Origin of the sequence: Plantibacter sp. MMLR14_011, from assembly GCF_001865025.1 — a bacterium.
Taxonomy (GTDB): Bacteria; Actinomycetota; Actinomycetes; order Actinomycetales; family Microbacteriaceae; genus Plantibacter; species Plantibacter flavus_A.
Genome location: NZ_MJGW01000002.1, coordinates 207,007 through 264,677, shown reverse-complemented (window position 1 = coordinate 264,677; position 57,671 = coordinate 207,007). Strand labels below are relative to the sequence as shown.

The 57,671-nt window shown below is 70.4% G+C and carries 47 protein-coding genes and 1 tRNA gene (2 of these 48 only partly in view); 27 read left to right on the top strand and 21 right to left on the bottom strand.

Going from position 1 to position 57,671, the window contains the following annotated elements; genetic code table 11:
• From BIU99_RS04050 to BIU99_RS04040, 3 genes are all read left to right on the top strand, one after another.
• A protein-coding gene (locus BIU99_RS04050; protein ID WP_071259669.1) for an SdrD B-like domain-containing protein crosses the window boundary here: on the top strand, positions 1 to 1,411 show its final stretch. The gene continues 2,129 nt to the left of window position 1, outside the view; the window shows 1,411 of its 3,540 coding nt (coding positions 2,130-3,540); its start codon lies beyond the left edge, outside the window; its stop codon occupies positions 1,409 to 1,411.
• A 179-nt stretch (positions 1,412 to 1,590) separates the two neighbouring features.
• A complete protein-coding gene (locus BIU99_RS04045) occupies positions 1,591 to 2,727 on the top strand; it encodes a hypothetical protein (RefSeq protein WP_071259666.1) in 1,137 nt (378 codons plus the stop codon).
• Positions 2,728 to 2,900: 173 nt separating this feature from the next.
• Positions 2,901 to 5,429 (top strand): ATP-dependent Clp protease ATP-binding subunit, encoded by a 2,529-nt coding sequence (locus tag BIU99_RS04040; RefSeq protein ID WP_064294324.1) that lies wholly within the window; start codon positions 2,901 to 2,903, stop codon positions 5,427 to 5,429.
• 127 nt (positions 5,430 to 5,556) lie between these two features.
• On the opposite strand, the gene BIU99_RS04035 is transcribed toward BIU99_RS04040, so the two are convergent.
• Positions 5,557 to 6,483 carry a Ppx/GppA phosphatase family protein gene (locus BIU99_RS04035; protein ID WP_064294323.1) on the bottom strand — a complete coding sequence of 309 codons (927 nt, stop codon included), beginning with the start codon at positions 6,481 to 6,483 and terminating at the stop codon, positions 5,557 to 5,559.
• Positions 6,484 to 6,766: 283 nt separating this feature from the next.
• Here BIU99_RS04035 and BIU99_RS04030 point away from each other — a divergent pair, with 283 nt between their 5' ends.
• The 5 genes from BIU99_RS04030 (at position 6,767) to BIU99_RS04010 (ending at position 15,365) form a co-directional block, all read left to right on the top strand.
• Positions 6,767 to 8,143 (top strand): glucose-6-phosphate dehydrogenase, encoded by a 1,377-nt coding sequence (locus tag BIU99_RS04030; RefSeq protein ID WP_071259663.1) that lies wholly within the window; start codon positions 6,767 to 6,769, stop codon positions 8,141 to 8,143.
• 255 nt (positions 8,144 to 8,398) lie between these two features.
• Positions 8,399 to 8,917, top strand: coding sequence for an amino-acid N-acetyltransferase (locus BIU99_RS04025; protein WP_071259661.1), 519 nt, complete (start codon positions 8,399 to 8,401; stop codon positions 8,915 to 8,917).
• Positions 8,918 to 9,177: 260 nt separating this feature from the next.
• Positions 9,178 to 14,091 (top strand): ExeM/NucH family extracellular endonuclease, encoded by a 4,914-nt coding sequence (locus tag BIU99_RS04020; RefSeq protein ID WP_071259659.1) that lies wholly within the window; start codon positions 9,178 to 9,180, stop codon positions 14,089 to 14,091.
• A 110-nt stretch (positions 14,092 to 14,201) separates the two neighbouring features.
• Positions 14,202 to 14,867 carry a hypothetical protein gene (locus BIU99_RS04015; RefSeq protein WP_064294319.1) on the top strand — a complete coding sequence of 222 codons (666 nt, stop codon included), beginning with the start codon at positions 14,202 to 14,204 and terminating at the stop codon, positions 14,865 to 14,867.
• 90 nt (positions 14,868 to 14,957) lie between these two features.
• The gene (locus tag BIU99_RS04010) at positions 14,958 to 15,365 is read left to right on the top strand and encodes an SseB family protein (protein WP_071259656.1); all 408 of its coding nucleotides are present in this window, start codon (positions 14,958 to 14,960) and stop codon (positions 15,363 to 15,365) included.
• Between the two features lie 170 nt (positions 15,366 to 15,535).
• On the opposite strand, the gene radA is transcribed toward BIU99_RS04010, so the two are convergent.
• Positions 15,536 to 16,912: a DNA repair protein RadA gene (gene radA / locus BIU99_RS04005; RefSeq protein ID WP_071259653.1), complete on the bottom strand. Its 1,377-nt coding sequence runs from the start codon at positions 16,910 to 16,912 to the stop codon at positions 15,536 to 15,538.
• 109 nt (positions 16,913 to 17,021) lie between these two features.
• Between radA and BIU99_RS04000 the strand changes: the two genes are divergently transcribed.
• The 6 genes from BIU99_RS04000 (at position 17,022) to BIU99_RS03975 (ending at position 19,788) form a co-directional block, all read left to right on the top strand.
• Positions 17,022 to 17,111: transfer RNA gene (locus tag BIU99_RS04000), tRNA-Ser, on the top strand.
• Positions 17,112 to 17,219: 108 nt separating this feature from the next.
• Entirely contained in the window at positions 17,220 to 17,492 is a 273-nt protein-coding gene (locus tag BIU99_RS03995; protein ID WP_071259651.1) for a hypothetical protein, read from the top strand.
• Positions 17,493 to 17,631: 139 nt separating this feature from the next.
• Positions 17,632 to 18,597, top strand: coding sequence for a nuclear transport factor 2 family protein (locus BIU99_RS03990; RefSeq protein WP_071259649.1), 966 nt, complete (start codon positions 17,632 to 17,634; stop codon positions 18,595 to 18,597).
• 40 nt (positions 18,598 to 18,637) lie between these two features.
• Positions 18,638 to 19,006, top strand: a complete 369-nt coding sequence (locus tag BIU99_RS03985; protein WP_071259647.1) for a hypothetical protein — start codon at positions 18,638 to 18,640, stop codon at positions 19,004 to 19,006.
• Positions 19,007 to 19,015: 9 nt separating this feature from the next.
• Positions 19,016 to 19,279 carry a DUF1653 domain-containing protein gene (locus BIU99_RS03980; RefSeq protein ID WP_254773561.1) on the top strand — a complete coding sequence of 88 codons (264 nt, stop codon included), beginning with the start codon at positions 19,016 to 19,018 and terminating at the stop codon, positions 19,277 to 19,279.
• Positions 19,280 to 19,296: 17 nt separating this feature from the next.
• On the top strand, positions 19,297 to 19,788 hold the full coding sequence (locus BIU99_RS03975; RefSeq protein WP_071259643.1) for an SRPBCC family protein: 492 nt from the start codon (positions 19,297 to 19,299) through the stop codon (positions 19,786 to 19,788).
• 13 nt (positions 19,789 to 19,801) lie between these two features.
• On the opposite strand, the gene BIU99_RS03970 is transcribed toward BIU99_RS03975, so the two are convergent.
• Positions 19,802 to 20,119 carry a hypothetical protein gene (locus tag BIU99_RS03970; RefSeq protein WP_071259641.1) on the bottom strand — a complete coding sequence of 106 codons (318 nt, stop codon included), beginning with the start codon at positions 20,117 to 20,119 and terminating at the stop codon, positions 19,802 to 19,804.
• Positions 20,120 to 20,190: 71 nt separating this feature from the next.
• Here BIU99_RS03970 and BIU99_RS03965 point away from each other — a divergent pair, with 71 nt between their 5' ends.
• Positions 20,191 to 20,541, top strand: coding sequence for a DUF6804 family protein (locus tag BIU99_RS03965; RefSeq protein ID WP_064294309.1), 351 nt, complete (start codon positions 20,191 to 20,193; stop codon positions 20,539 to 20,541).
• A 56-nt stretch (positions 20,542 to 20,597) separates the two neighbouring features.
• Positions 20,598 to 21,881, top strand: coding sequence for an FAD-binding protein (locus BIU99_RS03960; protein WP_071259639.1), 1,284 nt, complete (start codon positions 20,598 to 20,600; stop codon positions 21,879 to 21,881).
• A 200-nt stretch (positions 21,882 to 22,081) separates the two neighbouring features.
• Here BIU99_RS03960 and BIU99_RS03955 read toward each other — a convergent pair whose 3' ends face one another.
• From BIU99_RS03955 to BIU99_RS03940, 4 genes are all read right to left on the bottom strand, one after another.
• The gene (locus BIU99_RS03955) at positions 22,082 to 22,744 is read right to left on the bottom strand and encodes a pentapeptide repeat-containing protein (RefSeq protein ID WP_064294307.1); all 663 of its coding nucleotides are present in this window, start codon (positions 22,742 to 22,744) and stop codon (positions 22,082 to 22,084) included.
• An 82-nt stretch (positions 22,745 to 22,826) separates the two neighbouring features.
• Positions 22,827 to 23,132, bottom strand: coding sequence for a hypothetical protein (locus tag BIU99_RS03950; protein WP_071259637.1), 306 nt, complete (start codon positions 23,130 to 23,132; stop codon positions 22,827 to 22,829).
• 9 nt (positions 23,133 to 23,141) lie between these two features.
• Positions 23,142 to 23,411, bottom strand: a complete 270-nt coding sequence (locus BIU99_RS03945) for a hypothetical protein (RefSeq protein ID WP_240555686.1) — start codon at positions 23,409 to 23,411, stop codon at positions 23,142 to 23,144.
• 16 nt (positions 23,412 to 23,427) lie between these two features.
• Entirely contained in the window at positions 23,428 to 24,921 is a 1,494-nt protein-coding gene (locus BIU99_RS03940; RefSeq protein WP_064294305.1) for an SDR family NAD(P)-dependent oxidoreductase, read from the bottom strand.
• A gap of 193 nt (positions 24,922 to 25,114) precedes the next feature.
• On the opposite strand from BIU99_RS03940, the gene BIU99_RS03935 reads away from it, so the two are divergent.
• A complete protein-coding gene (locus BIU99_RS03935) occupies positions 25,115 to 28,726 on the top strand; it encodes a DEAD/DEAH box helicase (protein WP_071259634.1) in 3,612 nt (1,203 codons plus the stop codon).
• Between the two features lie 63 nt (positions 28,727 to 28,789).
• Positions 28,790 to 30,526 (top strand): sodium:proton antiporter, encoded by a 1,737-nt coding sequence (locus tag BIU99_RS03930; RefSeq protein ID WP_064294303.1) that lies wholly within the window; start codon positions 28,790 to 28,792, stop codon positions 30,524 to 30,526.
• A 396-nt stretch (positions 30,527 to 30,922) separates the two neighbouring features.
• Here the strand turns inward: BIU99_RS03930 and BIU99_RS03925 are convergent, their stop codons facing one another.
• From BIU99_RS03925 to BIU99_RS03885, 9 genes are all read right to left on the bottom strand, one after another.
• On the bottom strand, positions 30,923 to 31,162 hold the full coding sequence (locus BIU99_RS03925) for a hypothetical protein (RefSeq protein ID WP_064294302.1): 240 nt from the start codon (positions 31,160 to 31,162) through the stop codon (positions 30,923 to 30,925).
• A gap of 113 nt (positions 31,163 to 31,275) precedes the next feature.
• Complete coding sequence (locus BIU99_RS03920; RefSeq protein ID WP_071259632.1) at positions 31,276 to 32,259, bottom strand: SDR family NAD(P)-dependent oxidoreductase; 984 nt, start codon at positions 32,257 to 32,259, stop codon at positions 31,276 to 31,278.
• A gap of 103 nt (positions 32,260 to 32,362) precedes the next feature.
• Positions 32,363 to 33,130, bottom strand: coding sequence for a polyprenol monophosphomannose synthase (locus BIU99_RS03915; protein WP_217634971.1), 768 nt, complete (start codon positions 33,128 to 33,130; stop codon positions 32,363 to 32,365).
• Between the two features lie 77 nt (positions 33,131 to 33,207).
• Entirely contained in the window at positions 33,208 to 33,879 is a 672-nt protein-coding gene (locus BIU99_RS03910; RefSeq protein WP_064294300.1) for a class F sortase, read from the bottom strand.
• Positions 33,876 to 35,060 carry a glycosyl hydrolase family 8 gene (locus BIU99_RS03905; RefSeq protein ID WP_071259629.1) on the bottom strand — a complete coding sequence of 395 codons (1,185 nt, stop codon included), beginning with the start codon at positions 35,058 to 35,060 and terminating at the stop codon, positions 33,876 to 33,878. Before BIU99_RS03905 ends, BIU99_RS03910 begins: the two co-directional genes overlap by 4 nt.
• A 2-nt stretch (positions 35,061 to 35,062) precedes the next feature.
• Positions 35,063 to 35,911, bottom strand: coding sequence for a DUF4397 domain-containing protein (locus BIU99_RS03900; RefSeq protein WP_064294298.1), 849 nt, complete (start codon positions 35,909 to 35,911; stop codon positions 35,063 to 35,065).
• An 80-nt stretch (positions 35,912 to 35,991) separates the two neighbouring features.
• Positions 35,992 to 38,022, bottom strand: a complete 2,031-nt coding sequence (locus BIU99_RS03895) for a glycosyltransferase family 39 protein (protein ID WP_071259626.1) — start codon at positions 38,020 to 38,022, stop codon at positions 35,992 to 35,994.
• Positions 38,019 to 39,539, bottom strand: coding sequence for a glycosyltransferase family 2 protein (locus BIU99_RS03890; RefSeq protein ID WP_064294296.1), 1,521 nt, complete (start codon positions 39,537 to 39,539; stop codon positions 38,019 to 38,021). Before BIU99_RS03890 ends, BIU99_RS03895 begins: the two co-directional genes overlap by 4 nt.
• On the bottom strand, positions 39,539 to 40,204 hold the full coding sequence (locus BIU99_RS03885; RefSeq protein ID WP_064294295.1) for a GtrA family protein: 666 nt from the start codon (positions 40,202 to 40,204) through the stop codon (positions 39,539 to 39,541). Before BIU99_RS03885 ends, BIU99_RS03890 begins: the two co-directional genes overlap by 1 nt.
• Before the next feature lie 297 nt (positions 40,205 to 40,501).
• Between BIU99_RS03885 and BIU99_RS03880 the strand changes: the two genes are divergently transcribed.
• The 4 genes from BIU99_RS03880 to BIU99_RS03870 all read left to right on the top strand — a co-directional run bounded on the left by BIU99_RS03880 (position 40,502) and on the right by BIU99_RS03870 (position 42,987).
• Positions 40,502 to 40,864, top strand: a complete 363-nt coding sequence (locus BIU99_RS03880) for a hypothetical protein (protein WP_064294294.1) — start codon at positions 40,502 to 40,504, stop codon at positions 40,862 to 40,864.
• The gene (locus BIU99_RS03875) at positions 40,861 to 41,694 is read left to right on the top strand and encodes an SDR family NAD(P)-dependent oxidoreductase (protein WP_071259620.1); all 834 of its coding nucleotides are present in this window, start codon (positions 40,861 to 40,863) and stop codon (positions 41,692 to 41,694) included. The genes BIU99_RS03880 and BIU99_RS03875 overlap by 4 nt, the downstream gene beginning before the upstream one ends.
• Positions 41,695 to 41,765: 71 nt before the next feature.
• Positions 41,766 to 41,939, top strand: a complete 174-nt coding sequence (locus BIU99_RS19880; protein ID WP_153303389.1) for a hypothetical protein — start codon at positions 41,766 to 41,768, stop codon at positions 41,937 to 41,939.
• Between the two features lie 58 nt (positions 41,940 to 41,997).
• Positions 41,998 to 42,987, top strand: a complete 990-nt coding sequence (locus BIU99_RS03870; RefSeq protein WP_064294292.1) for an SDR family oxidoreductase — start codon at positions 41,998 to 42,000, stop codon at positions 42,985 to 42,987.
• A gap of 32 nt (positions 42,988 to 43,019) precedes the next feature.
• Here BIU99_RS03870 and BIU99_RS03865 read toward each other — a convergent pair whose 3' ends face one another.
• Positions 43,020 to 44,624 (bottom strand): AMP-binding protein, encoded by a 1,605-nt coding sequence (locus BIU99_RS03865; RefSeq protein ID WP_197479009.1) that lies wholly within the window; start codon positions 44,622 to 44,624, stop codon positions 43,020 to 43,022.
• Positions 44,625 to 44,696: 72 nt separating this feature from the next.
• On the opposite strand from BIU99_RS03865, the gene BIU99_RS03860 reads away from it, so the two are divergent.
• On the top strand, positions 44,697 to 45,599 hold the full coding sequence (locus tag BIU99_RS03860) for a hypothetical protein (protein WP_071259617.1): 903 nt from the start codon (positions 44,697 to 44,699) through the stop codon (positions 45,597 to 45,599).
• Between the two features lie 2 nt (positions 45,600 to 45,601).
• Positions 45,602 to 46,264 carry a TMEM175 family protein gene (locus BIU99_RS03855; RefSeq protein ID WP_064294289.1) on the top strand — a complete coding sequence of 221 codons (663 nt, stop codon included), beginning with the start codon at positions 45,602 to 45,604 and terminating at the stop codon, positions 46,262 to 46,264.
• A gap of 156 nt (positions 46,265 to 46,420) precedes the next feature.
• Here BIU99_RS03855 and BIU99_RS03850 read toward each other — a convergent pair whose 3' ends face one another.
• Positions 46,421 to 47,194 (bottom strand): DNA-formamidopyrimidine glycosylase family protein, encoded by a 774-nt coding sequence (locus BIU99_RS03850; protein ID WP_071259615.1) that lies wholly within the window; start codon positions 47,192 to 47,194, stop codon positions 46,421 to 46,423.
• A gap of 80 nt (positions 47,195 to 47,274) precedes the next feature.
• Complete coding sequence (locus BIU99_RS03845) at positions 47,275 to 52,119, bottom strand: ATP-dependent helicase (RefSeq protein WP_071259612.1); 4,845 nt, start codon at positions 52,117 to 52,119, stop codon at positions 47,275 to 47,277.
• Positions 52,120 to 52,271: 152 nt separating this feature from the next.
• On the opposite strand from BIU99_RS03845, the gene BIU99_RS03840 reads away from it, so the two are divergent.
• Complete coding sequence (locus tag BIU99_RS03840) at positions 52,272 to 52,841, top strand: NUDIX hydrolase family protein (RefSeq protein ID WP_064294286.1); 570 nt, start codon at positions 52,272 to 52,274, stop codon at positions 52,839 to 52,841.
• 37 nt (positions 52,842 to 52,878) lie between these two features.
• Here BIU99_RS03840 and BIU99_RS03835 read toward each other — a convergent pair whose 3' ends face one another.
• Positions 52,879 to 53,373 (bottom strand): GNAT family N-acetyltransferase, encoded by a 495-nt coding sequence (locus BIU99_RS03835; RefSeq protein WP_064294393.1) that lies wholly within the window; start codon positions 53,371 to 53,373, stop codon positions 52,879 to 52,881.
• A 109-nt stretch (positions 53,374 to 53,482) separates the two neighbouring features.
• Complete coding sequence (locus BIU99_RS03830; RefSeq protein WP_071259610.1) at positions 53,483 to 55,060, bottom strand: DEAD/DEAH box helicase; 1,578 nt, start codon at positions 55,058 to 55,060, stop codon at positions 53,483 to 53,485.
• A gap of 478 nt (positions 55,061 to 55,538) precedes the next feature.
• Here BIU99_RS03830 and BIU99_RS03825 point away from each other — a divergent pair, with 478 nt between their 5' ends.
• Together BIU99_RS03825 and BIU99_RS03820 are read left to right on the top strand one after the other, a co-directional pair.
• A complete protein-coding gene (locus tag BIU99_RS03825; RefSeq protein WP_139205335.1) occupies positions 55,539 to 57,557 on the top strand; it encodes a glycoside hydrolase family 127 protein in 2,019 nt (672 codons plus the stop codon).
• A gap of 77 nt (positions 57,558 to 57,634) precedes the next feature.
• A protein-coding gene (locus tag BIU99_RS03820; protein WP_071259608.1) for an ABC transporter substrate-binding protein crosses the window boundary here: on the top strand, positions 57,635 to 57,671 show its beginning. Its footprint extends 1,658 nt past the window's final position; the window shows 37 of its 1,695 coding nt (coding positions 1-37); the start codon lies at positions 57,635 to 57,637; its stop codon lies beyond the right edge, outside the window.

Here is a 57,671-nt window from a genome sequence, read left to right as displayed (position 1 = left end):
CGCGACGACCGCTGTGGCGCAGCCCGATGGGAGCACGCTCCTCACCTGGGACCTCGGTCGGATCAGGCGGGGCGCGGAGCCGGTGATCACCTACACCGCGATCTCCGATCGCTTCGTGGTGGGCCAGTTCCTCAATCGCGCGATCGTCGCGAGTCCCGACGACCCCGGATCGCTGTCGGACTTCCCGACGGACGCCGGCAAACTCGACGCCCACTACTCCTGGCAGTCGATGGTGGTCAGCACCCCCTCGGGGCTGCAGATCGACAAGCACGTCGCCCGGTCCGTCGTCGAGTTCGGCGACGCGGTCGAGGTCGACGTCGTCTTCGGGAACATGAGCGCCGGGGCCGTGCAGCGCGAGGTCCGGATGATCGACGTCCTCCCGTACCCGGGCGACGAACGCGGCTCGACCGGGCAGGGCGTCCTGGCGGGTCCGGCCACGTCGGACGGCGCAGACCTCCGCTATACGGCGGCCCCCGGTGATGCGGTCGCGAGCCACGTCGACCCCGTCGTCGACGACGGCTTCGGCACCCTGCCGGACGGAGCACGGTGGTGCGCGGCGGACGAGTTCGGCACGACCGGGTGCCCGGCGTCCATCGCAGCGGCGACCGCGATCGAGGCCACCGTCGCCGAGCTCGCGCCGTTCGCGCCGGTGGTCGTCGACTACGAGCTGACGACCACCGGTGCCGCGGTCGACGCCCGGTTCGTGAACGACGCCGTCGTGCACTCCGCGACGCAATCGCTCGGCGCACAATCGCCGCAGGTCGCGGCCCGGTTGGTGAGCTCGGCGCTCGGGGAACGCATCTGGTGGGATCTCGATGCGAACGGGCTCGACGACGACGGGCTCGACGGGACGCCGGGGCCTGGTGTCGCAGACGTCGAGCTCGAACTGATCGGCACCGACAAGCACGGTGAGCCCGTCACCCGGGCCGTCACGACAGACGCCGACGGGCGGTACCGGTTCGATGCGCTCCGCTCCGGTGCCTACCGGATCGACGTGCGACTCCCGGACGACCTGGTGGCCGATGCCACGTCGCCTCGGGTCGGCGACGACGATCTCCGGAACTCCGCGATCGACCCGGCGGAGTGGGTCATGCCGGACATCGTGATCGCGGACCCGTCGCCGAGCGGAGCCGACGGCGAGGATCTCCGTTGGAACGGTGGGCTCATCGCGACCGAGCCCGGGACCGGCCCGGATCCTGAGGGGCCGGGCGTGACGCCGGGTGGATCGGAGGGCTCGACCGGTCGGGACACCGCGAGTCCGCTCGCCGTCACCGGCGCCGGGCTCACGACCGGGGCACTGCTCGCGGCCGGCCTGCTCGTCGTCGCCGGTCTGCTCGTCCTGGCCCTGCGGCGGACGCGACGGCTCGTCGCATCGGAGCAGCCGACGGACGGCCCGGTCACGACCGAGTGACGAGGCCGTGAGTCGGGCCGCGGGATCGATGTCCCGCGGCCCGACCCGGCTCCGAATGTCCGCAGAATCGACCCCGGACCGAGGGGTGGGCGCTCCCTATACTGGGGTCAAGTCAGGCCCACGACGGCGTCGCCTGCTCCCGGTCGACCCTTCGCCTGACGCGATCGAAGGAGGCATCAGTGCACCACACCGATATTCCGACCCGCTCCGACATCGTCGAGCTCGCCACCGCTCGAGAGCCCGGCAGCGTGTCGATCATCCTCGCGACGAGCACCAACCCCTCGGATACGAGCCATATCCGCCTGGACCTCAAGAACCAGGTGAAGGTGGCGGTCGAGCAGCTGACGGCCGCGGGAGCAGACCGGGCGGCGATCGCGGCGTTCACGCAGACGGTCGACGACCTCCAGGAGGATCCGGACTTCCTCCGCTACATGTCCTCGAGCCTCGGGCTCTACATCAGCCCGAGTCTCACGCGCTACTTCCGCGTCCCGAACATCCTCCAGTCCTGCACGGAGGTCTCGGACCGCTTCTTCATCAAGCCGTTGATGCGTGCGCTCACCTTCCCGCAGTCGGCCTACGTCCTGGCGCTCGCGCAGAGCGGTGTGCGACTCGTCGCGGTCTCGCGTGATCTCCCGGCCACGAGCATCGAACTCGAGGGTGTCCCCGCCGACGTGGCCGCAGCCGCTGGTGTCGACTCGATCAGGGGTCGCGGTTCCGACGGACGCAGCCCCCAGGGACGCATCCAGGGTTCCGAGGGACAGAAGGTCCGGATGCAGGAGTACGCGCAGGCGATCAACAAGGCGTTGTCGCCCGTGCTCGCCGGTTCGAAGGAGCCGCTCATCCTCGCGGGCGCCGAACCGATGACGGGGATCTTCCGGTCCGTCTCGAGTTACAAGCACCTCGTGAAGCCCGAGATCGAGGGCAATCAGCAGGAGCGCTCCGACGAGCAGCTCGCCGCAGCAGCCCGCCCGATCCTCGACGAGCTGTACGCCGCCGAACTGCACGCGCTGTGCGAGGAGTTCGGCACCCGCGCGTCGAACGGTCGTGCCGTGACCGACCTCGGCGACGTCGCACGTGCCGCGACGGCGAACGCGGTCGACACCCTGTTCGTCGACATCGACAGCAACCTGCCGGGCACGGTCGACGAGACCACCGGTGTCGTCACGCTCGCCGATGACGCCGACGCGACGAACTACGGCGTGATCGACGAGATCCTCCGCCGGGCGCTGCTCTCCGACGCCCGGATCCTCGCCGTCCGTGCCGACGACGTCCCCGGTGGGGGCGCCCTCGCGGCGACCGTCCGGTTCCCGGTCTGACCGAGCCGCGATCAGTCGACACCCGCAGCGCACGTGCCCGGTGCACGTGCGCTGCGGCGTTCCCGGTGGCCGCGCATCACGCCCACGGCGAACAGGGGCGAAGAGAGCTGCGGCGGTCGTTACGCTCCTACTAACGGCATCACCACCCTGCCCGGTGCCGGAGGAGAGTGATCATGTTCGAGAGATTCACCGACCGTGCGCGTCGTGTCGTCGTCCTGGCCCAGGAAGAGGCCAAGATGCTCAACCACAACTACATCGGGACCGAGCACATCCTGCTCGGCCTCATCCACGAGGGAGAAGGAGTCGCCGCCAAGGCGCTCGAGTCCCTCGGGATCTCCCTCGATGCCGTGCGCGAGCAGGTCACCGACATCATCGGCACCGGCCAGCAGCAGCCGACGGGACACATCCCGTTCACGCCGCGCGCCAAGAAGGTGCTGGAGCTGAGCCTGCGCGAAGCGCTGCAGCTCGGCCACAATTACATCGGCACGGAGCACATCCTGCTCGGCCTCATCCGCGAGGGCGAGGGCGTCGCAGCCCAGGTCCTCGTGAAGCTGGGCGCCGACCTCAACCGTGTGCGCCAGCAGGTCATCCAGCTGCTGTCCGGCTACCAGGGCAAGGAAGCAGCCCCGGTCGGCGGCAACCAGAGTGAGCAGCAGGCGCAGGGCGGGTCGCAGATCCTCGACCAGTTCGGCCGCAACCTCACGCAGGCCGCGCGCGACAACAAGCTCGACCCGGTCATCGGTCGCGACAAGGAGATGGAGCGGGTCATGCAGATCCTCTCCCGTCGCTCGAAGAACAACCCGGTCCTCATCGGTGAGCCCGGCGTCGGCAAGACCGCCGTCGTCGAGGGTCTCGCCCAGGCGATCGTCAAGGGCGATGTCCCGGAGACGCTGAAGGACAAGCAGCTGTACTCGCTCGACCTCGGCTCGCTCATCGCCGGTAGCCGCTACCGCGGTGACTTCGAGGAGCGCCTGAAGAAGGTCACCAAGGAGATCCGCACCCGCGGCGACATCATCGTCTTCATCGACGAGATCCACACCCTCGTGGGTGCCGGTGCCGCCGAAGGCGCGATCGACGCGGCCTCCATCCTCAAGCCGTTGCTCGCCCGCGGTGAGCTCCAGACCATCGGTGCCACCACGCTCGACGAGTACCGCAAGCACTTCGAGAAGGACGCCGCACTCGAGCGTCGCTTCCAGCCGATCCAGGTCATGGAGCCGTCGCTGCCCCACACGATCAACATCCTCAAGGGGCTGCGCGACCGGTACGAGGCACACCACAAGGTGTCCATCACCGACGGCGCGCTCGTCTCGGCGGCGAACCTCGCCGACCGGTACATCTCCGACCGCTTCCTGCCCGACAAGGCCATCGACCTGATCGACGAGGCCGGTGCACGCCTGCGTCTGTCGATCCTCTCGAGCCCCCCGGAGCTGCGCGAGTTCGACGACAAGATCGCCGGCGTCCGCGAGGCCAAGGAGACGGCCATCGAGGAGCAGGACTTCGAGAAGGCCGCTTCGCTCCGTGACGAGGAGAAGAACCTGCTCGGCGAGCGTCTGCGCCTCGAGAAGCAGTGGCGCTCGGGCGACGTCAAGACGACCGCCGAGGTCGACGAGGGCCTGATCGCCGAGGTGCTCGCCCAGGCGACCGGCATCCCCGTCTTCAAGCTCACGGAAGAAGAGTCCTCGCGACTCGTCTTCATGGAGAAGGCGCTGCACCAGCGGGTCATCGGTCAGGAGGAGGCCATCTCGGCGCTCTCCAAGACCATCCGCCGCACGCGTGCCGGCCTCAAGGACCCGAAGCGTCCCTCGGGCTCGTTCATCTTCGCCGGCCCCACGGGTGTCGGTAAGACCGAGCTCGCGAAGGCGCTCGCCGAGTTCCTGTTCGACGACGAAGGCGCGCTGATCTCCCTCGACATGTCGGAGTACGGCGAGAAGCACACGGTCTCGCGACTGTTCGGTGCTCCTCCCGGGTTCGTCGGCTTCGAAGAGGGCGGCCAGCTCACCGAGAAGGTGCGCCGCAAGCCGTTCAGCGTCGTGCTCTTCGACGAGATCGAGAAGGCCCACCCCGACATCTTCAACTCGCTCCTCCAGATCCTGGAAGAGGGCCGGTTGACGGATGGTCAGGGTCGCGTCGTCGACTTCAAGAACACCGTCATCATCATGACCACCAACCTCGGTGCTCGCGACATCGCCGGTGGTCCGGTCGGCTTCCAGATCGAGGGCAACGCCTCGACCGGGTACGACATCATGCGCGGCAAGGTGAACGAGGAGCTGAAGAAGCACTTCAAGCCCGAGTTCCTGAACCGTGTCGACGACATCATCGTGTTCCCGCAGCTGTCGAAGCCGGAGCTCCTGCAGATCGTGGACCTGTTCACGAAGCGTCTCTCGGAGCGTCTGCTCGACCGCGACATGACGATCGAGCTCACGCTGCCGGCGAAGGAGCGCCTCATCGAGGTCGGTTTCGACCCGACCCTCGGTGCTCGTCCGCTGCGTCGTGCGATGCAGCGCGAGGTGGAAGACCAGCTCAGCGAGCAGATCCTCCACGGCGAGCTCAATGCCGGCGACCACGTGCACGTCGACTTCGTGAACGGCGCGTTCGCCTTCACGACCTCGGCTCGCGGTGAGTCGGTCGGTGCCGGCGTCAACGCGCAGGCGTCGCTCGGTACGGGTTCGGCCACGCCGGACCTCGCGATCACGGGCGAATAGCCCCGAGTCACCGAAGGCCCCCACTCCGCGGAGTGGGGGCCTTCGTCGTGCCGGGACGTGTTGGTTCGCCCATCCTCGGGCGATTCGGCGCTCACTCGCCCGAACCTGGGCGAGCGAACGATGGCGGTCAGCCGAGGCGGTCGAGGTACCGGAGGATGATGCCCTCGCGGAGCGCCCAAGGGGAGACGTCGAGCTCGCGGACGCGGAAGGCGGCCATCGCCTCGGACAGGACGATCCCGCCGGCGACGATCTGGAAGGTGCGGTCGGCGGTGATCCCGGGGAGCGCGGGGCGGGCCTCGGCCGGAATGCGGGCGAGCCGGGGGATCCAGTCGTCGAGCTGGCTGCGCCGGAGCAGCGACCGTTCGGTGCCTCCGATGCCGTCGGCCACCGATCCGGCGAGGCGTGCGAGGGAGCGGATGGTCTTGGACGACCCGACGACGTGATGGGCGTCGGGCTCCTCGGCGAACGCGGGGAGTGCTGCGGTGAGCACCTCGCGGGCGTGTAGGCGGAGTGCCTCCTGCTGTGCGGCGGTCGGCGGGTCGTCGTGGAGGAAGCCCACGGTGGAGCGGCCGGCGCCGAGCGGGAGGGAGATCGCGACATCGGGATATTCGTCGCCGCCGGCTGCGATCTCGAGTGAGCCGCCGCCGATGTCGAGGAGGAGCATCTCGCCGGCCGACCAGCCGTACCAGCGGCGGACGGCGAGGAAGGTGAGCTTCGCCTCGTCGTCACCGGAGAGGACCTGCAGGGCGATGCCGGTCCGTTCCTCGACGAGGGCGAGGACCTCCGGCCCGTTCGTCGCCTCACGGATGGCCGAGGTCGCCATCGAGAGCAGTTCGTCGAGGCCGCTCTCGCGGGCGATCGCTGCCGCTGCACCGATCGACTCGAGGATGACCGCGACGCCCTCGTCGCTGATCGATCCGTCCGGGGTGAGGTATCGCATGAGCCGCAGCACCGACTTGTGCGACGACTGGGGGATCGGCCGCGCTCCTGGGTGTGCATCGACGATGAGCAGGTGGACGGTGTTCGATCCCACGTCGAGGACTCCGAGTCGCATGCGCTCACAGTACTGCCTGCCCGCCCGCGTCCGCTGTGGTCGGTCGCCAGCGCGGTGCGCTGACGTGAGCGCGGGTCCAGTGCGTGAGCGCGGGTCTCCGGAGGGGCGCGCTCACGCGCTGGACCCGCGGTGAGGCCGATCCTGCGCCACTCGCGTCGGCGCACCGCGCTGACCCCCAGAACCCTGCGCTCGCGTCGGCACACCGCGCTGGGCCGGGGTGGGGTGGACCTCGGGAGGACGCAAGGCCGCGCGACCTGGTCGGCGCACCGCGTAGGATCGCCGCATGACCGCCGCCACCTCGGAATCCTCCGCCCCTCGAACCCTCGTGATCCTCGGTGCCGGGGGCGATCTCACGGCCCGACTCCTGCTGCCTGGACTCGCGTCACTCCTCGCCTCCCCGCGTGGCGAGGCGGTGCGCCTCATCGGAGTCGACCGGTCCGAGTCGAGCGACGAAGCCTGGAGGAAGCGCGTCGAGACCGCGTTCGCGGACGCCCCGTCGAAGCTCGCCGAGACGATCGTCGCCGAGACCACCTACGTGCAGGCCGACGTCTCCGACCCGGCGTCGCTCGAACGGGTCCTCGCGGCGGCCGGACCGAACGTCGCCCTCTACTTCGCGCTGCCGCCCGCCATCACTCTGCTCGCGTGTAAGGCGCTGCGGAAGCTGGAGCTCCCCAAGGGCATCATGCTCGCCCTCGAAAAGCCGTTCGGGACCGACTACGCCTCCGCCCGCTCGCTCAACCGCCTGCTCCAGCACCTGGTGCCGGAGGAGCAGGTGTTCCGCGTCGACCACTTCCTCGGCAAGTCGACGGTCCTCAACCTGCTGGGCCTCCGCTTCGCGAACCGCATCTTCGAACCGCTCCTCTCCGCCGACAACGTCGAACGTGTCGACATCGTCTTCGACGAGCAGCTGGCGCTCGAGGGTCGCGCCGGGTACTACGACCGCGCGGGCGCCCTGATCGACATGATTCAGAGTCACCTGCTCCTCGTCCTCGCGTTCGCGGCCATGGAGCCACCGGCGAGCGTCGATGCCGAGGATCTGCGTGGCGGCATGGCCCAGGTGCTGCGGGCGACCCGACCGTGGAAGACGAATGGCACGGAGAGCCGGCGTGCACGCTACGGCGCCGGGACGATCGGCGATCGCGAGCTGCCCGCCTACGTCGACGAGCAGGGCGTGGACCCGTCGCACCACACGGAGACGCTCGCCGAGATGACCCTCGCGATCGACAACTGGCGTTGGGCCGGTGTCCCGTTCGTGCTGCGGTCCGGGAAGGCGCTGGCGGACACCCGTCAGGAGATCGTCTTCACCTTCAAGCCGGTGCCGCACCTCCCGTCCGGCCTGCACGGGATGAAGACCCCGGCGCGGCTCCGCATCGGCCTGAAGCCGGCGTCGCTCGACCTCGACCTGATGATCAACGGTGAGGACGACCCCTTCGAGCTGGACCCGGTCGCCCTCCACGCCGAACTCCAGGCCGGGCAGCTCAGTGCCTATGGCGAGGTCCTGTCGAGCATCCTCGAGGGTGATCCCACCCTGTCGGTGCGCGGTGACGTCGCCGAGCAGTGCTGGCGGATCGTCGCGCCGGTCCTCAAGGCGTGGCGCAAGGACGAGGTGTCGATCGACACCTACCCGGCCGGCACCGCGGGTCCGAGGTCCTGGCGCTGATCCCGACCTCGTGATCCGATGTCGTCACTCCGGTGTCCGGCGTCCGGCGCCAGCGCGGTGCGCTGACGTGAGCGCGCCCCACTGGACCGAGCGCGCCCCTCTGGAGGCCTGCGCTCGCGCGGCTGGGTAGCGCTCACGCCGCTTCGGCAGCGCTTGCGCGAGCGCACCGCGCTGGCGCCCACCAACCCGCGCTGGGTCGGGAGCACCGCGCTGGCGTCAGTAGACTGCTCGGAGGTTCTGACAGGAGGAGGCGGGATGGTCGAGCAGGCTCAGCAGGGGTATATCGTCCGTCGCGCCCGCACGAGCGACGTCCGCCGCATCCAGGCGCTCGTCGAACCACTCGTGCAGCAGCGCATCCTCCTCGGCAAGGACGACGTCGTGTTCTACGAAGCCGTCCAGGAGTTCCGCGTCGCCGAGACGCCCGACGGCGAACTCATCGGCTGCGGCGCGCTGCACGTCATCTGGGAGGACCTCGGTGAGGTCCGCACGCTCGCCGTCTCCGCCGACCACCTCGGCACCGGGGTCGGCCACGCGCTCGTCGAGCGCCTCGAGCACGACGCGATCGAGCTCGGCCTGCGTCGCCTGTTCTGCCTGACCTTCGAAACCGGCTTCTTCACGAGACACGGCTATCAGGAGATCGGCGAGGAGATCGTCCCACCCGAGGTCTACGCACAGCTCGTGCGTTCGTCGGACGAAGGTGTTGCGGAGTTCCTCGACCTCGCGCGGGTCAAGCCGAATACGCTCGGTAACACCCGGATGCTCAAGCTGCTCTGAACCACAGCTTGAAGGTTGGCGCTCGTCGGAGCGACCGGTGAGACCGTTCACATCGCCGAGCTGATCAGCACTTTCTCCGATTCCCGGCGCGAACCCGCTGCTCACATGAGCAGGCCCGGATTTACGTGCCGTTCACATTCGCGGTGGTCTTCCGTCACGCATGTCGGTTAGCTTGTGAGGCACTACCCATCGTCTGTGCCTCGAATGGGGGGTGCGTTGTCGCGCGCTCCGAACGAGGACGGCCCTCGATTCGGAGCCACATGTCGTTCAAACACCCGTGGAGGCTGTCCGCCTTCGCCGCCCTTGCCGGGCTCGTCGCCGCACCCCTCGTGGCGACACCAGCCGTCGCCTCGACCGACGGCCTCGGCGTCGTCATCAACGAGGCCTACCTCTCGGGCGGGAGCGCGAACGCGCCCTACCTGAACAAGTTCGTCGAGCTCTACAACCCGAGCGACGCGGCAGTCGACGTCAGCGGCTGGTCGATCCAGTACCGTTCGGCGACCGGTGCCGCGGCGTCGTCGACGACGGTTCCGCTCACCGGGAAGATCGCGGCCGGCGGCTACTACCTCGTCTCGGGCAGCAGCAACGGCGCGGTCGGCGCGGCTCTGCCGACACCCGACGTAGCCAGCGAGCTGAACGCGTCGGGCTCCAAGGGCACTATCGCCCTCGTCGCCTCGACCGCGGCGGTCACGCTCCCGACCGGTTCCGTCGTCAGTAACCCGGCGATCGTCGACCTCCTCGGCTACGGCACGTCGAACACCTTCGAGACGGCCGCTTCGCCGTCGCCGTCGGGCAACAGCGTGCCGCAGTCGATCGTGCGCACCACCTTCGCCGACACCGACAGCAACGCCGCCGACTTCACGCTCAGCGACACCGTCACCCCGCAGAACAGCGCCGGCGACACCCCGGTCGACCCCGAGCCCACCCCGGAGCCGACCCCTGAACCCACCGACCCGACCACCCCGGTCGAGCCCGGCACGGCGACGATCGCCCAGATCCAGGGCACCGGCGCCGCGAGCACGATGGTCGGCCAGACGGTCACCACCACCGGCTTCGTCACCGCGAGCTTCCCGACCGGTGGCTTCAACGGCTACTACCTGCAGACCGCGGGCACCGGTGGAGCGATCGACCCCGCGACGCACCTCGCGTCCGACGGTGTCTTCGTCTACTCGCCGGCCACCGTCGGTTCCGTCACCGTCGGCCAGTACCTGCAGGTCACCGGCGTCGTGGACGAGTACTACGGCCTGACGCAGCTGAAGGTCACGGACGCGGCCGCCGTCACGGCACTGGACGCCACCGGCGTCACCGCACCGACCGCCGCGAGTGTCGCCTTCCCGGCGACCGACGAGGAGCGCGAGCGCCTCGAGGGCATGCTGCTCGCCCCCGCCGGCGACTACACGGTCACCGACAACTACAGCACGAACCGCTACGGCGAGATCGCGCTCGCGGCGTCGACGACGCCGTTCGTCACGCCGACGGTCCTCGGCAAGCCCGGTTCCGCTGAGGCGCTCGCCGCCGCGGCCCGGGTCCCGGCGGAGAAGGTCGTCCTCGACGACGGCGCGACCGTCGACTTCTCGAAGGCGGAGAACACCGGCACCCCGCTGCCGTACCTCTCGACCACCGCGCCCGTCCGGGTCGGTGCCGCCGTCGACTTCACCGCTCCGGTCGTCTTCGACTTCCGCAACAGCAACTGGAAGTTCCAGCCCACGCAGCAGCTGACCGGTGCCAACACGGCGACCGTGCAGCCGGCCACGTTCGAGAACACCCGCTCCACCTCACCTCGCGGTGTCGGTGGCGACGTGTCCCTCGCGACCTTCAACGTCCTCAACTACTTCGCCACCACCGGTGACTCCCGGACCGGGTGCACCTTCTACACCGACCGCCAGGGCGGGAAGACCACGGTGAACAACTCCGACGCCTCCGGTTGTGGCGTCCGGGGAGCGGCGACGGCCGAGAGCCTCGCCCGTCAGCAGGCGAAGATCGTCTCCGCGATCAACGCCCTGGACGCCGACGTCGTCTCGCTCGAGGAGATCCAGAACTCCGCCTCGATCGGGCTCGACCGCGACGACGCCCTCAAGACGCTGACCGCGGCGCTCAACGCCGATGCCGGCGAGGGCACCTGGACGTTCGTCCCCTCGCCCGCGAAGGTCCCCACGGACGAGGACGTCATCCGCACGGCCTTCATCTACAAGTCGGCCACCGTCGAGACCGTCGGTGAATCGCGCATCCTGCTCGACTCGCCCGCGTTCGACAACGCCCGTGAGCCCGACGCGCAGGCGTTCAAGCCCAAGGGGGCGGACGACGCCGCGACGTTCCTCGTGATCGCCAACCACTTCAAGTCGAAGAGCACCTCGGCAGCGGCCACCGGAGACAACGCCAACACCGGGCAGGGCGCCTTCACCGGCGACCGCACGCGTCAGGCCAAGGCCCTCGTGACCTTCGCGGACACGGTCTCGAAGGACGTCGGCACGAAGAAGGTCTTCCTCGTCGGAGACTTCAACTCCTACGACGCCGAGGACCCGCTGGACGTGCTCCGCGACGCCGGCTACATCAGCCAGGAGGCCAAGACCGGCGAGTACACCTACGCGTACGAAGGCGCGGTCGGGTCCCTCGACCACATCTTCGCGTCGCCGGAAGCCGACCAGAGCGTCACCGGTGCCGACGTGTGGAACATCAACTCCGTCGAGTCGATCGCCCTCGAGTACTCCCGCTACAACGCGAACGTGACCGACTTCAATGTGCCGGACATGTTCCGCTCGAGCGATCACGACCCCGTGATCGTCGGCATCAGCGCCGACGCGAGCGAGTCCGCGACCGTCAACCTGCTCAACATCAACGACTTCCACGGTCGGATCGACGCCAACACGACGAAGTTCGCGGGCACGATCGAGCAGCTCAAGGCGATGTTCGCGCCCGACCAGACGGCGTTCATCTCCGCTGGTGACAACATCGGCGCCTCGCTCTTCGCCTCGTCGGCGCAGCAGGACCAGCCGACGATCGACGTGCTGAACGCGCTCGGTCTGAAGGCCTCCGCGGTGGGCAACCACGAGTTCGACCAGGGCTACGGCGACCTCGTCGACCGCGTCATGGCCGACGGGAAGAACGCGGCCTGGCCGTACCTCGGTGCCAACGTCTACGAGAAGGGCACGAAGAAGCCCGCGCTCCAGGAATACACGATCCTCGACATCGACGGGGTGAAGGTCGCCGTCGTCGGCGCCATCACGCAGGAGACGCCGACGCTCGTGTCGCCCGCCGGCATCGCCGACCTCGACTTCGGTGACCCGGTCGAGGCCGTGAACCGCGTCGCGGCTCAGCTGACCGACGGCGACGAGTCCAACGGTGAGGCGGACGTCATCGTCGCGGAGTACCACGAGGGTGCTGGAGCCGGCACGCCGGACGGCGCGACCCTCGAGCAGGAGCTCGCCGAACAGAGCGCCTTCACCGAGATCGTCACCACGACGAGCGCGGACGTCGACGCCATCTTCACCGGCCACACGCACAAGCAGTACGCATGGGACGCTCCGATCCCCGGCGTGACCGGCAAGACCCGCCCGGTGCTCCAGACCGGCAGCTACGGCGAGTTCATCGGTCAGATCACGCTGACCGTCGACCGCGCGTCGGGTGACGTGACCGCCTACACGGCGAAGAACGTCGCACGCACCACGGTGGCGGAGGCCGACCTGGTCAAGCAGTTCCCCGCGGTCGCGACGGTCAAGACGATCACCGACAAGGCCCTCGCGGTCGCGGCGGAGATCGGCAACCAGAAGATCGGTGAGGCGACGGCCGACATCACCCGCGCGTTCAACAACGGGGTGAAGGACGACCGCGGCGCCGAGTCGACGCTCGGTGCGCTCGTCGCCGACTCCCTCCGCGCCTCGCTCTCGAGTGCCGACCGGGGCGGAGCCGACATCGGCATCGTCAACCCGGGCGGCATGCGTGAGGAGATCCTCGCGGGCGACATCACGTACGCCGAGGCGAACGCGGTGCTGCCGTTCCTCAACAACCTGTGGACGACCTCGCTCACGGGTGCGCAGTTCAAGACCGTGCTCGAGCAGCAGTGGCAGCTCGACGCGGCCGGGAACGTGCCGTCCCGTCCGTACCTGCAGCTCGGACTGTCGTCGAACGTGCAGTACACGTTCGACCCCACGAAGGCCCAGGGACAGCGCATCACGAGCATCACGGTGAACGGCGCTCCGATCGACCCGAGCAAGAGCTACCGGATCGGCTCCTTCAGCTTCCTGCTGCAGGGTGGCGACAACTTCCGAGAGTTCGCGAACGGCACGGACACACGTGACTCCGGTCTCGTCGACCGCGACGCGTGGATCGCCTACCTGACGGCGAACAGCCCGGTGTCCCCGGACTTCGCCCGCCAGAGCGTGCAGGTCACGAACGCGCCGACCGCAGCGGTCGCCGCAGGGAAGACGGTCTCGTTCGACGTCGCGAAGCTCGACCTCACCTCGACCGGCAGCCCGGTGAACACCTCGCTGACGATCGAGCTGAACGGCTCGCCGATCGGGACGGCCCCGGTCACCGCGGGGGCCGCGACGGTGTCCTTCACCGTCCCGGCGGGTACCGCTGACGGCGCGGCGACGGTGCGCCTCACGGCACTCGAGTCGGGGACGACGCTGACGGTGCCGCTCACGGTCGCGACGCCGCCGGTGGTCACGCCGCCGACGCCCGCTCCGGAATCCGCGCTCATCCAGGCGCTCAAGGACCTGATCAAGGCGATCACCGACTTCATCATCGGCAAGCTCGCCACGATCCACGTCGGCAAGGAGTACGCCGGCACCTGGGTGAGCGTCTGGCTGCACTCCGACCCGATCCTCGTCAGCGACGGCCTCGTGCAGGTCGACGCGGACGGCAACGTGCAGGTCACGGTTCCTGAGGACGCGCCGGTCGGTGCCCACCGCCTGGTCGTCCAGGATGCCGACGGCAACGTCATCGGTTGGCAGGACATCGTCGTGCAGGCTGCGGCGGTCGACCCCGGCACCGACCCGGGCACCCAGCCCGGTGCAGGCGGTGGGACCGGTTCGGGAACGGCCGGCGGAAGCCAGGACGGCAGCCTGAGCAAGACCGGTGCCGAGCCGTGGGGGAACGCGGCGCTCGCCGCGCTGCTCCTCGTCGGTGGTCTCGCGCTCGTGATCGCCCGTCGTCGCTCGGCGCAGCAGCTCTAGGCGCTCGCACCACCCAGCACCATCCCGATGCCCCGTCATCGGTCGGACCACGGTCCGCACCGACGGCGGGGCATCGGGCGTTTCCGCGCCACTGCACTTAATCTGTGAGCATGTCGAGCCTCACGAATCCCCGCGGACCGGAGCGGCCCGCCGTCTACTGGCGACGCAGGCTGATCGTGTTCGGTGTCCTGCTCGCCGTCATCGTCCTGGTCATCGTGCTCATCGTCCGTCTCGCGTCGGGTCCGGGCACCGAGAACACGGCCGCGACGTCGACCCCGACGCCCACCGCGACCCCCGCGCCGACGCCGGCTCCTGAGGCGTCGACGGCCGCGCCGATCGATGAGGCCGCGACCACCGACCCCGGTTCGGCGGCCGCATGCACCGCCGACCAGATCCGCGTCGAGGCGGTCGTGAACGGCACGAGCTTCGCGGCGGACGAACTCCCGCAGCTCTCGCTCAGCGTGACGAACACCGGCTCGGCCGCGTGCACGATGAACGCCGGTACGAGCCAGCAGGTGTTCACGGTCTCGAGCGGCGAGGAGCCCTACTGGACGTCGACCGACTGCCAGACGGCACCGAGTGACCAGCAGGTGCTCCTCGAGCCGGGGAAGACGGTCTCGTCGAACCCGCCGATCACCTGGGACCGCACGCGGTCGGCGCCCGACACCTGTGACCAGCCGCGGGACCCGGTGCCCGCGGGCGGCGCCTCGTACCACCTGAACACCTCGATCGGCGGCTTCGCCTCCGCTGACAGCGCGCAGTTCCTGCTCAACTGAGTTCGCGCGTCGCCGAGAGTGCTCGTTCCGTCCGCTGACCGCGGATCAGGCGACGCTTCGTGCGCTCTCGGTGCCTGCGACAATGGACGCATGGCGAAGCAGAAGCGACCCGAGTTCCGTTCCGAGCCTTTGGCCGCGGCCCTCGCCGCCGGTGACATGGTGGCCGTGGCTCTCGCGTTGCGGAACGGCCGGTTTGTCGTCCCGCTCATGAAGCCGGGCAACCCCGACAAGCCGACGGAGACCGGCGAGGTCTGGATGTTCCGTCAGCCTGAGACCGCGAGGCTCGCGCTGCTCCTCTTCTCCGATGCGAAGAACAAGCCGGCCGCCCTGCCGCCCTACGTCGGTCTACACGACGGCGTCTGGCTCGCGAGCTTCCTCCGCACCTACGGCGACGACATCGAGACGGTGCTGTTCGACGTCGCCGGCCCGCACTCGCTGCAGGCGTCGCCGGAGGAACTGCTGCGGGTGCTCCAGATCGAGGCGCCGGCCGCCGAATAGCCCGACCCCGACCGCAGGTCCTGCTCTCGGCGGCGTCTGCGGTTCACAACTCCTGCACGTCGTCCTCCGAACCCGGCAGGTCCCGTTCTGGGGCCCTGCGGGACCAGTCCGCAGGAGTTGTGAGCAGCACGCCCCCGGGCCTGGTTCGTGGAGCAGGTGCGCGGGCGCGCTCAGAAGGCGGCGTCGAGCTCGCGTTCGCGTCGGGCGGGCCGTGCGGCCTCGGCTGCGGTCTTCGCGATGCCCAGCACCGACTTGAGGTCGTTGCTGACGTCGGAGTTGAGCAGCAGCTTGTAGCCGAGGCGGTTGCCCTCCGAGCCGCGTTGCTTCGCGACGCTCACCGGGCGCACTTCGCCGCTGAGGCTGATCTCGCCGTAGGCCGCGAGGTCACGGGGGAGGGCGAGGTCGCGGATGACGGAGACGAGGGCGAGGGCGATCGCGAGGTCGGCCGCCGGTTCGCTGATCTTCACGCCGCCGACGGTCGAGATGTAGACGTCGTGGTCGGTGAGGTCGTAGGAGTAGCGGCCGTGCAGCACGGCGAGGATCATCGCGACACGTGAGGGATCGACGCCGTTGGTGACGCGACGGGGGTTCGGTGCCTGCGTCTTGTTGATGAGCGCCTGGACTTCGACGGGGAGTGCACGGCGTCCCTCCATGACGATGGTGACGCAGGTGCCTGCCACGGGTTCGTTCTGGCTGAGGAACAGGGCGCTGGGGTCGGGGACCTCGGCGATGCCGTCGCCGGCCATCTCGAAGCAGCCGACCTCGTCGGTGGCGCCGAAGCGGTTCTTCTGTGCGCGGAGGAAGCGGAGCGCGGTGTGGCGGTCGCCTTCGAACTGGCAGACGACGTCGACGAGGTGTTCGAGGAGCCGGGGGCCGGCGATGGACCCGTCTTTCGTGACGTGGCCGACGAGCAGGATCGGGAGGTCGCGTTCCTTGGCGATGCGGGTGAGGACGGCCGAGACCTCGCGGACCTGGCCGGGTTGTCCGGCGAGGCCGTCGGACTGCGAGGAGGAGACGGTCTGGACGGAGTCGACGATGAGGAGCTTGGGCTGCACCTGGTCGATGTGGCCGAGGACGGTGGCGAGGTCGGTCTCGGAGGCGAGGTAGAGGTCGTCGTGGAGGGCCCCGGTCCGTTCGGCACGGAGGCGGACCTGGCTGACCGACTCCTCGGCGCTGACGTAGAGGACGCGGGCGCCGGTCTTCGCCGCGCGGGATGCGACCTCGAGCAGCAGGGTCGACTTGCCGACGCCCGGCTCACCGGAGAGGAGGATCGCGGCGCCGGGGACGATGCCTCCGCCGAGCACCCGGTCGAACTCGGCGATGCCGCTCGACCAGCGTGGTGCCTCGTCGGTGCTGGCCTGGGTGATGGGGCGTGCGGCGCGCTCGTCGGTGGCGCGGATGGGCGTCAGCTTGCCGAGGACACCGGTGGGAGCCGAGGCTTCGACGACCGTTCCCCACTGCTGGCATTCGCCGCATCGACCGGCCCACTTGGCGGTGGTCCAGCCGCATTCGGTGCAGCGGAATGCGGGGGAGGGTGCCTTGGCCATGCGGCCAGCCTAAGCGCGGCCACCGACACCGCCAGCCCTCCGCGCCGCCTGTGGATGACCGGCATCGCTGAATTCGCGTCGGCGCTCGTCTTCTATTACACTCGACCCCGGTACCGTGTCCGAGCGGCCGAAGGTGCAACTCTCGAAAAGTTGTGTGCTTGAAAGAGCACCGTGGGTTCAAATCCCACCGGTACCGCCACGAAGAAACCCCCTCCATCCCTGAGCAACACCGGGACGGAGGGGGCTTTTCGTCGTCATGCTCGTCATGCCGGTCCGCCAGCGGGCACGGGCGGCATAGCATCGAAGCGTGCAGACGGGGGAAGATGCGGAGTTCGAGGTCGAGCCTCGCTGGAAGGAAGAGGTCGTCTACTGGGAGGGGGCCGAGGGCTTCGTCTTCGACGCCGGGTGGGGCGTGGATCCGCCCGTACTCTACATCCCGTTCCCAGAGGAGTGGGACGCCGCCACTGCGCCATGGATGCATGGCCGACGCGATGAGATCGTGGAACGGCTACGTCGTCACTCCCGGCATCGGATCGAAGCTGGGCCTTATCCCGGCTCTGGGCGCCGGGTTACACGCTGAACGGCCGCGATGGCGGATAGGGCGGCCCGGTCGGCAGGACGACCCCCAGGCACCGACCCCAGAACTGAAAGACACGGATTCCCAGCGAAGCCCAGAAACACCTCACCTGAGGTTCAGAACGCCGTCGCACCCTGATGTCATGACCAGATCGCGTGCCTTCGTCGTCCCCCTCGTCCGTACTGCCGTCGTCCTCGCCGGCGTCTCGCTGCTCGCGGGGTGCCAGGCCACCTCGGCAGCCGTGCCCGATCCGTCGTCCTCGGTCTCGCCGGCGCGGAAGGGAAGTGCCGACGGCGGCTCGACGGGCGACCGCAGCGACTCGAAGACCGAGCAGAAGAACCTCGCCGCCGTGCTCAAGCTCTACACCGACGCCTTCCCGGACCCCGCCTCCTCGAAGGCTGTGGCCACGACCGACAAGCTGGTCGCGGCCGACGCCGTCGCGCACGGTTCCGGGCAGAAGTCCGGTCCGAGCGGCGTCCTGGCGGAGTTCACCGCCGACCGGACGCGGGTCCCGGGCGCGCAGGCGGTCGTGAAGCACACCGCGGCCGACGGCGACCTCGTGGCCGTGCACTACCAGGTCGCCCCCGACCCGTCCGACGAGCGGACGGGCGAGGCGGCCGTCGACCTGTTCCGGGTGCGGGACGGCGCCGTCGTGGAGCGCTGGGCGTTCGATCAGCCGATCGCGACCGGGACGCCGGCGAGCGGGAACACCAACACGATGTTCAGCGACCTCTACAGCCCGCCGAAGCCCGCGGTCGCGCCGTCGGAGTCGCAGGAGGAGCAGAACCGGACGTTCGCAGTGAGCGCGTACAACACGCTGTTCCGCGACCAGGACGTCTCGATCCTCGACAAGGCCTTCGACCCCGCCTATCTTCAGCACAACCCGGTCGCACCCAACGGCACGGCGGCGCTCAAGTCGTTCTTCTCCGGGTCTGCCACCTTCCCGCCGCAAGAGTCGGTCATCTCGCTGAGCGACGGCGACCTCGTCTGGACCTTCTCGCAGAGCGTCGGCGCGAAGGCCGACGACCCCGTTCTGGCGGCGGACATCTTCCGCGTCGACGACAAGCTCATCCGCGAGCACTGGGACGTGGTGCCGACCGCCGGGTGATTGTCGGGCCTCCAAGCTGCGCGGTGGCTAGGCTCTGGGGATGACTCAGGACTTCGCAGCGCTGAACGCCCACGCCATGGAGGTCGCCGCCGCCTACGACGATCTCAGCACGAAGCGGATCGGACGTCCTTGGACGAACCAGGAGGTCGCCCTCGGATTCGTCGGCGACGTCGGTGACCTCGCCAAGATCGTGATGACGCTCGAGGGGACGCGCCGCATCGACGGCATCGGACTCGAACAGCTCGAGCACGAGCTGTGTGATGCCATCTGGTCGTGTCTCGTCCTCGCCGACCGGTTCGGGATCGACATCGGCGAGGCGTTTCCCCGCCAGATGCAGGACTTGGTGCGGCACGTCTCCGAGCTCCGGGCCGACGAAGCGAGCACAGATTCCGCGACGCCCGCTGGCTAGAATCGCGACATGAGCGACGACAGTATGGCCAGCACCGACGACGGCGAGTCCTTCGGCGTCGAGCCCGGCACCTACCGGCACTTCAAGGGTGCGCGCTACGAGGTCATCGGCGTCGGACGCCACAGCGAGACCGAGGAGCCGTACGTCTTCTACCGGACGACCACGACCCCGCCGACGTCGTGGGTGCGACCGCTCGCGATGTTCGTCGAGCCCGTCTCACGCGACGGCTACGAGGGACCGCGTTTCGCCCGCGTCGAGGACGACGCCGACTGACCACGGAGGAGCACCGCATGACCGACACCGATCACACCCAACCCGAACCGGCCGACGAGCGCGACCTGTTGGTCGAGCGCATCATCCACGCGCCGCGATCGGCCGTCTGGGCGGCGTGGACCGACCCCGCGACGCTCGGGCAGTGGTGGGTGCCGTCGCCGGCGGTGTGTCGGGTCGTCGAGTTCGAGCTGCGACCCGGCGGGTCCTTCCGCACCGAGTTCAGTGAGGACGGCGTCGACTTCGTGCCGCAGATCACCGGATGCGTGCTGGAGGTCGTTCCGGAGCAGCGTCTCGTCTGGACGACGGCGCTGACCGCAGGCTGGCGGCCAGCCGAGCAGCCGTTCATCACCGCCGTGATCGACCTCGCTGACCACCCCGACGGCACCCGCTACCGAGCGACCGCACTCCACAGCGGGGTCGCCCAGCGCGATGAACACCTCGAACTCGGCTTCCACGCCGGCTGGGGGATCGTCACGGACCAACTCGCCGCGCTCGTGGAGCAGCGCTGAGCCAGCCCTCCGGTCAGGCCGCCTCCGGATCGGTCGTCGTGTCGGGTTCGGGCGTGAGCATCATGCCGCCCGGCGTGTAGGAGGAGTCGAGCAGGGCGCGCACCCACGCCTGGTTGACCAGCGGCTCCGCCTGCGCGAACCGGAACTGCAGCGGGACGTCGCTCGTGATCCAGAGACTCACGCGCCCGCCGCCGTCCACAGCGCCCTTCGTCCATTCGACGAAGAAGGACTCCCGACGACGCAGCTTGTTCCCGATCGCCGCCCTGAGATGGGCAAGCACGCGGTCGTCGAAGTCGTAGTGACTTCCGGCACCGTAGATGAGAACGCCCATGCAGCGATTGTGCCGCATCGGCCCCGCCGCACCGCTCGGCGACGCCCCGCCGCTCCACGTAAACTCGTGGGATGCCGAGTCCGACCCCCGCTCCCGCACCCTTCGCCCTTCGCCCGGCGCTCATCCCGGGCATCATGGGTGCGGTCGCGCTCATGTTGGGCCTCGCGCTGCTCGAGCTCGACGCCTTCACGATCGTGCTGTTCGTGGTGAGCATCCTCGCGCTCATCATGGCCGTGTTCGCCTGGCAGGCCAAGCAGCCGCTCTGGATGATCCCGACGCTGCTCGTCGCGATCGTGTGGAACCCGGTCCTCCCGCTCCCGTTCGGCGGCATCCCCTGGATCATCGCGCAGTTCCTCGGCGCGGTCGTGCTCGTCGCCGTCGGTGTCCTGCTCGAGAACAAGCACGCCGCTCCGCCCGCCTGACTGGAAATGTTTCGGGAACGCCTGCGGGTCGTCCCGGCTCTGGCAAGCTTGCGCTCATGACGCTTGAACGCAACTGGGCCGGCACGCACACCTTCGCAGCGCCGCGGATCGTGAACGCCACGTCGATCGATGAGGTCCGTGCACTCGTCGCCGAGGCCGCCAGGACGGGCACGCGTGTCCGCGCCCTCGGCACCCGACACTCGTTCACCGACCTCGCCGACTCCGACGGCACGCTCATCACGGTGCTCGACATCCCCGCCGACCCGGTGTTCGACGAGGCCGCCGGTTCGGTGACGATCGGAGCCGGGACGCGCTACGGGATCGCCGCCGCCTGGCTCGCCGAACAGGGCCTCGCCTTCCACAACATGGGCTCGCTCCCGCACATCTCCATCGGCGGCGCGATCGCGACCGGCACCCACGGATCCGGCAACGACAACGGCATCCTGTCCTCAGCGGTGAGCGGCCTCGAGTACGTCGACGCCACGGGCGAACTCGTCCACGTGCGTCGCGGGGACCCCGGCTTCGACGGCCTCGTCGTCGGGCTCGGCGCGTACGGCATCGTGGTGCGCGTGACGGTCGACGTGCAGCCCGCCTACCGCGTGCGTCAGGACGTCTACCGCGACGTCCCGTGGGATGCCGTGCTCGCCGACATCGAGGGCGTCACCGGCGGTGCCTACAGCGTCAGCATCTTCACCAACTGGCTCGGCGACACCGTCGAGCAGATCTGGTGGAAGACCCGCCTTGTCGCCGGTGACGACGAACTGCCCGTGGTCCCTGAGTCGTGGCTCGGTGTGCAGCGGGACTCCCTGACCGCCGGCAACCTCGTCGAGACGGACCCCGACAACCTCACCCTGCAGGGCGGTGTCCCCGGCGACTGGTGGGAGCGGCTGCCGCACTTCCGGCTCGAGTCGACGCCGAGCAACGGTGACGAGATCCAGACCGAGTACTTCATCGACCGCGCTGACGGACCCGCCGCGATCACGGCCCTGCGTGCGCTCGGCGACCGCATCGCCCCGCTGCTGCTCGTGACCGAACTGCGCACGGCCGCGCCGGACAAGCTCTGGCTGAGCGGCGCGTACCACCGGGAGATGCTCGCCGTGCACTTCACCTGGCGCAACCTGCCCGAGGAGGTCCGAGCGGTGCTGCCCGCGATCGAGGAGGCGCTCGCACCCTTCGACGCCCGCCCGCACTGGGGCAAGCTCAACCTCCTGACCGCCGAGCGCATCGCCGAGGTCGTGCCGCGACTCGCCGACGCGCGGGACCTCTTCGAGGAGCTCGATCCCGCCGGAACCTTCTCGAACGCGCACTTGGAGCGCATCGGGGTCCGTCTGCCCCGGTAGCGGGCGTCGGTGGAGCGGGTGCCAGCGCGGTGCGCCGGCGCGAGCGCGGGTCATCGGGCGTCAGCGCGGTGCGCTGGCGCGAGTGCGTGGGAACCGGCGTGGGCGCGGGGTACACGCGTGAGCGCGGGTCTCCGGAGACCCGCGCCCACGCGCCAGACCCGCGGTCACGTCAGCGCACCGCGCTGGCGCAACCCGGGAGGTCAGTCCTCGACTCGGATGCCGAACTGCTCGGCGAACATCGCTGCGAGCTCTCCGACCTGGAACGGCGTCATCGTCGCGCCCCGCAGGTGCTCGATGCCGGCGATGCGACGGAGCTCGAGCGTCCGGAGGTCGACGTCGGTGAGCCTCGCCCGCGTGACGTCGAGACTGTTGAGCGTGCAGTCGACGAACCGGACCCGGGTGGCCGTCGCATCGGCGAGGTCGAGTTCGTCGATCGTGCAGTCCTCGAACAGGACGTCCTGCAGCACGGCCCCGCGCAGGTTCACGAACCCGAGCTTGCATCCGGTGACCCGCACCGACTGCCAGTTCGCGTCGTAGCAGTCGGCGGAACCGACCCGGGACCCCTCCAGCTCGACGTCGCGCAGGCGACTTCGAGGGGCGAGGAGGATGGGCGCGTCCCACCGCTCAAGCCGGGAGTCGAGGAACGACGCCGCCCGGAAGTCGGTCTGGTCGGCTCGAATGCCGGCAAGCAGGGACTCGGAGATCGTGATGCCCGAGAGGTCACGGTGCGACAGGTCGAGGTCGGCGAACCGCAGGCCTTCGACACTGTCGTGCGCGTCGAGGGCGCCCTCGTCGCCGTCGGTCAATCCGATGAGACGGACGGGGTCGAGCCGTGGTGCCGTCGTTCCGGTGCGTTTCGCCATGCCGTGTTCTCCCGGTGCCCGTGCGTGAAGGGGTGATCCGGCCAGCCTAGGGGCGGCCGCCGACGGGCTTCCGAGCCACCGCTCAGCTCGCTGTGAACCGACCTGGGAGGAACGGCAGGAGCGGCGCGCGATAGACGAGCGACGTGTCGACGCCGGCGGTCAAGGTGGTCCGGGCCGCGCCGTACCGCCAGACCCGATTGAAGAGGAAAACCTCGAAGGAGACCTCCGTCCCGCCGAGCCGCCAGCTGCCCGTACCCCATTGCGCCGGCTGGCCTCGCCCGTCGAACACCACCGTCGGACGCTGGAACGCGCCGTACCAGGGACATCGGAGCGTCACTTCGACGCGATGCTGCGTCGGCGACGGGTCCTGGGTGACTTCGCTGCTCATCGGCCCAGCCTAGGCCGAGCGGCGGCGTTCCCGTGGTGCCGGCGCAGGCGGGACGGGCTTCGCCGCGATGACGTCGGCGTCGGCGATCACGACCGGTCCGCGCTTGGTCTCGACCGTGCAGCCCGTGTCCGACCGCTCGACGAGCTCGCCGAGGGCGTCGGTCGCACCCGCCTCGGCGCCCTCGGGCAGTGCGAAGCGCACGACGACCCGCGAACCGAGCGGTGCCTCCCGGAGGAAGCGGACGGCCGCCGGACCGATCATCGCCGGGTCCTCGACCACGACCGCGAGTCGAAGCTCACCAGGAGCTCGGGCGGTAGTCCTTGAGGAAGACGCCGAACAGGTTCTCGCCGGCCTCGCCGCGGACGATCGGGTCGTACACACGCGCCGCGCCGTCGACGAGGTCGAGCGGGGCGTGGAAGCCCTCCTCCGCCAGCCGCACCTTGGTCGGGTGCGGGCGCTCGTCGGTGATCCAGCCGGTGTCGACACTCGTCATGAGGATGCCGTCGGTCTCGAACATCTCCCGCGCGCTCGTCCGGGTGAGCATGTTCAGCGCGGCCTTCGCCATGTTGGTGTGCGGGTGGCCTGGGCCCTTGTAGCCGCGACCGAAGACGCCCTCCATCGCGGAGACGTTGACCACGTAGGTGCGCGGGAAGTCGGACGCCGCCATCGACGCACGCAGGCGGCTGATGAGGATGAACGGGGCGGTCGCGTTCGCCAGCTGGACCTCGAGCATCTCGATGGGCTCGACCTGGTCGACGTTCTGCACCCAGCTGTTGCTGTGGTCGACGTCGGGGACGAGTCCGCCGGCGTCGATCGCGGTGCCGGCGGCGAGCCGTTCGAGCGAGGACGACCCGGCCGTCATGGCCGCTTCGGTGAGCGCATCGGCTTTGGCCGCCGCTGCGGCGAGGATCGGGTGGGCGGACACCGACGCCGCGAGCGACAGCGGGTGTGCGTCGTTCGTGTGGCCGAAGGTGACGAGCTCGGGCAGTGGGCCGTCCGGCAGCGGGGCGAGCTCCGCGTCGACGAGCGGCTGGTAGGCGCCCTTCGTGCGGCGGACCGTCTGCGCGGCGTTGTTGATGAGGATGTCGAGCGGACCCTGCTCGGCCACGGAATCCGCGAGGGCGATGACCTGGGCCGGGTCGCGGAGGTCGATGCCGACGACGCGAAGCCGGTGCAGCCAATCGGCGCTGTCGGGGAGCGCGCTGAAGCGGCGGACGGCGTCGCGCGGGAACCGCGTCGTGATGGTGGTGTGTGCTCCGTCGCGCAGGAGTCGTAGCGCGATGTACATGCCGATCTTCGCGCGGCCGCCGGTGAGGAGGGCGCGCTTGCCGGTGAGGTCGGTGCGGGCGTCGCGCTTCGCGTGGCTCATCGCCGCGCACTGCGGGCAGAGCTGGTGGTAGAAGGCGTCGACCGTCGTGTAGGGCTGCTTGCAGATGTAGCAGTTGCGCGGCACCAGCAGCTCGCCGGCGGTCGGAGCCGTCGTGGTGGTGGCGAGCGGGATGCCCCGGGTCTCGTCGTCGATGCGGTCGGGGGCGCCCGTCGCGGTGGCGGCGATCACGGCGCGGTCGGCGTCGGCGATCCGGGCCCGACGGTCGAGCCGGCGCTCCTTCTTGACCGCCTTGAACATCTTGGCGGTGGCGCGGCGCACCTGGAGGTAGTCGGGGTGCTCCTCGTCCATCGTCGCCATGGTCTGGAGGACGCGCAGCGTGACCTCGAGATCGGTGGGATCGATGCCCGCGTCGTCGCCGGGAGCGTGGTTCGCAGGCTCGTCGTGGGGGAGAGAGGTCATTACCTCATTCTACGAGCCGCCGGACGTGCCTCGGTCGGAGCTGTGGTCAGCGCGGGGCGCTGGACCGACCGCGACCCACAGACGTGAGCGCGCCCCTCCGGAGGGGCGCGCTCACGTCGCAGACCCGCGCTCGCGTCAGCGCACCGCGCTGGCTCGAGGGAGGGGTGTCCGTCGTGCGTGAGACCATGGGGCGATGACTCCCGAGCCCGCACCACTGGTCGACGTGGCCGACCTCGTCCGGCTCGTCGGGCGGGTGGCGTTCGACCGCGGCCGGGTCTACGCGAGAGACGGCCGGGTCACCGCCGCCGACTGGGACCCCGACAAGCGTCGGCTCCACGGGATCGTCGAAGGCTCCACCGATGTCCCGTACGCCTGCATCATCGACCTCGGCGACGACACCGGTGGGTTCGCTCGCATCGAAGGCAGCGCGTGCTCCTGCCCGCTGCGCGGTGACTGCAAGCACATCGTCGCCACCCTGCTGCACAGCAACGCGGCCCATCTCCGGGCCGAGGGTCGCTCCGACCGGTGGGTGGCACCACAACGGCCGCCTTCCGGGAAGGAGGCGTCCTGGCGCTCCGACCGACGTTGGACCGCGCCCATCAACGACCCCGCGCTCGACGAACCGGCCGAGCACCGGCCGATGTACGCCCTGGACGAGCTCGACGACCTCCCTGACGCCTGGCGTCCGGAGGCGGAACGACGAGCAGCGCGATGGACCCCGAGTCCGCAGACGCCGCCGGCACCGCCCAGTTGGCGGAACCGACTCGACTCCCTCGCCGGCGATGCCGGTCGTGCCACGGCGCCGACGGCCATGGGGCTGCAGTTCGAGGTCCGCGAGAGCATCCCGCGCACCGCCGAACGCTGGCGCGGACCGACCTCCCGCACGGCCGACGGCCCGCCCGAGCCCCGGCACCCCCGCCGGATCGCCGTCCGACCCGTCGTCAAGAAGGCCGGCGGCGGCTTCGTGAAGTCGACGATCTCGTGGACCTCGTTCACGCACCAGGGCCACCGGCTGTCGCTCGATCCGGCGCACCAGCAGTGGTTCACGCAGTTCCAGGCGCTCCTGCGTGCCACCCGTCCACCGGCCGGTGCCTACGCCGGCGCCGGCGATTCGGACTGGCTCGTCCTCGACGACTTCGGCAGTCCCGTCCTCTGGCATCTGTTCGAGGAGGCGGCCCAACTCGGGATCGAACTCGTCGGTACGCGCAAAGGCACGGTCGTCCTCGGCACCACCGCCGCCATCCGGTTGGACGCCGCGCACGACGACGAGGGCGTGGTCCTCCGATCCGTCGTGACGATCGACGGCACCGACGTCGACGCGGCCACGAGCGGAGCCCTCGGCGACCACGGGCTCTACCACTACACGCTCGAACCCCAGCAGGCGATCGTGCTCGCCCCGCTCGCCGAACCGCTGACGGACGAGGCCCGCGGACTGCTCGGGCCTGGCGAGCCGGTCGTCGTCCCCGAGGCCGAGGTGCCGGAGTTCCTCGAGCACTACGTCCCACGACTCCGCCGCAGCATCTCGCTGAGTTCGACGGACGGCACCGTGGCCCTGCCCGAGATCGTGCCGCCGGTCCTCGTCCTCACGGCTTCCTTCGAACCGAAGCAGACCCTGCGCCTCGCCTGGTTCTGGCAGTACGCCCCGGCGCAGCGCGTCCCGATCGGTGGCGGCACCCCGGCGCTCGCCGCAGGACGACCACTCGTGTCGACGGTGCCGCACGGCGGTCCCACCGACGCCGCCGCAGCGGAGGTCCTCCGCGACGAACGCGCGGAGCGGGCCATCCTCGACCGGGTCGGCGCCGCCATCGCCGCCGCGGCGGAACCGGAACGCCGGGCGCTCGCCGCGGGCTCGTTCGACGAGCTCACGACCCCGGGCGTCTGGCCGCCCCGGCCGCAGGTCCTGACGGAGTTCGACGCGGCACTCGTCACCGAGCGCACCCTCCCCGTCCTCGAGTCGCTCGACGACGTCCTCGTCGAGGTGTCCGGCGACCGCCCCGAGTACCGGGAGCTCACGGGCACGCCCCACATCTCGGTCACCACGGTGGAGACGGAGCAACGCGACTGGTTCGACCTCGGGATCGTCATCCACATCGGCGACTACAGCGTCCCCTTCGAGCCCCTCTTCAAGGCCCTCTCGAAGGGGCGCACCAAGCTGCTCATGGTCGACCACACCTACCTCTCGCTCGAGCACCCCGCCTTCGACCGCCTGCGCGAGCTGCTCACCGAGGCGGCCGCGCTCAAGGAGTGGGAGACGAAGCCGAGCATCAGTCGCTATCAGGCGAGCCTCTGGGCCGACTTCGAAGACCTCGCCGACGAGACCGAGCAGGCCGTCTCGTGGCGCGAGGCTGCAGCCGGACTCAACGCGATCGAAGCGGTCCCCGACACCGCCTTGCCGTCGGGACTCCACGCAGACCTCCGGCCTTACCAGGTCGAGGGCTTCCGCTGGCTCGCGTTCCTCTGGCAGCACGGACTCGGCGGCATCCTGGCCGACGACATGGGCCTCGGGAAAACGCTGCAGACCCTCGCCCTCGTCGCCCACGCGCGCGAGACCACCGGGACCACGGCACCACCGTTCCTCGTGGTCGCCCCGACGTCGGTCGTCTCCAACTGGGTCGCCGAGGCCACCCGCTTCGTGCCCGACCTCGTCGTCCGCAGCATCACAGCCACGCAGGCGAAGGGGAGCGCGTCGATCGCGGACCTCGCGGCGGGCGCCGACATCGTGGTCACGAGCTATGCGCTGTTCCGGCTCGACGCAGCGGCGTACCAGGCGGTCGACTGGTCGGGGCTCATCCTCGACGAGGCGCAGTTCGTGAAGAACCACCGCGCCAAGCTGCACGAGTGCGCGGTCGACCTCAGAGCACCGTTCAAGCTCGCGATCACCGGCACGCCCATCGAGAACACGCTCATGGAGCTGTGGTCGCTGCTGTCGATCGTCGCGCCGGGCCTGTTCGCGTCGGCGCCGCGCTTCACCGAGCACTACGTCAAGCCGATCGGCAAGGGTCTCGACTCGAGTCGGCTGCAGACCCTGCGCCGACGCATCCGTCCGCTGCTCATGCGACGCACCAAGGAGATGGTCGCGCCCGAACTGCCGCCGAAGCAGGAGCAGGTGCTGCGGATCGAACTCGCGCCGGCCCACCGCAAGCTCTACGACCTCGTCCTCCAGCGCGAACGACAGAAGCTCCTCGGACTCGTCGACGACCTCGACCGCAACCGGTTCATCGTGTTCCGCTCGCTCACCCTCCTCCGCATGCTCAGCCTCGACGCGAGTCTCATCGACGCCGAGGAGCACGCGGGCATCCCCTCGAGCAAGCTCGACGCACTCCTCGAGCAGCTCGACGACGTCGTCGCCGAGGGCCACCGGGCGCTCATCTTCAGCCAGTTCACGAGCTTCCTCGGTACCGCTGCTCGTCGGCTCGAGGAGCAGGGCATCGCGTACGAGTACCTCGACGGGTCGACCCGTCGTCGGGGTGAGGTCATCGACCGGTTCCGCACCGGTGACGCCCCCGTGTTCCTCATCAGCTTGAAGGCCGGCGGGTTCGGCCTCAACCTGACCGAAGCGGACTACGTCTTCCTGCTCGACCCGTGGTGGAACCCGGCCGCAGAGGCGCAGGCCATCGACCGCACGCACCGCATCGGCCAGACCGAGAACGTCATGGTCTACCGGCTGGTCGCCGCCGACACGATCGAGGAGAAGGTGATGGCGCTGCAGGCGAAGAAGTCCGAGCTGTTCGCCGCGGTCCTCGACGACGACGCGGTGTTCAGTCAGGCCCTCACCGCGGAGGACATCCGGGGCCTGCTCGAATAGTCTCCCGGCACCCACGACAGCCGTCGGGGTGTGGCCGGCCGAGCGACCGATAGCCTGATCGCTATGGAACTCGGGGTGTATGCGGTCGTCGGCATCGCGGTGATCGTGGCCGTCGCGGCCTTCTCCCGCAAGCTCGGTGTCGCCGCGCCGATCATCCTCGTGATCGTCGGCGTCGGGCTCTCGTACCTCCCGGGCGTGCCGGAGATCGAGGTCGAACCGGAACTCGTGCTCGACGTCGTCCTGCCGCCGATCCTCTACGCCGCGGCGATCAGCGTCCCGATCATGGACTTCCGCCGCAACCTCGCCACCATCACGAGCCTGTCCGTCGTGCTCGTCATCGTCACCGCCTTCGGTGCCGGCTTCCTCCTCTTCAGCCTCCTGCCGGACCTCAACCTGGCCGCCGCCATCGCCCTCGGCGCGATCATCAGCCCGCCCGACGCGGTCGCGGCGACGTCCATCGGACGCCGTCTCGGCCTCCCACCCCGCCTCCTGACGGTGCTCGAGGGTGAGGGGCTCGTGAACGACGCGACCGCACTCGTGCTCCTCCGATCGGCGAGCGCTGCGGCGGCCGGCGGCATGCTCACGCCGTGGGCGACGGTCGGCGACTTCGTCTACGCGGTCGTCCTGGCGATCGTCGTCGGCTTCATCGCCGGGTACGTCACCGTCTGGTTGCGGTCGAAGCTCAACGACTCCGTCCTCGACACCGCGATCTCCATCGCCGTCCCGTTCGTGGCGTTCATGCCCACCGAGGCGCTCGGCGGGTCCGGCGTGCTGGCCGTCGTCATCGCCGGCCTGTACACGGGACACGCGAGTTCGGCCGCGTTCTCGGCCCAGGCGCGGATCAGCGACCGCATCAACTGGCGGACCATCCAGTTCCTGCTCGAGAACGCCGTGTTCCTCCTCATCGGCCTCGAGATCCGCACCCTCATCGGCGCCGTCGACGCCGAGATCCTGTCGGTCGAGGAGTCCATCGGGATCGGTCTCGTCGCGACGGCCGCGCTCATCGCGCTGCGGTTCCTGTGGGTGGGCCCGCTGGTGCTCGGGCTCCGTGCACGAGAACGCTGGGCGGAACGCCAGACCCTGCAGCGGTGGCTGTCGATGGGGTACTCGGAACGGTTCCCGAGACAGAACCGCCGATGGCACCGACGGCGGCGTCGGGAGCGCGCCTACGAGCGGCAGCGCGCCGATCTCGAGCAGTTGCGGCTGGAGCAGATCGACTGGCGAGGCGGCGTGATCCTCAGTTGGTCGGGCATGCGCGGCGTCGTGACGCTCGCCGCCGCACAGTCACTGCCGCAGAGCACCCCGTACCGCGAGCAGCTCGTCCTCATCGCCTTCACGGTGGCCGTCGTGACGCTCGTCGTCCAGGGCGGCACGTTGCCGTGGCTCATCCGGCTGCTCAAGGTGCAGGGGATCGACGAGTCCGAGGACCGCCGCCAGCTCGCGACCCTCCTCGACGAGATCAGCTACGCGGGCATCAGCGTGCTGGAGGATCCGGCCTCGGCGGTCGGCATCGAGGAGGAGATCGACCCCGATCTGCTCGAACGCGTCCGGCAGTCCACGTTCCTGCGGGCGGAAGCCGCCTGGGAACGCTCGCGCGAGTCGGTCTCGCCGAGTGAGACGCACGCAGAGACACCGCACCGGCTCTACCGCCAGCTCCGCCTCGCCGTCGTGCAGGCCGAACGCGAGCGGCTCCTCGACGCACGGGCGCGCGGTGCGTACCCGTCGCGCATCCTCGCCGAGGCGCAGACGATGCTCGACATCGAGGAGACGCGCCTGCGTCCGCCCCGCGCCGACCACTAGAGCTGGGCGACCTTACTCAGGAGTCCTCCGGTGCGCCTCCCGGGGAACGGACCGACGCGCCGACGAACTCCTGAGAAAGGGTCGGTGGGGTCAGGAACTCGGGCCGGGGTTGGTGATGTTCGCGACGCGCTCCGCCTCGCGCTCGGCCGTTGAGGCTGCTTGACCGTTTTCAGGAGTCCTCCGGTGCGCCGCCCGGGGAACGGATCGACGCGCCGGCGAACTCCTGAGAAAGGGTCGGTGGGGTCAGGAACTCGGGCCGGGGTTGGTGATGTTCGCGACGCGCTCCGCCTCACGCTCGACCGTTGAGGCCGCTTGACCGTTCTCAGGAGTCCTCCGGTGCGCCGCCCGGGAAACGGACCGACGCGCCGACGAACTCCTGAGAAAGGGTCGGTGGGGTCAGGAACTCGGGCCGGGGTTGGTGATGTTCGCGACGCGCTCCGCCTCGCGCTCGGCCGCAGCGTCGCGTTCGGTCTCCGAACCGGGGTTCGTGATCTCGGCCTCGCCGCTCGCCGCCGGGTCGTCCTCGGTGACGTGCGGGCCGGGGTTCGTCGTGGACGCCACGCGCTCGGCCGCCGCGTCGTCGACGGCCTCGTCGTGCGGGCCCGGGTTGTTGATGTCGGCGTTCTGGTCACTCATGGGGTGCTCCTTCCGAGATCCGCCTGGGCGGTCTCCGTCTCGCGCATCGTCGCGCTGATCCGCTCTCACGGTAGGTCCGTGGGCGGGTGGCTGCAAGGGGTGGCGCCGGCCGATCAGTCGCGAGCGGCGAAGGCGTCGACCCCGGTGAGTTCGGCTGAGAGCGCCCAGAGTCGGGCCGCCTCCTCCGGATCGGTCGCGTGGTCGGCGACGCCGGAGGCCGGGGAGACCGCGGTCTCCGCCGGGGCGGCGATGTCGCAGTCCTCGCAGAACACCCCACCGAGGCCGTCGAGCGACGGCGAGGTCGCGGCCCACACCTCGGTTGCGGCACCCTGCTCGGGCGACTTGAACCCCGAGACGAGGAGGTTGCCGTCGGCGTCGACCCAGCCGAGCGCCATCATCTCCTCGCGCGGCAGGTGCCGCTGCAGCGGCGTGAGGATGCCACCGGGGTGGACGGAGAACGCGCGGACACCTTCCTCGGCACCGAGCGTGTCGAGCTGGAGGGCGAAGAGCGCGTTGGCGGTCTTCGCCTGCCCGTACGCCTCCCACTTGTCGTAGCCGTGCTCGAACTGGACGTCGTCCCAGCGGATCCCCGAGCGCTTGTGGCCGCTGGAGGACAACGCGACGACCCGCGATGACCCGCCCTTGACGATGGCGGGCCAGAGGCGGTTGACGAGGGCGAAGTGGCCGAGGTGGTTGGTCGCGAACTGGAGTTCCCAGCCGGGACCGACGCGCGTCTCGGGAGCCGCCATGACGCCGGCGTTCGTGATGACGAGGTCGAGGCCCCGGCCCGTGGCGAGGAAGCGGTCGGCGAACGCCTCGACGCTCGCGAGGTCGGCCAGGTCGAGTTCATCGACCTCCACACCGTCGATGCCGGCGAGCTCCGCGCGAGCGGTCTCCGGGCGCCGCGCGGGGACGATGACCTGGGCACCCGCGCCGACCAGGGCACGGACGGCCTCGCGGCCGATACCGGAGTAGCCGCCGGTGACGATGGCGAGCTTGCCGGTGAGGTCGATGCCCTCGAGCACCTCCGCCGCGGTGCTCGAGTGGCCGAAGCCGGAACCGATGGGGTGCTGCGGGGTGCGCGTGCGATTGGTCATGCCCTCACGCTACGACTCCGGGGAGGGCGGCGGAACCGGAAGGACCTGGGAAGATGTGCAGCCGTCGTCGGCCCGTGGTCGTGGCCGCCCGCACCACCTGGTCTCAGCGGGTGGACAGCACGCGCACGGATGGGAGCGGGTGGCCGTGCAGCAGTGCGCGGACCTCCTGGAGGCGACGACGCACGCCCCACATCGTGACCTTCTTGAGCGACTCGGAGACGATGCCCCCGCTCATCTTCGACTCGCCCGACACCCGCTCGGTGAAGACGATGGGCGTCTCCACGACCCGGAGCCCGCGCTGCAGCGCACGCCAGAGGAGGTCGACCTGGAAGCAGTACCCCTGTGACGCGACGTCGGCGAGGTCGATGCGGCGCAGTGCCTCGCTGCGGAACGCGCGGAACCCGCCGGTCGCGTCGGCGACACCGATCCCGAGGGCGAGTCGCGTGTAGAGGTTGCCGCCGCGACTCAGCGCGAGCCGGTGGGCGGGCCAGTTCTCGACGACGCCACCCGGGACCCAGCGTGAGCCGAGCGCGAGGTCGTGATCGTCGAGGAGCGCGATGAGGCGGGGCAGGTCCTCGGGGTGGTGGGATCCGTCCGCGTCCATCTCGACGACGACCTCGTACCCCCGGGCGAGCGCCCAGGCGAAGCCCGCGAGGTACGCGCCGCCGAGCCCGTCCTTCACGGCCCGGTGGAACACGTGCACCTCCGGGTGCTGCGCGGCGAGCTGTTCGGCGAGGAACCCGGTGCCGTCGGGGGAGGAGTCGTCCACGACGAGGATGTCGACCCCCGGGACGGCGAGCGTGCGGTTCACGATCGGCTGCAGGTTGTCGAGTTCGTTGTAGGTGGGGATGACGACGAGTGAGCGGTTCACGTCGGTTCCTTTCGGGTCGGTGGGAATGGTTCGGAGCGGGGCCGCGCCGCGACGGGCGCGCGGAGCAGGGAGCGGCGCTACGGGGTCGTGCCGACGAGCGACGCGAAGACGACGTAGTTGTTCGCGTAGGTGTTCGCGGCGTCATCGAAGGGGCCGTTGCAGGTGATGAGCCGGAGCTGCGCGTCGGGCGTCGGCCCGTAGACCTCCTCGGTGGGGAAGGTCTTCTTCTCGACGTCGATGGCGCGGTCCACGGCGTACGTGGCGGTCGAGCCGTCGGACATCGTGACCGTCACCTGGTCGCCCGCCACGAGCTGCTTGAGGTGGACGAACACCGCCTCGCGGAGGGTCGTGTCGAGGTGGCCGGCGATGACCGCCGGCCCCACCTGGCCGGGCATGACGCCGGCGCGGTACCACCCGGCGTCCTCCCACTCGACGGGTGGCAGGAGGACACCCGACGCATCGCGTTCGAGCGGTTCGACCGCCGCGTCGACCCCGATGGACGGGATCTGCACCCGGCTCACGCTCAGCGCGCTGACATCGGCCGCCGGCGCCTGGGCGACCGGGTCCTGCTTCGCGCCGGCGGCGCCACGGTCGGCCGCCTCCGAGGAGGTGATGGGGCCGTCGGCGGCGTTCGGCGAGGTCGGCGTCTGCCCGGCGTGCGTCGTGGCGCAGCCCGAGAGGGCGAGCGCCGTGAGGAGCGCTGCGGCGGCGGCGAGCGTGCCGATCCGACGGCGCTGTGCGCGGATCATGAGGTGGCTCCCTCGGTGAGCGGTGGACACCCGTCCAGCTCACCGGTCGTGAGCATCATCGGTGCGAGGGCTGCCCAGGCGGCGCCGAAGTAGCTCGGCACCTCCTGCGCGAGTTCGTCGGCGGCCCGGAGGTCGTCCGCCGACTCCGGCAGGTTGCCCACGGCGGCGCGCGCGGCCGCTCGGGCCTGGAGGGCGAGCGGGTGCACGTCCGAGGTCAGCGGTGATCCGCCGAGATCGGTCTCCGCACGCAGCTCCTTCGAGCGCGCGAGGGTCGAGGCGAGGCGGGCGGCCGTCGCCCGGTCGGCGGTGTCGCACGACTCGGCGTAGCGGATCGGGAGCCGGGCCGCGTCGTAGCCGTAGCGGACGCTCTGCCCGGTCCCTGCCGCACCCGGCATGGCGTCGACGGTGCCGTCGGCGTGCACCTGGGCCCAGTCGGGCGGGAGCGGGCTCTCGTCGAGCAGGGTGGTCGTGACCGCCGCGGAACCCGCCTGCAGTTCGGCCCACCGCGGGTCACCGGTCGCCGCACCCAGCACCGAGAAGGCGACGGGGGAGGCATAGGACGGGTTGTACGCGTAGGGCTCGGTCGCAGCGGCCCAGACACCGGGCAGCAGGATCCGGCCCGCGGCGGTCTCGGCGGTCATGCGGTCCGCGATCACACCGGCGAGCGTGACGCCGGCCTCGGTGAACCGCGGCTCGTCGAACCGGGTGCCGGCGACGACGAGCGCGCGGGCGGCGTCGAGGTCCGCATCGCTGGCGGGTTCGTCGTCGACGACCTCGCCATCGCGCCACTGCCAGGCGAGCAGCCCGTCGGGCCGCTGCAGGTGCTGCTCGGTCCAATCCCAGATCTCGGTGAAGGACTGCTCGTCCCCGACCCCGGCCGCGACGAGCAGTCCGTAGGCCTGCCCTTCGCTGACCGTGTCGTCACCCTGGTCCCGGCGCACGACGCGGCCGTCGTCGACCCAGTCGGTAAGGAAGGCGTCGGCGGCCTCGGTGGTGGTCCGGTCCGTGACCGTCGAGGTCGGACCAGGCTGACCGTCGGCGTCGGTCGCGCCGGGTGACGCCGCGGTCGGGCCCTGGAGGAGGTTCGCCGGGAACCCGGTAGCCAGGGAGGCGATCACGGCGGTCGCGGTGGCCGCGGCGACCGCGGTCGCGGCGATACCGATCGTCTTCTTGGCACTCATGGTCAGCTCACCGCCGTCCCGAGGTCGCGCACGAGCCGGGCGAGCTTCGTGTCGAGGTCGTCGAGGACGCCCCGCAGCGTCGACGACTGCTCGGCGAGTCCACCACCACCGGTCTCCACCGGGCCCTCGGGAGCGTCGCCGGCGGCTGAGCTGTCGAGGACGGGCATGAGGGTGACGCCGCCTGCGGCGTTGTCGAGCACGAAGAGCGTGCTCACGGTGCCGGGGGCGAGGTTCACGGAGGCTTCGGCCGCCTGCTTGCCGCCGGTCAGCTCGAGATCCCACGGGCCTGCTGGGACGCTCGCGTAGTCGGTCGCCGTCCCGGTGGTGGCGCCCTTCGCGATCGGCATGCCGGTCGAGGTGCTGACGTCGACGCTTTTGACGTCGGTCGACGCCTGGATCAACCGGATGCGCGCCGCACCCTCGGCCGGACCGGTGAGGTCGTCCTCGAACACCTTCGTCTGCAGGTCCTTGTTGGGACCGTAGGCGGCGACGGTGGCCGCCTCCCCGGCGGTGATGGTCACGTTGGTGCTGATGACCGGCTTCGTGCTGTCGGGCGACCCGGCGGGCACCATCGACACCACGTAGGTGCCGGCGGCCAGGTCGGTGTAGGGGGAGACCTGGCCGTAGGCGACGTCGTCGAGTTCGAACACGGTCGCGCCGCCGGAGAGTGCCGACAGCTTCACGTCGACGGTCTTGGTGTCGGCCGAGAGGTGGCCGACGCGGATCCAGCCGGAGCCTGAGACCTCGGTGGTGGCGGCGCTCGCGGCGGTGGTGCCGAAGCCGATGAGCGCTGCCGTCGCGACGGCTGCGATGCCGCTGAGGGCGAGTCGCCTGGTGGTGGTGGTTCGCATGGTGGAACTCCTGTTCTTCGGGTGGGTCGGGGTTTCGGGTGGCCCGGGCGTCCGGCTCGAGCCGGTGCTCGGGAAGGTGGTCAGCGCACGACGTCGGGTTCGACGACCGAGTAGGTGACCCGCACGCCGGCCGCCGTCTGCTCGACGCGGTCGGCCGCGTAGTCGCCCTGGATCGAGCGGATGGAGTCGGCCAGACGGCCGTCGCCCACCTCGGTGCCGGTGCGGAGCACCATCGTCCGGCGCACGTCGCCCGTCTCGCCGTCGAGCACCGGAGTGCTCTCGAGCCGGACCGGCGTCGTGGCGAGTACCTGGCCGAGCGCCAGGAGGGCGCGGGAGTCGAGCTGGCCGTCGCTGAGGGTCTGCGCGGCCTCCGTCGAGACGCTGAGCGAGGGGTTCAGCAGGAGCTGCGCACCGAGCGCCGCCCGAGCCGCCGTGCGCCCGGCGGCCTGTTCGGCCGCCGCGTCGAGACCGTCGGCGTCGATGCGGCGGACCTCGACGGCCTGCGTCCCGGAGCCGAACGTCGCGACGAGCTCGGAGTTGTCGATCGCACCCTTCACCTCGGGGAAGGTGGTCGGGAAGGTCCGCATCGAATCGGTCGTGACGATGTAGTCGGCGTCGCGCCAGCCGTTGGGCGACTGGGCCTGGACGGCGGAGTCGGTGTCCATCTTGTAGTACCAGATGACGTTGTCACGATCGAAACCGCTCTCGACGAGGTCGACCCACATCGCGTCGTCGACGATCACGCGGGACTCCTTCGGCACATTGGTCTGGACCCACTGCTGGGCCTGCCGGACCGGCTTGTCGAGGTCGGCGAGGAGGAAGCCGCGGAGCTGGGTCGCCGTGTTGGGGACGGCGACGACGGCTGCAGCGAGCACCGCGGCGACCCAGACGGCTCCGGCCGCACGTCCGCCGAGGAGACGACGGCGTTGTGCTCCGGCCTCGACGGTCGAGCGGCGACGGAACCGGCGGATGGCGGCGCCGGTCACGCCCATGATGAGGATCGCCATGAACGGCAGCAGCATGATGACGTACGGCACCGGCAGGTAGCCGCCCGGGCGCAGCATGAACAGGCCGAGGAAGACGGTCATCGCGGCGATGACACGCAGTCGCGAGATGAAGAGCCCGGCGACGGCGGCCACCGCTCCGGCGACGAGGAATGCCGCGTCCAACTGCCACCACATGCCGAGGGTCTTCGCCGACAGGCTCTCCGGGTCGAACAGCGACCCGCTCGTGACGCGGGATCCGAGCTGGAAGAAGACGCCACCGAGGAGGCTCACCCGGTCAGGGCCGGGGATGAGTTCGCCCTTGATGGCGGCGAAGAGCACGTAGGTGAAGCCGATGACGACGACGATGGTCGCGGCGACCGGCAGCGTGTACCGGCGGGTCTCCTTCCGAGCCGCGCGCCACATGGTCCAGGCGAGGAAGGGCAGGGCGAGCAGGAAGGTCTCCTTGCTCAGCACGGCGATGCCGAACGCGGCGGCGGAACCCGCGAAGCCGACGAGCTGGTGCTTGCGGCTCGTCGCGAGGATGAAGGCGCCGAGGAGCCAGGGCACCGCGACGTTGTCGAGGTAGACGGTGCGGTGGAACTGCACGGCGAGCGGTGAGATCGCGAACACGAGTGCGGCGACGGCGGCCATGGCCCGGCTGAGGTGCAGGCGGCGTGCGAGGACCCACACGAGCACGACGGCGATGAGCGTCGCGACGACCATGGCCTCACGTGCCGCGATCACGGCGATGTCGTAGCGGTCGAACGCACCGGTCAACCCCGTGTAGGCCGCGATCTGCAGCCAGCCGAGGGGCGGGTGGTCGTACCAGTAGGTGTAGTGGGCGAGTTCGCCGAGCTTCAGGACGCTCCACGCCTGGGCGGTGTAGGTGCCCTCGTCGTCGATGCGCTGCGGGGAACCGCCCAGGTTCATCGCTTGCACGACGGCGGCGATGGCGAGCACGGGCAGGAGGAAGGCCAGGGTGCGACCGTGGCGTGAGAGCCAGCGGCGCACGACGCCGGGGCCTCGCTTCGTCGGTGGCCCTGAGGCGAGCCAGCTGAGGCGGTCGTTCTCCAGGTGGAGCTCTGGTCGGCCGGGGGCGGCCGGGCGTTCGAGGATGCCGGTCATCGGGTTGCTCCGTTCTGGAGGACGAGCTCGGGTGCGCGGTCGGGCAGGTCGACGGAGACGGGAGCGGCCTCGGTGGCCTCGGCGACCTCCTCGCTGCGGTGGGCACCGGTGTGTTCCGTCTTCTCCCAGGAGTGGTCGCCCTTCCACTCGCGGAAGACGGAACGGACGGCGGCCAGGCCGAGGAAGATCTGGTACGGGAAGGTGCCGAGGATCAGCCGGGCGTAGTCGCGGAGGCGGACCTTCTGGCCGTAGAGGCGGCCGAACTCACCGAGCCCGGAGGCTTCCACCGCGAGGGTGACGATCGTCGGCGCGAGCGGGATGAAGGTGAGAAGGGCGATCGGTGCGGGCACCTTCGCGAACAGCACCAGCAGGACGGAGACGGGGATGAGGAGGCCGGTCGCCGCCTGGAGGAACGGCATCGACAGCAGGTATCGCGCGAACATGCGCTGACGGAACGTCGGCAGCTTGCGCCACTCGCCCTTCTTCAGGACCTGCAGGAACCCCTGGTTCCAGCGCGTGCGCTGCTTGTAGAGCGACTGCAGGGTGCCTGGGGTCTCCTCGCGGGTGACGACCTCCGGGCTGTAGGCCACGACGACCGTCGCGCCGGCGCTCGAGAGTCGGACGCCGAGCTCGCAGTCCTCGGCGAGGCAGCCGTCGTCCCAGCCCTCCGACCAGTCGAGCCAGGTCTTCTTCACGAACACCGTGTTGCCGCCGAGCGGGATGAAGCGGGAGTTCGCGTGGAAGTGCAGGCGCGACCGGAACCAGAAGTAGTACTCGAGCACGTTCCGGAGCGACCACCAGCTCGACTGGAAGTTCATGAGCTGCACGCCACCCTGGACGACGTCGGCGCCGCTCTCGGTGAAGCGGGAGTCCACGAGCGTGAGCAGGCGCGGATGCACCTCGTCCTCGGCGTCGAACACGCCCACGACGTCGCCCCGGGCGATCTGCAGCGCCCGGTTGAGCGCCTTGGGCTTGTTCTTCGGCACGCTGTCGTCGACGACGACTTTGATGAGGTCGGGGTGCCGCGCGGCGGCCTCGCGGACGACGCGCTCGGTCCCCGGGTCGTCGTGGCCCACGATCGCGATGATCTCGAAGTCGGGGTGGTCCTGTTCGGCGAGGCGGTCGAGGGTCTGACCCATGACCTCCTCCTCATGCCGACCGGGGACGAGCAGGGTGAAGGAGTGCTTGGCGGGCAGCGGGACCGCGGCGAACCCCGTGTTCTTCAGGTGGCCGGTCGACCGCCAGGCGTGGAGCATCCAGTAGAGCGTGGTCACGGCGATGATCGTCAGCGCGGCGGCGAACAGCAGCATGGTGCCGTAGCCGAGCCACTCGCCGATGCTCCAGGAGCCGGGGTCGGCCGCCGACGCCGGGTCCACCAGGGTGCCGCGGTTCGGCAGCGGTTCCGTGGGTGCCGCGGGCTGCGGGGTCAGCAGGGGAGCGGGCTCGTCCGCGGCGGCGAACGGGCGGGCGGGGATGAGCGCGAGCGCTCCGAGCAGCGGTGCGAGTGCGGGTGCCATCAGGACAGGCCTCCAGAGGTCGGCAGTGCGTGGGTCGGTGCGGATCGACGAGTGGTCGTGGTGCGCGGTGCGGCGGCGGGTGCCGGCGCGGCCGGGCTCGAAACGGAGGTTTCCTGCGACGTCGTGCTCCGACGGCGACCGGTCGCCGACTCGGCGGGTCGGAAGACGACGTAGCGGTAGGCGAGGAACCGGAACACCATGCCGAGGACGAGTCCGACGCCGTTGCCCGCGATGTTGTCGGCAAGCGGCGTGGTGTAGCCGAGGACGTAGTGCGAGACGAACAGACAGCCCGCGGCGATCCCGAGGCCGAGGACGTTCATGAGCGCGAAGAGGGCGCCCTCCTTCCACACCGCGCGGCGGTGCTCGGTCCGGAAGGTCAGCGCCCGGTTGCCGAGCCAAGCGACGACCGTGGCGACGGCGACGGAGATCACCTTCGCTCCGATCGGCTTGTCGTCGAGCACGGTGAACCGCAGGAGGTTGTACACACCGACGTCCACGACGAACGCGGTGCCGCCGACGAGGCCGAAGGTGACCAGCTGGGAGACGAGCTTGGGCAGTCGCAACGGCTGGCGTGCACGGCGTGGACGTGTTCCCGGAGCGACGGATCGTTCGGGAAGGGACGGCTGGCTCGGGTGCACGACGGAAGATTCGGGCTTCACGGTCATGCACGCCGTTCGGGGGCAGTGGGAAGCCCGGTTTGGTCGAGGCGACCGCAGCTCAGGGCTTTGCCAGGTTCATGAAACAGGGCCGAAATACCTTGATTTTCTGCGGAAGTTGACGTACTCGCGAGGCCATGGGGGGCAACACCGCGGACCCCTGAACTGGGCTGCCGCCCGCCCGTCAACCGGCACGACGGCGATCCCTCGGTCGCCTACGATGGGGGCAACGCCCGGTGTGCTCGGGCGTCGCGTCGCCCTGATTCCCGGGTGCGCGAGGACGACCGGCACAGAGGGAGACATCTGGTGGGAAAGCTGATCTACGGGAGTTCATCGCGTGAGCTCGAACTCGACGACCGGATGCTCGCGCATGTGAAGTCGATCGCGGTCATGAAACTGCGGCGCAACGAGTCCTTCACGATCTCCTGGCCGCGCTCGCTCGAGACCGGTGGCGGACGCGTGACGATCTGGGTGCACCCGTCGATCTCGCTGCAGTTCGAGTTCGACCAGGAGCAGCGTCCCGAGCTCAACCGCAGCTGGCTCGAGTCGATGATGCAGGACGCCAACAAGACCGGCGACCTCGCGATCGGCCGTGAGGTCCCCGACATCGACGAGCGGGCGCGCCCGACCAACGTCAGCGAGCCCCGCCCCCGGAAGTCGTCCGCGTGAGCGATCGGGTGATCGTCCTCACCGGTGCGAGCGACGGCATCGGCGCTGCGGCTGCGAAGGCGTTGACGGACGCGGGCGAGCAGGTCGTGGTGGTCGGGCGGTCACCGGAGAAGACGGCAGCCGTCGCGCGACGGATCGGGGCTGCATCGTTCATCTGCGACTTCGCCGAGCTGGCACAGGTTCGCCTCCTCGCCGAGCATCTCCTCGAGCAGTACCCGCGGATCGACGTCCTCGCCAACAACGCCGGCGGCATCTTCGGTGCCGACCGCCGGGTCACGACGGACGGCCATGAGCAGACGTTCCAGATCAACTACCTGGCACCCGCGCTCCTCACCCATCTCCTGCTGGACCGCCTCGTCGAGTCCGAGGCGACGGTCATCAACACCTCGAGCGTCGCCAACCGCCTGTTCGGGAAGCTCGACCTCGATGACCTCGACGCCGAACGCTCCTATTCGCCCACGCGCGCCTACGGCAACGCGAAGCTCGCGCAGATCCTCTTCACGAAGGAGCTCGACCGCCGGTACGGCCCGCGCGGCCTGTCCGCGGCGGCGTTCCACCCGGGGGTCATCTCGACGAACTTCTCCAGCTCGCCCGACGGCGCGATGCGGTTCCTCTATGCGAACCCGCTCGGGCGTCGCCTGCTGAACACCCCCGAGGAGGGCGCCGACACGCTCTTCTGGCTGGCCGAGAGTCAGCCGGGACTCGACTGGACCTCGGGCGGCTACTTCGCGAAGCGGAAGCCCGCACGCACGAACAAGCTCGCCGCCGACGTCGCCCTCGCCCGCGGGCTCTGGGAACGGACCGAGGAGATGCTCGCCGAGCACCGCTGAGCGGTCCCGCCGGTTCACCGCAGCAGCTCCCGCGTCCCCGGGTCGTGGTGACGGGAGCCTAGGCTGGTGGGATGCGATGGAACGAATGGACGACGGCGCTCGTCGTCGCCGGGGTCCTCGCCCTCGCCGCGGTGCTGATGCTCCTGATCCTCGGACCCGAGGCGCCTGTCGTGTGGGGACTCGTCTCCGGGGTGCTGCTCGCCCTCGTCGTCGGTGCCATGGCGTTCGTCAAGCGCGAGCGCTGACTGGGGCGATCCTGAGAAGGCCTGGGCGAGTCGGGCGACGGTGCGCGAGGATGGACCAATGACGACGAAGCGCATCCTGTTCATCGGCGGCAGTGGCATCATCTCCTCGGCATCGGTCGCCAGAGCGGTGTCGCTCGGCCATGACGTCACCGTCCTGAACCGCGGCCTGTCCCACGTCCGCCCCCTCCCCGAGGAGGTCGAGCTCCTCCGCGCGGACGTGCGCGACACCGACGCGGTGACCGAGACGCTCGGCTCGCGCGAGTTCGACGTCGTGGCGCAGTTCACCGCGTTCACGCCACCGCAGGTGCAGGCGGACATCGACCGGTTCGCCGGTCGGATCGGCCAGTACGTGTTCATCAGCTCCGCATCCGCATACCAGAAGCCGCCACAGCGCCTGCCCGTGGTCGAGTCGACGCCGCTCAGGAACCCGTTCTCCCAGTACGCGCGCGACAAGATCTCCTGCGAGGACGTCCTCGTCCACGCTTACCGCGAAGAGGGGTTCCCGGCGACGATCGTGCGCCCGTCGCACACCTACGACCGCACGCTCATCCCGACGATGGGCCGACGCACCGACCTCGACCGCATGCGCGCGGGCAAGCCGGTGGTCGTGCACGGCGACGGGACGACCCTCTGGACCATCACCCACACCGCGGACTTCGCGGTCGGGTTCGTCGGCCTGCTGGGTCGCCGCGACGTGCTCGGGGAGGCCTTCCACATCACGGGCGACCACGCACCGAGCTGGAACGACATCACCCGGTGGATCGCGGAGGCGGCGGGCGTGGAGGCCGACATCGTGCACGTGCCGTCCGACGTCATCGCGGAGGTCCACCCACCGCTCGGGCCGACGCTCCTCGGCGACAAGGCGTTCCCGATGGTCTTCGACAACACGCGCATCCGCAGTCTCGTCCCGGAGTTCCGGCCCACCATCCCGTTCTGGGACGGCGCGGCGGAGATGGTCGCGTTCCACGACGCGAACCCGCACTGGCAGCCGGCCGAACCGGAGCTCGACGCGGCCTTCGACCGGATGGTCGCCGCCGTCGGGCGCTGAGCCCGTCGACAAGCTCAGGGACCGGCGGCGGCTCAGGGACCGGCGGGGGTGGCCTCCGCGGCCCGGAGGTCCTTCCGGAGGATCTTCCCCGACGCCGACTTCGGGATGGCGTCGACGAACGCCACGCGCCGGATCTTCTTGTGCGGGGCGACCCGCTCGGTGACCCACGCCATGAGCGCCTCGGCCGTGACGTCCTGGCCCGGTTGCAGGACCACGAAGGCCTTCGGCACCTCCTGGCCCTCATCGTCGAGCACCCCGATGACGGCCGCGTCGGCGATCGCCGGGTGGCCGAGCAGCAGCGCCTCGAGCTCCGCCGGGGCCACCTGGTAGCCGTGGTACTTGATGAGCTCCTTCAACCGCTCGATGATGCGCACGGTGCCGTCACCGCGGACCGTCGCGATGTCGCCGGTGTGGAGGAAGCCGTCGGTCTCGAGGGTCTCGCGAGTGGCCTCCTCGTTGCCGAGGTACCCGAGCATGACGTTCGGCCCCGCGCAGAGCAGCTCGCCCGCCGCGCTCTCCTCGTCCGAGCCCTCGGCCGGGTAGTCCACCTCGGCGCCGGTCTCGGGATCGACGATCCGGCACTGCATGTTCGGCAGCGTCGTGCCGACGCTGTCGAGCGACGCCCCCTCGGCCTGGAACGCGATCGCGTGGCTGACCGGGCTGAGTTCCGTCATGCCGTAGCCCTGCCGCATCCGACAGCCGAGGCGCTCCTCGACCGCCCGCCCGAGCGTCGCGTCCAGCGGTGCCGCACCCGAGAAGATCGTGTGGACGCTCGAGAGGTCGAACTCGTCGACGAGCGGGTGCTTCGCGAGTGCCACCGCGATCGGCGGGGCGATGAACACGTAGCTGCACCGGAAGTCCTGGATGATCCGGAGGAACTCAGCCAGGTCGAACCGCGGCATGGTCACGAGGGAGGCCCGCCGCGACAGCGCGAGGTTGAGCAGCACCGTCATGCCGTAGATGTGGAAGAACGGCAGGACCGCGAGGATCCGGTCGTCGGCGACCATGCCGAGCTGCGGGATCGACTGCTGCACGTTCGCGACGAGGTTCCGATGCGAGAGCATCACGCCCTTCGGCCGACCCGTCGTGCCGGAGGAGTAGGGCAGCACCGCCACGTGCGTGGCCGGGTCGAACGAGACGTCCGGCGCGGGGAGGCGGCGCATGAGGAGGTCGCTCAGCGACGCGTGCCCCTCGGCGCCGTCGAGGACGACGACGCGGTCGGAGGGGATGCCGCAGGCGCTCGCCGCAGCCCAGGCCTGGGGGAGCAGCGGCGAGACGGTGAACAGCATCGTCGCGCCGGCGTCGCGCAGCTGCGCCTCGATCTCCTCGGCGTTGTAGAGGCCGTTCACCGTCGTCGCCGTCGCGCCCGCGCGCAGGATGCCGTGGAACACGGTCGCGAAGGCGGGGACGTTCGGCGCGTGGAGGGCGACGACGTCGCCGACCCCGATGCCGGCCGCCGCGAGGGCGCCGGCCAGGGCGTTGATCTGGCCGATGAGCTGTCGATAGCTCGTCTCGGCGCCGGTCGTGCCGTCGCGGAGGGCGATGCGGTCGAGGTCGCTCGGGGCGATGCCGCCGAACAGGGCGTCGTAGACACTCACGTCGGGGATCTCGACGTCGGGATGCGGGCTGGTGAACACGAGTGATCTCCTTCGAACACCGGTGATGGTGGAGTGAGTCTATCCACGCCGGGTGCTCGTTAGGCTGAACCCGTGAACGCGTCCCGCCCCATCCTCGGTCTCCTGCTCGACGTCGACGGCCCCATCGCCAGTCCGATCACTCGGACGATCAACCTCCCGAGCATCGCGCAGGACCTCGCGACGCTCGCGAACGCCGGGGTCCCGATCGCCTTCAACACCGGGCGGAGCGACGCGTTCCTCCGCGAGGTGGTCGTCCCACCGCTCCTGGCCGCCGGGCTCGCGGACGACGTCCGGCTCTACGGCATCTGCGAGAAGGGTGCCGTGTGGTTCGGCTTCTCGGCGGCCGGGGTCGACGAGCTGAGCCTCGATCAGGACGTCGCGATGCCGGAGGGCTACGGCGACGCCATCGAACGCCTCGTCGACGAACGGTACGCCGAGACGGTGTTCTTCGACCACACCAAGCGCGCAATGGTCTCGGTCGAGCAGCACGTCGAGGTGCCGGCAGCGGACTACGCCCTCGTGCGGAAGCACTTCGACGACGACGCCCGAGCCGAGCTCGTCCGACGCGGGTTCGGCGTCGATCACGCCCCCGGCCGCTACCCGGACGACGCCGGCCTCGTGCAGTACCGCATCGATCCCACGATCATCTCCACCGACATCGAGTCGGTCCGGCTCGGCAAGGACCTCGGCGCCGAGCGCGCGCTCGAACTCCTCGAAGCCGACGGTGGTGCGCTCCCACTCGCCTGGCGCACGGTCGGCGACTCCCGGAGCGACTACGCGATGGCCGACTGGTTGTTCGAGCACGGGTACGAGGTCGCGCACGTGGACGTCCGTCCCGCCGACGGCGTCCCCGAGAAGCCCTACCCGGTGCTGACCCACCCGACGCTCATCCACGACGAGGCCGGCGCGGCCTTCCTGGCCCGCTGGGTCGCCATGGTGCAGGGGACCGCGACCGACGACGCCGACGTGAGCTGACCATGGCCGGCGACGAGGGACGTCCGACGGGCCGTCGTCGACCCGGTCCGACGACGGAGCGCGGGCTCGACCGCGTCGTCAACTTCAGCGACGCCGTCGTCGCGATCGCGATCACGCTGATCATCCTCCCGCTCGTCGACCTCGCCCAGGAACACGACGACGGCTCCGTGGTCGCGTTCTTCGGCCACAATTGGACCGGCCTCGCCGCGGCCGCGCTGAGCTTCGTCGTCATCGCCAACTTCTGGCGCGACCACCACCGCCTGTTCGAGCGCACCGCCGGATACTCGACGCGGCTCGTGACCCTGAACTTCGTCTGGCTCGCCGGGATCGTGTTCCTGCCGCTGCCGACGGTGCTCCTCTTCGACGGGACGGGCGACGACCGCGGAGCCCCCACGCTCTACATCGCGACGATGCTCGTCTCGATGGTCGCGGTACGACTCCAGCAGGTGGTCGTCGAGCGGGACGGGCTGCTCAGCGAGGAAGCGGCAGCTGCGCCGCGCCAACCATGGGTGCTCGTGTGGTTCCCGACCGGCCTGATGCTGCTCGCCGGCGTCCTGGCCGCGACGGTGCCGGGGCTCGGCGCCCAGGCGCTGTACCTCCTACTGCTGTCGATCCCGATCGGGTGGATCGGCAGTCGGCGGCACCGGGCCGACCCCGGTTCCTGAGCCCGTTCCGGTCCCTGAGTCCGTTCCGGTCCCTGAGCCTGTCGAAGGGCGGAGTGGGTCCGTCGGGGCTGCACTTCGACAGGCTCAGTGACCGGTGGTGGTGGGCTCGCTCGGTGACTGGCGGGGCGGCTCGGTGGCCGGCGCTACGCCGTCGGGTCAGGTCTGGCAGTGGGGACACCAGTAGGTGTCGCGGAGGGCGGTCGGGTCGGCGCCGAGCTTGCCCCGCTGGATCCGGGTGCCGCACCGCAGGCAGCGCTGGCCGTCGCGCCCGTACACCCAGGTCTTCCGGCCGGGCCTCGTGTCGCCCGTCGTGACCCGGTTGCGGCGGTCGCGATTGGCGTTGATGAGCCGGTAACCGAGTCGCACAGCACCCGGCAGGTCGACCTCGGCGGTGGGTCGCGTCGGCAGGACGCCGCGGATGAAGCACAGCTCGTTGACGTACTCGTTGCCGAGTCCGGCGAGGTTGCGCTGGTCGAGCAGCGCGACGTGGATCTCGCGGCCGTCGGCCTCGAGGTTGTGGATGGCACGCTCCTCGTCCCAGTCCGGACCGAGGAGGTCGGGACCGAGCCAGCCGAAGCGCTCCTCGTCCTCGCGGGAGGGGAACACCTCGACGAGGCCGAGTTCGAACCCGACCGTCACCCAGTGCTGCGTCGACAAGATCGCGCGCGCCTTCCAGGCCGGCCGCCGCCAGTGCTCGCCCGGCTGGTAGACGTGCCACAGCCCCTCCATCTTGAGGTGCGTGTGGAGGGTGTGGTCGCCGATGTGGTGCAGGAGGTGCTTGCCGCGGGGGATGACGTCGTGGACGACGTCGCCCCGGAGGTCGACGGTCGCGAAGGCGGGCACCCGCAGGTCGAAGCCGGTGACGACCTCGCCGGCGAGCGCCTGCCGCAACCGGTGCGCGGCTTGGAAGACCGTGTCACCCTCTGGCATGAACCGCTCCGTCCGTTCCGGCTACGGTGCCACCGGCAGGGTGTCCGGCGCAACCCGTGGCGGAACGGTAGCGCGCAAGTTCACCCACGCCGGAGCCGCAATCCACGTGGTGTCTCGACGAACCCGGCGTCGCGGAGGGCGTGGCCCGTCGGGGTGCCGAGCACGAAGGCGCCGTTTACCTGCTCGATGCCGAGCTTCTCGATGCGACCCGCTCGCACCGTCGCCGCCAGGGAACGCGCCCCGGCACGGAGCTGGTCGTCGTCCTCCGAGAACACGAGCGCCGTCTTGCCGCCGCGTTCAAGGTAGTAGACCGGTGCTCCGTCGACGAGGACGACGAGCGCACCCGCCTTCCGACCCGGGCGGTGTTTCACCCCGGTGACCTCCTGCCCCGGCCACCCGAGGGCGGCGCCGTACGGGTTCGCCGGGTCGGTCGCGGCGAGGGTGACGGCGTCGAGCGGTGGTTCGTCATCGGTCCGGATGAATCCGCGCAGGCGGTCGACGGTGCCCGAGGAGGCGAACTGGGCCCCACCGAGGCGCTCCACGAAGTACCCGCGTCGGCAGCGGCCGTTCTCCTCGAACTGCTTGAGCACGCGGTAGGCGAGGGCGAAGCCGCCCGTCACCCCCTCCGCGACGACGGAGCCGCGCGTCACGACGCCGTAGCGCTCGAGCAGGGTCTCGCCCGTGGCGACGGCACGGATGGTGGCGTCCTGCTCGGCCAACGGCAGGATCGACCACCGTCCGCCGAGCGTCTGACTCGCCCGCGTCGACATCGAGGGACGTTGCAGGTTGCGCCCGCGGTACAGCTTCGATCGCGGGGTCTGCCGTTGCACCCGGTGCGCCGAGTTCCCCGAACCGGAGCCGACGAGCGTGCGGAGTGGGGAGAAGGTGTCGTTGGTGACGAGCCCGGCCCACACGAGCTCCCAGAGGGCGTCGACGAGAAGTTTGTCGTCCGTCGAGCCGACCGACTCCGCGAGCTGCCGGAAGAAGTACGCACCGCCCCCACCGAGCGTCGCGAGCAACTCGGTCTGCAGGGCGTCGGGGGTGTGCGGCGTCGGAGCGAGCGGCAGCGTGAGTGGTGCCGTGTCGGCGAGGTGGAGCGCGACCCAACCGTCGTTGCCGGGGATCGACCCGCTGCCCGACCACACGACCTCGCCCGTCGCGGTGAGCTCGTCGAGCATCGCTGGACTGTAGTCGGCGACGCGCGAGGGCAGGATCAGCGACTCCCAGGCCGACGCCGGGATGGGCGCACCGGCGAGCTGGTCGATGACCGTCGCGACGCCGTCGACACCGCGCAGCGTCCCGCCGAGGTGCTGCCACACCGGCAGGAATCGGGCGAACGCCTGCTGCTCGACCGGCTCGACCTCGTGCCGCAGAGCGGCCAGCGATCGGATGCGGAGCTTGCGCAGCACGCCGGCGTCGCACCACTCCGTCGCGTCGGTGGGGCCGCGGTCGGTGTCGTCGCCCTCGCCCACCTGCTGCCTGCCGGCGGGGAGGAACTCGCCCTTGACCACGCGTCCGGCGTCGGCCAATCGGGCGAGCGTGTGCTGGACCACCGCCGTCCCGAGACCGAAGCGCCTGGCCGTCTGTCCGGTCGTGAACGGCCCGTGCGTGCGCGCGTGGCGCGCGAGGAGGTCGCCCAGCGGGTCGGCGACCGGCTCGGTGAACGCGACGGGTACGCCGATGGGCAGCGGGGTGCCGAGGGCGTCGCGGAGTCGTCCGGCGTCCTCGATCGCGGCGAAGCGCTCTTCGCCGGCGATCGGGACGCGGATGACGCGCTTCGAGCGTTCGAGTTCGGCGACGGCGGCCGCCGAGCGAGCCGGATCCGGGGACCAGGCTTGCGGGTCGTCGCCGCGACTCGCCTCGCCGTCGGTGGAGACGGTGACGCCGTCGAAGGTCGTCCGGGCTGCTATCTCGTCGATGGTGAGCGGGCCGAGCATCCGCAGCGCGTCGGCGACGCCCTCGACCCCCTTGAGTCGTCGCTCGGGGTCGAGACGCTGCAGCTCGAGCGCGGTCTGTTCGATGACACCCGGGTCGAGCAGCTCGCGGAGTTCCACGCGGCCGAGGAGTTCGCCCAGCATGGTGCTGTCGACCGCGAGCGCGGCGGCCCGGCGCTCGGCCAACGGGCTGTCGCCCTCGTACATGAACGCGCCGACGTAGCCGAACAGGAGTGAACGGGCGTAGGGCGAGGGCTGATCCGTCGTGGTCTCGACGATGCGGATCGCGCGCGACTGCAGCTCGCGCGCGAGGTGGTCGAGGGCCGGGAGGTCGTAGACGTCCTGCAGACACTCGCGGAGCGTCTCGAGGATGATCGGGAACGTCGGGTACTGCTTCGCGACCTCGAGGAGCTGTGCCGAGCGCTGGCGCTGCTGCCAGAGCGGCGAGCGTTTCTGCGGCGAGTAGTTCGGGAGCAGCAGCGCACGGGCGGCGCACTCGCGGAACCGTGAGGCGAACAGCGCCGAGCCACCGACCTCCTGCGTGACGAGGGCGTCGAGCTCCTCCGGTTCGAAGACGAAGAGCTCGGCTCCCGGCGGCTCGCTCTCGGTGTCGGGCAGGCGGACGATGATGCCGTCGTCGCTCGCCACCGCCGAGCCGTCGACCCCCAGACGCTCCTGCACCCGGGCACCGACCGCGAGCGCCCAGGGCGCGTGCACACGGAGTCCGTAGGGGGAGTGGAGGATGACCCGCCAGTCGCCGAGTTCGTCGCGCGAGCGTTCGACGACGAGGGTCGTGTCGTTGGGGACGACGCCCGTCGCCTCGCGTTGCTCGCGGACGTAGGCGACGAGGTTGCTGATGGCCCGCTCGTCGAGGCCGGCTGCCTCGAGACGTGGGGTGGACCCCGTGCCGGTGGTGTCGAGCTCGCGCACGAAGGCGCCGATGGCGCGACCGAGCTCGGCCGGGCGTCCGATGCCGTCGCCCTTCCAGAACGGCAGTCGCCCCGGCTGACCGAACGCCGGGGTCACGAGCACGCGGTCGTGGGTGATCTCCTGGATGCGCCAGCTCGTGGCGCCGAGGGCGAAGACGTCGCCGACGCGGGACTCGTAGACCATCTCCTCGTCGAGCTCGCCGACGCGCGCGCCGGCGCCGGACTCGCCGACCATGAACACGCCGAAGAGCCCGCGGTCGGGGATGGTGCCGCCGCTCGTGACGGCCAGGCGCTGGGCTCCCGGCCGACCGGTCAGCACCCCGGCGTCGCGATCCCAGACGATCCGCGGCCGCAGTTCGGCAAAGGCGTCGGAGGGGTAGCGTCCGGCCAGGAGGTCGAGCGTCGCCTCGAAGGCCGAGCGGGGCAGGGAGGCGAACGGGGCACTGCGCTTGACCGTCTCGAACCAGTCCTCCACGCCGAGTTCGTCGAGCGCGACCGCAGCGACCGTCTGCTGCGCGAGGATGTCGAGTGGATTCGAGGGCACCTCGATCGCCTCGATGAGCCCGGCCTCCATCCGCTCGGTCGCGACCGTGGTGCTGATGAGGTCGGCGCGGTGCTTCGGGAACAGGACGCCTCGGGAGACCTCGCCCACCTGGTGGCCGGCGCGGCCGACCCGCTGCAGGCCGCTCGCGACGCTCGGCGGTGACTCGACCTGGATGACGAGGTCGACCTCGCCCATGTCGATGCCGAGCTCGAGGCTCGAGGTCGCGACCACGCAGCGCAGGCGTCCGGACTTGAGGTCCTCCTCGATGCCCGCGCGCTGCTCCTTGGACACGGAACCGTGGTGGGCGCGTGCGAGGAGGGGGATGTCGTCGTCGCTCTCCTCGGTGGCCGGCCGGGCCGCTGCGGCCGCGACGCTCGTCGATCCGCGGGTCTGTCCGCTCTGGGCCATGAGCTGCGCCGGTGGACGCCCCGCACCGGGGGTCGTGAGGGTGGCGTCGCTGAGTCGGGCCTCGTTGATCTCGTTGAGCCGGGCCGTGAGCCGCTCCGCCAGCCGGCGGGAGTTGGCGAACACGATGGTGGAGCGGTGCGCGAGCACACGGTCGACGATCGCCTCCTCGACGTGCGGCCAGATGCTGCCGACGCGGTCTTCTCCACCGCCGTCGCTGTTCGGGGTGTACCCGGTGAACCCGCCACCGCTGCCGTCGTCGTCGGCCTCGCCGGGCGTCCGCATGCCGGCGTCGGGGTCGGTCATGTCGTCGACCGGGACGACCACGTGCAGGTCGAAGGTCTTCGCAGCCGGCGGGGCCACGATCTCGACCGGTGCGCGGCCCCCGAGGAACCGCGCGACCTCCTCGGCGGGGCGCACCGTGGCGGAGAGCCCGATGCGCTGCACGGGCTTCTCGAGCATGGCGTCGAGCCGCTCGAGCGACACCGCGAGGTGCGCGCCGCGCTTCGTCGAGGCGACGGCGTGGATCTCGTCGATGATGACGGTGTCGACCGTGCGGAGGGTCTCTCGCGCCGCGCTCGTGAGCATGAGGAAGAGCGACTCGGGGGTGGTGATGAGGATGTCCGGTGGCTCTTTGGCCATCGCCCGGCGGTCGGCGGACGGGGTGTCGCCCGAGCGGACGCCGACGCTGATGGTGGGCGGCTCGGTGCCGAGGCGGCGTGCCGCCTGGGCGATGCCGACGAGCGGGGTGCGGAGGTTGCGCTCGACGTCGACGCCGAGGGCCTTCAGCGGCGAGATGTAGAGGACGCGGGTGCCGCGGGAGCGCTCGTGCTGGGCGGCGGCGGCCTCCGCCTCGTCGGCCTCGAGCCCGGTGAGCGGGACGCCGCTGCGTGGCCGGACGGCGTGCTCGGCGATGGCCTCGGAGAGCAGGCGGTCGATCGACCAGAGGAACGCGGACAGGGTCTTACCCGAACCGGTCGGCGCGACGACGAGGGCGTTGGCGCCGCGGGAGATCGCGTCCCAAGCACCCGCCTGCGCCGGCGTGGGCGCGACGAACGCCCCCTCGAACCAGTCGCGCGTCGCGGGGGAGAAGCGCTCGAGCACCTCGGTCATGGGTTCCATCATCCTGCACCCCACCGACACCGCGACCGGCGTCGCGCGCGGCCGCGTGGCCCCGTATGATCCCGCCGCGCGTCGGGCGCGGTGTCCGGTCGAACCGCCGCCCACCTGGATCGCCGCTCGGCTCCATACGGTATGAAGGAGCTATGAGCGTTCGCACCCCTGACCCCAACCCGGAACCCGATCTCCCCGGCAATTCCAATCCGGGCTGGCTGTCGGACGTCGAACTCGAGGAGATCCGCCGCCGGCTCCCGCTGCTGTACGTGGAGGCCGTGCCGGTCCGCGTCGACGGCTTCGGCGTCGTCACCGAGGTGGGCGTCCTGCTCCGGGCCACCGCGCTCGGCGAGATGACGCGCACGCTCGTCTCCGGTCGCGTCATGTACGGCGAGACGATCCGCGACGCGCTCTTCCGTCACCTGGAGAAGGACCTCGGTCCGATGGCGTTCCCGTTGCTCCCCGCGTCGCCCGTGCCGTTCCAGGTGGCCGAGTACTTCCCGTTGCCCGGATTGTCGCCGTACTCCGACGACCGGCAGCACGCCGTCGCGTTGGCGTACGTCGTCCCGGTGACCGGTACCTGCGAACCCCGCCAGGACGCGCTCGAACTCACGTGGATGACGCCCGAGGCGGCGTCCTCCGACGCGATCGCCGCCGAGATGGAGGGCGGCCGCGGCACGCTCCTCCGCGCGGCCCTCGCCTCCGTCGGCCGGCTCCGCTAGCCCTTCGACAGGCTCAGGGGTCGGGGACCGGGGTGCGTCAGCGGGTGTAGCGGACCTCGTCGATCATCTCGCCGAGGAACGGCTCGGTCTTGGCTCCACCGTCGAGCACGAACCCGTTGCGCTGGTAGAAGCGGTGCGCACGCGGGTTGTCCGCGGCGACCCACAGGAACGACGGCTGACCGTCGGGGATCGCGGCGTCGAACAGCTGCTGACCGATCCCGGTGCCGTGCCACGCGTCCAGCAGGTAGATGAAGTACAGCTCGCGCTCGCGGGGTGCGTCCTCGTCGCGGGCCGGACCCGAACCGGAGAACCCGACGATCTCGCCGTCGACGAGGGCGGCGAAGTGCGTGTACTCGGGGCCCTGTGCGGCCCAGTGGGTCCAGAGCTCGGCCATGCGACGCGGCGACAGCTTCGCGAGCGTCGCAGCGCTGATGAGGTGGTCGTAGGTCTCGTGCCAGGTGGTGGCGTGGACGCGTCCCAGCGACTCGGCATCGACGTCGCGGACGGGGCGGACGACTGCGTTGACGTTCATGGTGGAACCGTATCCCGAGCGCCCCCGTCTCGCGAAATCGAGCGGGTCCGCGAACGGCGAAGCGCCGCCCACCCTGCGGTGGACGGCGCTTCGTTCGAGCGGTTCGCTACTAGTTGCCGCTGGACGCGCGACGGTTGGTCCGGGGACGCGAGGACTCGGCGGGAGCGCCTGAGTTCGCGGCGTAGCCGGTGCTGTAGTGCGTGCGGCTGCCACCGGTGGCGGCACCCGCACGGGCACCGCCCGAGCGACCGGCGCCGGAGCGCTGTCCTCCCTGACCACCGTTGCCGCCGGCGGGACGACCGCCACGACGACCGCCGCCGCCCTGGCCTCCCTCGCGAGGAGCGCTGTCGCGGCTCGCGCCGGCACGGGCGCCGTCGCGGTCGCGGTGACCGTTGCCGAGGCCGTTGCCGTCGCGGGCTGCGCGCTTGCGCTGCGCGTTGGCGCCCTGTGAGCGACCGCCGCCACCCTGCTGCTGCACGGCCGCGCGCGGCGCCGGCTTCACGTAGGGGGCGACGTCGCCGATGAGCTCGAGGACCGCCGGGGAGGTCGCGGTGACCGCCTGCGGGGTGACGGTGATCTCGGCCTTACGGAGGAGCTTCTTGAGGTCGTCCATCTGGCCGGGGATCGCGAGGGTCACGACGTCACCGGCGCTGCCCGCGCGAGCCGTTCGGCCCGAGCGGTGCAGGTACGCCTTGTGCTCGGTCGGCGGGTCGACGTGGATGACGAGCTCGACGTCGTCGACGTGCACACCGCGTGCGGCGACGTCGGTGGCGACGAGGACCTTGGCGGTGCCGGCGCTGAAGGCCGCGAGGTTGCGATCGCGGGCCACCTGCGAGAGGTTGCCGTGCAGGTCGACCGCGGGGATGCCGGAGTCGGTGAGCTGCTTCGCGAGCTTCTTGGCGTGGTGCTTCGTGCGCATGAAGAGGATGCGACGGCCGCTACCCGAGGCGAGGGCCTGGATGAGGTCCTTCTTCGACTCGACCGAGGGGGTCGTGAAGACGTGGTGGGTCATCGCGGCGACGGGCGAGTTCGCCTCGTCGACGGAGTGGAGCACCTCGTTCTGCAGGAACTTGCGGACGAGCTTGTCCACGCCGTTGTCGAGCGTCGCGGAGAACAGCAGACGCTGCCCGCCGCGAGGCGTCTTGTCGAGGATGCGCGTGACGACCGGCAGGAAGCCGAGGTCGGCCATGTGGTCGGCCTCGTCGAGGACGGTGATCTCCACGGCGTCGAGGTTCACGAAGCCCTGCTTCATGAGGTCCTCGAGGCGGCCGGGGCAGGCGATGACGATGTCGACGCCGGCGCGGAGCGCCTCTTCCTGACGCTTCTGCGAGACGCCGCCGAAGATCGTGGTGGTCTTCAGCGAGTAGGCGTCGGCCAGCGGCTGCATGACCGCGGCGATCTGGGTGGCGAGCTCGCGGGTCGGGGCGAGGACGAGTCCGAGCGGGCGACCCGGACGGCGCTTGCCGCCGGCGAGGGCGCCGCCGAGACGGGCGACCATCGGGATGCTGAAGGCGAGGGTCTTGCCGGAGCCGGTCTTGCCGCGGCCGAGGACGTCGCGTCCGCCGAGGGTGTCGGGGAGCGTGTCGATCTGGATGGGGAACGCGCTCGTCTTGCCGTCCTTCGCGAGGGAGGCGACGAGTGGTGCCGGGACGCCGAGGGCGTCGAAGGTGATGGTTGCTTCGGTCATGGGTGTGTGTCTCTTTCAGGCACGGCCACGAGCTTCGATGACGGCTGCCGGCGCACTCGTGTGCGGTAGCGGGCACTGCCGGGACGACCACGCACGTGATGACTCACGTGGATGGTACGGCGTGCTTCCGTCGGCGTCGTCGCTGGTGGGAGGTGGCGAAGGCGCAGGTCGCGCATCCGTTCGCCGTATGAAGTGTCATCGACCCTGGCATGCACCGCTGGGTGCCGTGCAGGGGAGAGAGGGAGCGTTCTACGACGCAAGCGAGTACCGCACCGGATGGCGCGATCGCACGCAAGTTGCTCCAGCGTAGCGCATCCGGCGAGGAGTCTGCTGGGAGTGGCGCGTTACGGCTGTGTTTCCATCTCCTGGAATCGGTCGTCGGCGCTTGACAGTCCGCTGGAGCGGGTGAGTAATGTGTCACCCACCACAAACCCGGATCCGTGTACTGTGTCACACGGTACAGAAAGGCCTGTCGCCCATGAGCTTCGACGAAGACGCCCGAGCAGCGAGCACCGCGGTGCACGCGGGAGGCCGTTACGCCGCCGTCGCACCGATCGCCGGAGTCCGCATCCCGCTGGGTGCCGGACAGGTCGCGCTGGGCGACGGCGAACTCGGTGCGTGGCAGCGTCGGAACCGGGGCGCCACCGTCCCGCACTCGATCGAGCAGCTCCGCCTCGCCGGCAACCTCGACAACCTCGCCCGGATCGCCGACCCCGGCGACGGCACGTCACGCTTCCGCGGGCGCTACCCGTTCCTCGACACGGACGTCTTCAAGACCCTGGAAGGCCTCGCCTACCTGCTCGCCGAGGACGAGGTCGTCGGCGCGGCACCCGGCGATGTCCGCGACTTCTACGAGGAGGCCGTCGGTGTCATCGAAGCCGCGCAGCGGGAGGACGGGTACCTCAACTCCTATTTCCAGGCTCCGGAGATCGAGAAGGAACCCTGGGAGGACCTCGCCTGGGGCCACGAGTTGTACAACCTCGGGCACCTCATCCAGGCGGCGATCGCCGCGAAGCGCCGTCTCGGCGACGACCGTCTGCTGAACGTCGCCCGGGCCTTCGCCGACCTCGCCGTCGATCGGTTCGGACCGGACGGCGACCCGCAGGTGTGCGGGCACCCCGAGGTCGAGATGGCCCTGGTGGAGCTGTTCCGTGAGACCGGCGTGCGGTCCTACCTCGAGCTCGCGACCGCGTTCGTCGACCGCCGCGGCCACGGCACGGTCGAGCTCCGGGTCTTCCCCGCCGAGTACTTCCAGGACTCGGCCCCACTGCGTGACCTCGACTCCGTGACCGGACACGCCGTCCGCATGGCGTACCTGGCCGCAGGAGCGACCGACGTCGCCCTCGAACACGGCGACCAGGAACTGCTCGCGTCGCTGCAGCGGCTCTGGGACGACATGGTGGAGACGAAGCTCTACCTCACGGGCGGCCTCGGGAGCCGACACTCCGACGAGGCGATCGGCGACCGCTACGAGCTGCCATCCGAACGCTCCTACAGCGAGACGTGCGCCGCGATCGCCGTGATGCAGTGGGGCTGGCGCCTGTACCTCGCGACCGGGTCGGCGGCCGTCCTCGACACCGTCGAGACCGTCCTCTACAACGCCTACGCCGCCGGCCTCTCCGCGGACGGCACGGCCTTCTTCTACGACAACCCGCTGCAGCGTCGCCCCGACCACCTGCAGCGGTCGGGGGCGGAAGCGGACGGCGAACTCCTCAGGCGGAGCTGGTTCGGGTGCCCGTGCTGCCCGCCGAACATCGTGCGCTGGACCGCGGAGCTGCAGGACCACCTCGCGACGTCGACTCCCGCCGGTGTCGAAGTCGCGCACCTCACCGCGGCGTCGATCACGACCGAGCGGCTCTCCGTCACCGTCGACACCGCGTATCCGTGGGACGGAGTGGTCACCGTGACGGTGGACACCGCCGCCGACGACGAGGTCGAGCTCGCGATCCGCATCCCCGCGTGGGTCGTGGGCGGCTCCATCCGCGTGGGTGGATCGGCCGCGCCGCTCGAACCCGTCGACGGATGGATCCGGGTCCGGCGCTGGTGGCGTGCGGGCGACACCCTGGAGCTCGACCTCCCGATGCCCGTCCGGGCGCACGGCGCGCACCCCTCCGTCGACGCCCTCCGCGGCTCGATCGCCTTCGCCCGCGGACCGATCGTCTCCTGCGCCGAGCAGCAGGACACGACGGCGGACCTCGACCTCCTGCGGTTCTCCGGAGCCGACGCGGATCTCGCGGTCGTCGAGCACCGTCGGATCCTGGCCCGGGAGGGGATCGACGCCGTCGCACTGCTCGTCCCGGCGGCCGTCGACGCTCCCGCTCCGGCCGTGCTCTACCCGGTCCTCTCCGGTGCGCCCGAGGCCGAGCCCGCCGCGGCACCGCTCGTCGGTGTCGCGACGACAGCCGCGGCGACGCAGACCACCGCGACCCTCATCCCCTACGCCCTCTGGGGCAACCGCGAACCGGGCGCCATGCGCGTCTGGTTCCGCGCCCGCTGACCTCCTCCCGTCCCCGACCCCGCTCCACCCTCTCCACCCGCGGGCGACCCGCCCGATCGACACGAAAGCAGAGCGTCATGAAGCAACGATTCTCCATCCCCGCCCTCGCGGCGG

Bases quoted from the DNA above. Each gene is read 5' to 3' on its own strand.
- BIU99_RS03940 (WP_064294305.1), bottom strand. From the start codon at position 24,921: ATGACCTCTCTCCCCCACGACGAGCCTGCGAACCACGCTCCCGGCGAC.
- BIU99_RS03835 (WP_064294393.1), bottom strand. From the start codon at position 53,373: ATGAACGTCAACGCAGTCGTCCGCCCCGTCCGCGACGTCGATGCCGAG.
- BIU99_RS03985 (WP_071259647.1), top strand. From the start codon at position 18,638: ATGACTCAGGACTTCGCAGCGCTGAACGCCCACGCCATGGAGGTCGCC.
- BIU99_RS04035 (WP_064294323.1), bottom strand. From the start codon at position 6,483: ATGCGACTCGGAGTCCTCGACGTGGGATCGAACACCGTCCACCTGCTC.
- BIU99_RS03825 (WP_139205335.1), top strand. From the start codon at position 55,539: ATGAGCTTCGACGAAGACGCCCGAGCAGCGAGCACCGCGGTGCACGCG.
- BIU99_RS03900 (WP_064294298.1), bottom strand. From the start codon at position 35,911: ATGCGAACCACCACCACCAGGCGACTCGCCCTCAGCGGCATCGCAGCC.
- BIU99_RS03950 (WP_071259637.1), bottom strand. From the start codon at position 23,132: ATGAGCAGCGAAGTCACCCAGGACCCGTCGCCGACGCAGCATCGCGTC.
- BIU99_RS03975 (WP_071259643.1), top strand. From the start codon at position 19,297: ATGACCGACACCGATCACACCCAACCCGAACCGGCCGACGAGCGCGAC.
- BIU99_RS04010 (WP_071259656.1), top strand. From the start codon at position 14,958: ATGGCGAAGCAGAAGCGACCCGAGTTCCGTTCCGAGCCTTTGGCCGCG.
- BIU99_RS03895 (WP_071259626.1), bottom strand. From the start codon at position 38,022: ATGACCGGCATCCTCGAACGCCCGGCCGCCCCCGGCCGACCAGAGCTC.
- BIU99_RS03885 (WP_064294295.1), bottom strand. From the start codon at position 40,204: ATGACCGTGAAGCCCGAATCTTCCGTCGTGCACCCGAGCCAGCCGTCC.
- BIU99_RS03925 (WP_064294302.1), bottom strand. From the start codon at position 31,162: ATGAGTGACCAGAACGCCGACATCAACAACCCGGGCCCGCACGACGAG.
- BIU99_RS03980 (WP_254773561.1), top strand. From the start codon at position 19,016: ATGAGCGACGACAGTATGGCCAGCACCGACGACGGCGAGTCCTTCGGC.
- BIU99_RS03935 (WP_071259634.1), top strand. From the start codon at position 25,115: ATGACTCCCGAGCCCGCACCACTGGTCGACGTGGCCGACCTCGTCCGG.
- BIU99_RS03990 (WP_071259649.1), top strand. From the start codon at position 17,632: ATGACCAGATCGCGTGCCTTCGTCGTCCCCCTCGTCCGTACTGCCGTC.
- BIU99_RS03905 (WP_071259629.1), bottom strand. From the start codon at position 35,060: ATGAGTGCCAAGAAGACGATCGGTATCGCCGCGACCGCGGTCGCCGCG.
- BIU99_RS03955 (WP_064294307.1), bottom strand. From the start codon at position 22,744: ATGGCGAAACGCACCGGAACGACGGCACCACGGCTCGACCCCGTCCGT.
- BIU99_RS04030 (WP_071259663.1), top strand. From the start codon at position 6,767: ATGACCGCCGCCACCTCGGAATCCTCCGCCCCTCGAACCCTCGTGATC.
- radA (WP_071259653.1), bottom strand. From the start codon at position 16,912: ATGGCCAAGGCACCCTCCCCCGCATTCCGCTGCACCGAATGCGGCTGG.
- BIU99_RS03970 (WP_071259641.1), bottom strand. From the start codon at position 20,119: ATGGGCGTTCTCATCTACGGTGCCGGAAGTCACTACGACTTCGACGAC.
- BIU99_RS03855 (WP_064294289.1), top strand. From the start codon at position 45,602: ATGGCCGGCGACGAGGGACGTCCGACGGGCCGTCGTCGACCCGGTCCG.
- BIU99_RS04040 (WP_064294324.1), top strand. From the start codon at position 2,901: ATGTTCGAGAGATTCACCGACCGTGCGCGTCGTGTCGTCGTCCTGGCC.
- BIU99_RS03890 (WP_064294296.1), bottom strand. From the start codon at position 39,539: ATGGCACCCGCACTCGCACCGCTGCTCGGAGCGCTCGCGCTCATCCCC.
- BIU99_RS19880 (WP_153303389.1), top strand. From the start codon at position 41,766: ATGCGATGGAACGAATGGACGACGGCGCTCGTCGTCGCCGGGGTCCTC.
- BIU99_RS03960 (WP_071259639.1), top strand. From the start codon at position 20,598: ATGACGCTTGAACGCAACTGGGCCGGCACGCACACCTTCGCAGCGCCG.
- BIU99_RS04020 (WP_071259659.1), top strand. From the start codon at position 9,178: ATGTCGTTCAAACACCCGTGGAGGCTGTCCGCCTTCGCCGCCCTTGCC.
- BIU99_RS03870 (WP_064294292.1), top strand. From the start codon at position 41,998: ATGACGACGAAGCGCATCCTGTTCATCGGCGGCAGTGGCATCATCTCC.
- BIU99_RS03830 (WP_071259610.1), bottom strand. From the start codon at position 55,060: ATGACCGAAGCAACCATCACCTTCGACGCCCTCGGCGTCCCGGCACCA.
- BIU99_RS04025 (WP_071259661.1), top strand. From the start codon at position 8,399: ATGGTCGAGCAGGCTCAGCAGGGGTATATCGTCCGTCGCGCCCGCACG.
- BIU99_RS03910 (WP_064294300.1), bottom strand. From the start codon at position 33,879: ATGATCCGCGCACAGCGCCGTCGGATCGGCACGCTCGCCGCCGCCGCA.
- BIU99_RS03850 (WP_071259615.1), bottom strand. From the start codon at position 47,194: ATGCCAGAGGGTGACACGGTCTTCCAAGCCGCGCACCGGTTGCGGCAG.
- BIU99_RS03965 (WP_064294309.1), top strand. From the start codon at position 20,191: ATGCCGAGTCCGACCCCCGCTCCCGCACCCTTCGCCCTTCGCCCGGCG.
- BIU99_RS04015 (WP_064294319.1), top strand. From the start codon at position 14,202: ATGTCGAGCCTCACGAATCCCCGCGGACCGGAGCGGCCCGCCGTCTAC.
- BIU99_RS03920 (WP_071259632.1), bottom strand. From the start codon at position 32,259: ATGACCAATCGCACGCGCACCCCGCAGCACCCCATCGGTTCCGGCTTC.
- BIU99_RS03930 (WP_064294303.1), top strand. From the start codon at position 28,790: ATGGAACTCGGGGTGTATGCGGTCGTCGGCATCGCGGTGATCGTGGCC.
- BIU99_RS03840 (WP_064294286.1), top strand. From the start codon at position 52,272: ATGAGCGTTCGCACCCCTGACCCCAACCCGGAACCCGATCTCCCCGGC.
- BIU99_RS03845 (WP_071259612.1), bottom strand. From the start codon at position 52,119: ATGACCGAGGTGCTCGAGCGCTTCTCCCCCGCGACGCGCGACTGGTTC.